Genomic DNA, 55,603 nt, shown 5'->3' on the forward strand with positions numbered 1-55,603 from the left:
TCGATGCGGATGGTAAGCTGGCATTTCTGGTGCGCAACGCTCGGCATCGTGATCTATGCGGCGGTGATGTGGGTAGCTGGCATCCAGCAGGGATTGATGTGGCGCGAGCATGATGAGCAAGGCTTCCTCGTCTACTCCTTCGTCGAAAGCGTTGCAGCGCTGCATCCCTACTATCTGATCCGCGCGCTCGGCGGCGGGCTTTACCTGACGGGAGCGCTGATCATGGCATGGAACGTCGCCATGACGATCCTCGGTTATCAACGCGATGAAGAGCCCATCGGCGGCGCGATTCCCGCCATGCAGCCTGCAGAATAGGGGACATCCATGTCATTGTTGGACAAACACGCGATTATCGAACGCAACGCAACCCTGCTTCTCGTCGGTTCTCTTCTGGTCGTGACGATCGGCGGTATCGTCGAGATTGCTCCGCTGTTCTACCTGCAGAACACGATCGAGAAAGCCGAAGGCATTCGGCCCTATTCGCCGCTGGAGCTTGCCGGCCGCAACATCTACGTCCGCGAGGGTTGCTATGTCTGCCATAGCCAGATGATCCGGCCCTTCCGCGACGAAGTGGAACGCTACGGACATTACAGCCTGGCGGCGGAATCCATGTACGATCATCCGTTCCAGTGGGGTTCCAAACGAACCGGGCCGGACCTTGCGCGTGTCGGCGACCGGTATTCCAACGAGTGGCATGCCCAGCACCTGATCGAGCCGCGTGCCGTGGTGCCGGAATCGATCATGCCGAGCTACGCGTTTCTGAAAACGACGCCGCTCGATGTCGGGAATATGGCCTCGCATCTCAAGGCGAATGCAGCCGTCGCCGTGCCCTACACGCAGGAGATGATCGACAATGCCGGCGCGGACGTGAGGGCACAGGCCGATCCGAACGCCGATACGTCCGGGCTCGAAGCCCGATACCCGAAGGCCAAGGTCGGCGATTTCGACGGCGACCCGCAGCAGCTTACCGAGATGGACGCCCTGATCGCCTATCTCCAGATGCTAGGCACGCTCGTCGATTTCAAAACCTACGTTGAAACCGGTGCTGACCGGTAAGGGGGGCCGCAATGGACTATCACATCATGCGGACATTTGCGGATAGCTGGGGGCTTCTCGCAATGCTGCTGTTTTTCATCGGCGCCTCGATCTTCGCCTTCCGTCCCGGCAGCAAGGTGCTGAGCGACGAAGCTGCCCGCATCCCCCTGAAGGATGACTGACATGAGCGACAAACATATCGACAAGATTTCCGGCGTTTCGACTACCGGCCACGAGTGGGATGGAATACGCGAGCTGAACAATCCAATGCCGCGGTGGTGGGTATGGACGTTCTATGCGACAATTTTCTGGGGACTCGCCTATACCATCGCCTATCCGGCATGGCCCCTTCTTACCTCCTCGACCAAAGGTCTCTTCGGATATTCGAGCCGCGCAGAGGTGGTCCAGGACATGGCCGCTGCGGACGCCATCAGAGGCAGCTATGTGGAGTTGATCAAGGGCAAGACGATCAATGACATCCTCGCTGATGAGACACTGCGCTCGATCGCAGTCTCGGCCGGAGGCGCGGCGTTCAAGGTGAACTGCGTCCAATGCCATGGATCGGGTGCCCAAGGCTCGTCTGGATATCCGAACCTGAACGACGATGACTGGCTATGGGGAGGAAAGGCGGACGCGATCCAGCAGACGATCAACCATGGCGTCCGATTTGCAGGTGACGGCCAAACGCGCGATTCCGTGATGCCCGCCTTCGCGGATGTCCTTGACCGGAAACAGATCCAAGAAGTCAGCAGCTACGTCGCCAGCCTCACCGGCGCGGCTGCCGAGCAAAGCAATATTGCGCACGGTGCGGTCATCTTCGCTGACAACTGCGCGGCTTGCCATGGCGCAGATGCCAAGGGCAATCGCGAGCTCGGAGCACCCGATCTGACCGACGCCATCTGGCTGAATGGCTCCGGCGAGGCCGCGATTGCAGCCCAAGTGAAGTCTCCGAAGATGGGCGTCATGCCGGCCTGGGGCGATCGCCTCGGCGAAACGGCGGTCAAAGAGCTTGCCGTATTCGTCCACTCGCTCGGGGGTAGCGAGTGACGAACATGTCCGACGCGCTTTGATTTTGATCAAGGCGCGTCGGACATCGTTTCCGCATGGTGGGCACGTCAATTGATGCATGCGTGTCGATGACGCAAACCTTTTTGAAAACTGGTGCCCAGATGCAGGATCAAAGCGAAATCATTCGGCTGGAAGCGGACGCCGTCAATTCAGCCAGGACTCGCCAGCCCCTCTATGCGCCGCGCCGCAAGATATTTCCAAAGCGGGCTTCGGGTGACTTTCGCCGATTCAAATGGATCGTCATGGCGATCACGCTCGGCATCTACTATTTGACGCCGTGGCTGCGATGGGACCGCGGTCCGTTCGCGCCGGATCAGGCTGTACTGATCGATCTGGCGAACCGCCGCTTCTACTTCTTCTTCATCGAGATCTGGCCGCAGGAGTTTTTCTTCGTGGCAGGTCTCCTGGTCATGGCTGGGATCGGGCTGTTTCTCGTCACTTCGACGGTCGGACGCGCCTGGTGTGGGTACACCTGTCCGCAAACCGTCTGGGTTGATCTGTTCCTCGTTGTGGAGCGTGCGATCGAGGGGGATCGCAACGCGCGGATCAAGCTCGATGCCGCACCGTGGTCGTTTACCAAGGTAGCGACCCGGGTGATCAAGCATACCATCTGGCTTTGCATCGCCGTCGCGACGGGCGGCGCTTGGATCTTCTATTTCGCCGACGCGCCGAAACTCGTCGCCGATTTCGTCACAGGCGAGGCGGCTGCCTCCGCCTACATGACCGTCGCCATCCTGACCGCGACCACCTATATGTTCGGGGGGCTGATGCGGGAGCAGGTCTGCACCTACATGTGCCCTTGGCCGCGCATTCAGGCGGCCATGCTCGATGAAACGTCGCTGACAGTCACTTATAATGACTGGCGGGGCGAACCGCGATCGCGCCATGCCAAAAGGATGGCGTTGGCCGGCGAAAGCATCGGCGACTGCGTTGATTGCAACGCCTGCGTTGCCGTGTGCCCGATGGGCATCGACATTCGTGATGGGCAGCAGCTCGAATGCATCACCTGCGCCTTGTGCATCGACGCCTGCGACGGCGTGATGGACAAACTGGGCAAGGAACGCGGGCTGATCTCCTACACGACCCTGAACGATTATAACGCCAATATGGCGCTTGCCACCGCTGGAGGCACCCGCCCGGTCAATCCGGCTCTTGTCCGCGATCCGGACGGCCGGCTTTCCAGCAAGGTGGCACACATCAGCCTGCGCAAGCTCTTCCGGCCGCGAACCCTGATCTATCTGGGCGTCTGGAGCGCTATAGGCCTATTCATGGTCTATGCGCTGCTGACCCGTAACCGGCTGGAACTGAACGTTCTGCACGACCGAAATCCTCAGTTCGTCGTGCTGTCCGACGGCTCCATCCGAAACGGTTACACACTGAAACTCCTCAACATGGTGCCGCGGCAGCGCAACGTACGGCTCTCCTTGACGGGGTCTCTTCCTGCAGCGTCCATGTCGATGCTGGGGAGTGGCAATCCGGAAGGAGGGGCATTCGATATCGAACTTGAGCCCGACCGGTTGAAGACGATCAAGGTATTCGTCCGACAAGCCGCAGGGCAGGCGGCCAGCCCCCTTCAGGAATTTAAGTTCATCATCGAAGACAGTGCTGGCGGCGAACGTGCGGACTACACGGCAACCTTCAACGCACCGGAGACAGCGCAATGAAAATCAGAAACGATGTGCCGCGGACGTTCACCGGAATGCACATGCTGGTCATCATGATTGCATTCTTCGCCATCATCATCGCCGTCAACGTTGCCATGGCAAGCCTCGCGCGGTCTTCATGGTCCGGCCTCGTGGTCAAAAACTCGTACGTCGCCGGCCAGGACTTCAACCGCAGGCTCAAGGAAAGCCGTGAGCAACTGGCCCTTGGTTACAAGGGTACGCTGACGGCCGGCCAGGACGAGATCACCTACGCGCTGGTGGATGCGCAAGGCAAGGCGATGAAGATGGCATCCGCCCGCGCTTCTTTCAGCCATCCCGTTTATGAAGCGGCCGACTGGTCGATTGACCTTGCGTCGCCGGACGGCAAGACTTTTTCCGGACGCCACGGCCTGCGCGACGGTGTCTGGATCGTGACCATCGAAAGCGACATCGGTCTGTCACGCCCCTATGCTGAGGTCAGGCGCGTTACCATCAGCGGCGGAGTGATCCAATGAGCTGCTGCGCGCCTGCCATCGACATGATGCTTGACATGGAACGGGCAAAAAGCGCGGGTCCTTCCGATGACGAGATATTGCTGGCGCGCCGGCAGCTTGGCAACGGGCTGAGCCAGATTGATTTGGCTGTGCCCTCCGTCCATTGCGCCGCCTGCATCCAGGCCATCGAAAACAGTCTGTCCCAGCTAGCGAATATCGAAAGCGTCCGCGTCAATCTGTCGACAAAGAGGGTCTCGGTGAACTGGCGTGGCAGTGCTGTTCCGGGCATCGTCCCAACGCTGGCGCGCCTCGGCTATCCGGTTCACCTTGCCGACGACTTTACGCCCGAGAAGGACGGAACTCTCTCTGAATTGATCACCGCCGTCGCTGTCGCCGGCTTTGCGACGGGCAATATCATGCTTCTGTCGGTCTCTGTCTGGGCGGGAGCCGATGGCCCGACGCGCGACCTGTTTCATTGGCTGTCAGCCCTCATCGCGGTTCCAGTTATGGCCTTTGCCGGAAGGATCTATTTTCGCTCCGCGTGGAATGCGTTGCGGCACGGGCGCATGAACATGGATGTGCCGATTTCGCTCGGTGTTACGCTCGCCTATTCGATGAGCCTGTACGAGACGATCACCCACGGGCACCATGCCTATTTTGACGCCTCGGTTTCGCTGCTGTTCTTTCTCCTGATTGGCCGGACGCTCGATCATCTTATGCGCGATCGTGCGCGAGCCGCCGTCAGCGGGCTTGTTCGCCTGTCTCCCCGCGGGGCCATCGTCATTGCGCCGGACGGCCGGCGCAGTTACACAGCCTTGGCAGAGATCGAGCCCGGCATGCGGCTGTTCATTGCGGCCGGCGAGCGCATCCCCGTAAACGCGATCGTCGTTGAGGGTCGTTCAGACCTCGACTGCTCGCTGGTGACGGGAGAGAGCGGCTCGCAGGGCATCGAACCCGGCTGCGCCGTTCTGGCCGGGGTACAAAACCTCACAGGTCCGCTGACCATCGAGGTCACCGCCGCAGCCAAGAATTCATTTCTCGCCGAGATGGTGCGGCTGATGGAGGCTGCCGAGCAGGGCAAAGGTGCTTACCGGCGCATCGCCGACCGGGTTTCGGCGCTCTATTCCCCTGTCGTGCATGTAACTGCACTCCTCAGCTTTCTCGGCTGGATGGCCGCCACCGGAGACTGGCACCTGTCGATCACGGTCGCGACTGCCGTGCTGATCATAACATGCCCATGTGCACTCGGTCTTGCAGTGCCGATCGTTCAGGTGGTCGCCGCCCGCCGACTTTTCGAAAACGGCATCCTGGTGAAGGACGGTTCAGCCATGGAGCGGCTGGCCGAAATCGATACAGTCGTCTTTGACAAAACCGGGACGCTCACCATGGGGCGACCGGGGCTGCGGGATGTGACATTTTTGGAGGAACACGACCTGACGATGGCCGCAAGCCTCGCCGCTTTTTCCCGTCATCCAGCTTCCGTCGCAATCGATACGGCGTTTTCCGTGCGGTCACGCAAGCGGGTGCCGTATGAGAATGTCGTCGAGCATCCAGGCCTTGGTATCGAGGCGACCCTTGATGGCAGGCGCTGCAGGCTCGGCCGGATGTCCTGGGCCCTGGAAGGGGGGGAGAGCGAGGATTTACCAGCTGGAACCGCATTTAGCATCAATGGTGCCTTGCGCGCCTCGTTCGATTTCGTCGATAGCCTTCGCGACGATGCAAAGGCTGCCGTTCGTGAACTGGCCGGGACTGGCCTGTCGCTGGAGATTCTCTCTGGCGACAAGGCGCCGGCGGTCGCGCAGGTCGCTCGGCTGTTATCCATCAGCATGTTCAATGCGTCGGTCCTGCCGAGCGGGAAAGTCGATCGTCTCGCCAAGCTCCGTACAACCGGGAAGAGGGTGCTGATGGTTGGAGACGGCTTGAACGATGCGCCGGCACTTTCTTCGGCACATGTCTCCATGGCGCCCGCGACAGGAGCCGACATCGGTCGCAACGCGGCCGATTTCGTCTTTCTACGTGATAGCCTGATGGCGGTGCCGTTGTCGGTAGAGATCGCTCGCAACGCTGACCGGTTGATAAGGCAGAATTTCGCGCTGGCCATCCTCTACAACCTGATCGCAGTTCCGATCGCCATTCTCGGCTTTGTCACGCCGCTGATTGCGGCCATCGCCATGTCCGGATCATCGCTTATCGTCATTGGCAACGCGCTGCGGCTTCGTGCCAGGAAGAGAGGTCCTTCAGTTTTATGGCCGGCCTTTGGCAGGTCTACTCCAAGAGCCAGGGAGAGCGCACTGTAATGGCAACGTTGGTCTACCTCCTTCCCATCGCCTTGTTTCTGGGAGCTCTTGGTCTCGGCGCCTTTCTATGGGCCCTGCGCACGGGGCAGTACGATGATCTTGACGGGGCCGCCGAACGTGTCCTGATCGATGCTGAGCCCCGAGGCGAACCGTAAAAAATTTGGCACTTTCTGTCGCCGCCCCGGCCGCGGAGTAGCTCCTCGAGCGCTGCCGTTCAAAGGTGACTTGCCAGTCAGTCCTATGGCCGGATCGGACGTTTTTTATTTCTGATACTGGTGGAAAAGCGCTTGCTCCGTCAGCGATCTGATCTGTTCGATCGCCTTCGCTGTCAACGCGGCAGGCGTGAAGAGATCGCCACCATGAATCCGGTGTCCGACGGCCGTGCTGCGTCGGGATCGAACTCGGCTCCGAGCTCTCTCCACGCCTCCCACGATATCCGAAAAATTGTCGCCGCGGCCACGTCCATGGGACAAGTTCCGTGTCTTCCTACAACAGGCGCGCCCCTTCACAGCGGGGCGGGTTTGCGCTAGAAGTCACCGGAAATCCGGTCGCAGCCCACCCGGTCAAAACAAGGGATCCCATACTATGAAAACCATCGTCATCTGCTCCGGCGGATTAGACTCCATTTCGCTTGCCCATAGAGTCGCCGCGGAACATCAGCTTATTGGCCTTCTGTCCTTCGATTATGGACAGCGGCATCGCAAGGAACTGGATTTCGCCGCCAACTGCGCCAAACGGTTGGGCGTCGCGCATCAGATCATCGACATCCGGAATATCGGCAACCATCTCACCGGTTCGGCGCTGACCGACGATGTCGACGTGCCGGACGGGCATTATGCCGAGGAAACGATGAAAGCCACCGTCGTTCCGAACCGAAACGCGATCATGCTCGCCATCGCGTTCGGTCTTGCCGCCGCTCAGAAGGCCGATGCCGTTGCTGTTGCCGTGCATGGCGGCGATCATTTCATCTATCCCGACTGCCGGCCGGGCTTCATCGATGCGTTTCAGGCGATGCAGAACCAGGCGCTCGACGGTTACGCCAGCGTCACGCTCTATGCACCCTACGTCACAATCTCAAAGGCGGACATCGTCACGGATGGTGCAAAGAACGGCACGCCGTTTGCGGACACCTGGTCATGTTACAAGGGTGGTACGCGCCATTGCGGCCGTTGTGGAACCTGCGTCGAACGACGAGAGGCTTTCCATCTCGCGGGGGTCGACGATCCGACTGAGTACGAAGATCCCGATTTCTGGCTGGCGGCCACAGCCGGCTTCTGCGCCGAAGAGGTGAAATGATGTTCCGCATCACCAAGGAATTTCACTTTTCGGCCTCGCATCAGCTGACCCACCTGCCGGCCGATCACCAATGCGCCCGTCTGCATGGACACAACTATATCGTCGAGGTGGAGCTTTCGGCTGATGAGCTCGATGAAAACGGTTTCGTCAGGGACTATCACGAACTCGCGCCGCTAAAGCACTATATCGATGAGCGTTTCGACCATCGGCATCTGAACGACGTTCTCGGCCACGACCGGGTGACGTCGGAATGGCTGGCGAAACATTTCTTTGACTGGTGCAAGCAGCGCCTGCCGGAAACCTCGGCCGTTCGCGTCAGCGAAACGCCTAAAACCTGGGCGGAATACAGGTCATGACCGCAGGCCGCGAGACGCACATCCGCGTCAGCGAAATCTTCGGGCCGACGATCCAGGGGGAGGGCGTCCTGATCGGCCTGCCCACAGTCTTTGTCCGGACCGGCGGCTGTGATTACCGCTGCTCGTGGTGCGACACGCTGCATGCGGTCGACAGTGACTATCGCGATCAATGGCGCCCGATGTCGGCCGACGAGATTTGGCAGGAGGTGACCCGGCTTGCCAGCAACAGGCCGCTGACGGTATCGCTGTCAGGCGGCAACCCGGCGATCCAGCCGCTCGGTCCGCTCATCGAGCGCGGACACCGCGAGGGCTATCGCTTCGCGCTGGAGACGCAAGGCAGCATTGCGAAGGATTGGTTCGCCGATCTCGACGTTCTTGTGCTGAGCCCGAAACCGCCCTCAAGCGGCATGGAAACGGATTGGGATGCGTTCGACGCCTGTTTGCGAATGGCTGCGGAAAAGCCGCAGATTGCACTGAAAGTCGTTGTCTTCGACGATCGAGACTACCTCTACGCCCGCGCGGCCGCCGCGCGCCATCCCGATCTCCCCGTCTACCTTCAGCCCGGCAACCACACCCCGCCGCCGCCCGATGACGACGATGCAAAGGTCGATGTCGATGGCATCATGGACCGGATGCTCTGGCTGGTTGACAAGGTGACGGAAGACCGCTGGTTTGAGGTGCGCGTGCTACCGCAACTGCACGTGCTGCTCTGGGGCAACAAGCGCGGCGTCTGACGTTTTCCTTCGCCGATGAAGATCGAAGTCGTTGCGCATCGTGGGTGCCCCCCGAAGAGACGGCCCACCGCGCTCAACCGCCGCTTGGTCTCCCCGCTCCGGCGGGGCCGACTTTCCCGGGGGGCATTATCTGGAACGGCTGATTTCGTTAATCGACTTGCGGCGCGCGATGAACTCGCGGAGAAGGGGAAGGAAGAAGGCCTTGCTGAACCGACCGGTAGGTGGTTCCGGCTCAAGGTAAAAGGAGCGGCCGATGATATCGCTGTTGAATTCATCGAGGATGATCCAGAGCCGCAGATCTGCATCGAGGCCGGCCCGCCGTTTCTCGATGGCTGGTATTTCCGCGGTGAAACGTGTCTTCTCCGGCAGTTTCGTGGTGATCGGGAAAAACAGAACCAGATCACCGTCAGGTCGCGGCAGCCTCACACCAACGGCAACCGGGCGATCCTTACGCCCCTCAGTCTCGCCCTTGCCTGCCTCCCTCGCCCAAAGATAGGGATAGCGGATGACCGTCGCGGTCTGGATGTCATCATATCCCCTCATCGGCTGGCCTCGTCGGTCTCCGCATAGGCGTCGACAGCGGCCTCGAATTCCTCGAACAGTTCGCGCGGCATGGTTCCGAGCGTGCCAACTGTACGAGCATCGGCCTGCCGCATAAGCCGTTCGTAGTCATCAATGTTGAGCAGCACGAGACGCGGTTTGTTGCGTTGCGTGATCGTGACCGGATGGCGCAACGCCTCGGCGATGATATCGCCGGATTTTCGAGAAAGATCGCTTGTAGAATAGGAACCAACGTTGCGGGACATGCTTGTCTCCTAGGGTGTATGTACTAACGTGACTATAGCGCCTCGACATCCAAAATACAGCATTTACAACATTGTTGTGAATGCTGTCTTTTCCATCGATTCGACCCGCCTGTGCGGCGGGCTGATTGGACGGGATTTAGTCCGAGTGCGGAACCGGGTCCGGCCCGAGCTTTCGGGCTCCAATCTTACGCCACGCTCGGCGAGGTAGACGGCGAGGACGGCTACAAGCTCACTGGTTAAAGGGCGGGTTCTCCCCTCTTCAGGCAAAAGCAAGCCCGGCCGGCGAGTTTGTCTTCTCAACGGGCCACAAGCAGGACCAAGCCCAGGAAATGCATCAGGCGCGTGGCATTCCCGCGGGCCTCAGATGTTTGCGCAGCGCCGCGATGCGGAAGATCGCGTTTGCCGCGCCGTAACCGCGATACCCTCTGCGCTCGACAATCTCGAAGAAGAAGCCTTCCGCGAAGGTCGGGCTATAGAGCTGGAAATACTCGCCGTGCTCGTCCCGGTCGTAGAGAATGTTGTGTGACCGCAGCCGCTCGCTCATCCGCGCTTCGAGCCCGAAGCGTGCTTCAAGATCGTCGTAGTAGTTCGGCGAGATCGCCAACGAGACAAAACCGTTTGCCGAAAGCGCCGCGGCCGTTGCGAAGATATCGTTTGTCCTGAAAGCCAGATGCTGGATGCCGGAGCCGAAGGTCTCGGCGATGAAGCGGCCGGCGAGCGTGTTGCGGTTCTCGGCGCCGTTCATGGTGATGCGCAGCGATCCTGCGGCGTTTTCCACGACCTGACTGCGCACGATACCGGAGGGATCAACGATGTCGACAACCGGCGTCTTGTGGGCCTCCAGCAAGGATGTGTAGAAGAGCAGCCATGTCAGCAGTTCGTCATATTGCATGGTCTGGGCGACGTGATCGATCGCTTCCAGGCCGGCTGGTGCGACCGTTGATGTATCGGCAACAGGCTCGAACTCGACATCCCAGATGCGGGCAAGCGCACTTTTGCGGTCAAGGAAGTAGACGATGCCGCCGCCGACGCCCCGGACCGCCGGCATTTCGATTTCGCCGGGGTCCAGCGGCTGGTCGAATGGTTCGGCGCCAAGCGCCACCGCGCGACTTCGCGCCGCTTGCGCGTCGCCGACGAGCAGACCCATGGCATAGGCGGACGTCCCATGCACGAGATAAGAGGAGGCGGCAAAGCCGCGGCGTTCCGTGTTGACGACAAGATTGATGCCGCCCTGACGGAAGACCGTGACGCTCTTGGTCTTGTGCTTCGCCGCCTTGTGGAATCCGAGTGTCGCGATCAGCGCTTCCAGCTGGGGCGCTTCGGCCTCATCGATAGCGAATTCAACGAAGGCCACGCCCTCGACGGCAACTCGCGCCGGCATTTCCGGTACGGCAAGAGCGCTTTCCGGTTCAGCCCGCCGCACCTGGTCGCCGAGATAGACCAGCGAACGGCGGCCGTCGACGGCGATGGCGTTGGCATTGCCGCCGCGGAACTGGTCGTTGAAGATTTCCAGCGACAGATAGCCGTCGTAACCGGTGGCCGCCACCGCATTCATGAAATCGAGTACAGGAAGGTCGCCTTCGCCCGGCATGTTGCGGAAATGCCGGCTCCAGTACAAGAGGTCCATGTCGATCAGCGGCGCGTCCGCGAGTTGGATGATGAAGATCTTTTCCTTCGGGATTGAGCGGATCGAGTTGACGTCGATCTTGCGCGACAGCGTGTGGAAGCTGTCGAGGATCAGGCCGACGTTCGGGTGATCGGCGCGGCGGACGATCTCCCAGGCATCGCGATGGTCGTTGATGTGGCGACCCCAGGCCAGCGCCTCATAGCCGACCTTAAGGCCGCGTTTGGCGGCCCGGTCGCCAAGCTCATGAAAGTCCGCCGCCGCACGGTCGAGCCCACCGATCGCGGCCGACGAGACATTCGAGCAGACGAGCACCAGGTCGGTGCCCATTTCCTGCATCAGGTCGAACTTGCGCTCGGCGCGATCGAAGGTGCGGCTGCGCAGCGGCTCAGGCATGCCCTCGAAATCGCGGAACGGCTGGAACAGGGTGATCTCCAGCCCATGATCGCGCACCATCCGGCCCACCTGCCGGGGGCTTTCGTCGAACACCAGGAAATCATTCTCGAAGATCTCGACACCGTCGAAGCCGGCCTTCGCGATGGCGTCCAGCTTATCCTTGAGATCACCGCTGAGCGAGACGGTGGCGATCGAGGTCTTCATCCTGTTCTCCTTGACGTTCGGTGATCAGGCTGTGAGTGCCTTGAAATGGGTGAGCATGCGGGCAGCATCCGGCTCGCGCCCGGTAAACAGCCGGAAGGCGCCGACAGCCTGGAAAACGGCCATTCCGCCGCCGTCGAGCGTTTTGCATCCGCGCCGCCTGGCCTCCGCCAGAAGCTCGGTCTCCAAAGGGAAGTAGACGATCTCCGCAACCCAGTGGCGGGGTTCGAGCAGGGCAGCCGGAAGGGGCAAGCCGGGATATTTAGCCATGCCTGTCGGCGTCGCGTGGATCAGTCCGGCCGCCTTTTTCATCGCCCGGGCCAGATCGGCCTCAGCCCGAATGTCCGCATTCGGGAACAGGACCGACAGGCTCGTGGCAAGTGCATCTGCGCGATCCATCTCCCGGTCGTAAACCCGGAGCGATTTGAGGCCGAGCGAAAGGATTGCATAGGCGGTCGCCACACCGGCTCCGCCGGCGCCTAGCTGTACGGCACACGACAGGTCCGCATCGGGCAGGCCGCGGCGAAAGCTTTCGGCGAAACCCCACCAGTCGGTGTTGTGGCCGCATCGGCGGCCGCCCTTCAGCACGACGGTGTTGACTGCGCCAAGATCGCGGGCCTCGGTTGAAAGCTCATCGAGAAACGGGATGACCAGTTGCTTGCAAGGGTGGGTGATGTTCAGGCCGGCAAGGCCCTTGAGTTCCGCGTCCCGCAAGAGTTGTGGCAGATCCGCGGGCGTTGCGCCGCGCTGGTTGAGATCGATCAGCTCATATTCATAGGACATGCCCTGTGCTGCGCCTTCGCGCATATGCATGGCAGGGGTGAGCGACGCCTGGATGCCGGCGCCGATCAATCCGGCCGTCAACGGTTTGAGGAGTGTCTCGGTCATCACAACTGGTTCCATTGATCGGGAAATGCCGGCCCGCGGGTTGGGCGGGCCGGCGACAAGCTTACTGCCCACGCAGGGTTTGAAGTTCCTTGAACAGGGCAGCGACGGTATCGGCACCGATTTCAGCGCTGAACTTGTCGACCACCGGCTTGACCGCATCACGCAGTTTTTGTGTCTCTTCAGCGGAGAGTTCGCTGACTTCCATCCCGGTCGCCTTGATCTGCGTGATTGCCTTCGCGTCGAGTTCGCGCGAGACCTTGCGCTGGTAGTCGCGGGCCTCTGTGGCGGCCGACTGGAAGACAGCCTTCTCCTCGTCGTTCAGACCGTCCCAGAACTTCTTGCTGATCAGGACGATCTGCGGGTTGTACTGGTGACGGGTGACCGTCATGTACTTCTGCACTTCGTAGAACTTCGCATTGAGGATGTTGGCAGCAGGGTTTTCCTGGCCATCCACCGTGCCGGTTTCGAGCGCGGTGTAGAGCTCCGTATAGGGCAGCGGCACTGCGTTGGCGCCAAGGGTGTTGAACAGTTCGATCGGGATCGGCGACTGGATCGTGCGGATCTTTAGGCCCTTGATATCCTCAAGCTTGGTGACCGGATGGCGGTTGTTGGTGAGATTGCGGAAACCGAGCTCCCAATAGGCAAGGCCAACCAGGCCGGTGTCGGGCAGACGCTCCATCAGGCCGGTGCCGAAAGCGCCGTCCATCACCTTGTCGGCTTCCTCGCCATTGTTGAAGAGGAAGGGAAGATCGACAGCGCCGAACTCTTTTACATTGCCGGCGAGAATGCCAGCGTTCAGCACCGTCATCTCGATCACGCCGCCCTGCAGAGCCGAGACGGTCTGCACGTCGCCGCCCAGCACACCGCCGGGGAAGAGCTTGACCTCGATCTTGCCGCCGCTCTTTGCCGAGACCAGTTCGGCAAATTTTTCCATACCGGTCACCTGCGGGTGGCCCTTGTTGTTGGCGGCTGCGAATTTGAGCTGGTGCTCGCGGATTTCCGCAAGCGCCGGACCGGCGGTCAGCAATGAGAAGGGTATGGCAAGGCCAAGGGCCAGTTTCATCAGTTTATTCAACATGTCTTCCTCCCGAATTTGGCCTGGTTCTCCCATCGGCCAGTTGAATTTGCAGGCATTAGTGTCCGAACCAGGAGACCGGGACGGTCACCAGTTGCGGGAACAGAACGAGCAGCAGCAGCACGACGAGTTCGGCGATCAGGAAAGGCATCACGCCCTTCATCAGCTCTTCCATGGTCAGTTTGGAAACGCCGCAGATCACGTTGAGGACAGTGCCGACCGGTGGCGTGATGAGGCCGATTGCGTTGTTGATGATGAACAGGACGCCGAAATAGACCGGATCGATGCCCGCCTGCTTGATGATCGGCATCAAGACGGGCGTCATGATCAGAATGGTCGGCGTCATGTCCATCGCGGTGCCGACGAGGACGACCAGGCCCATGATTGCAAGCAACAGCAGCGTCTGATTGTCCATCAGCGGTTCGACGAGCTTTGCCAGATCGCCCGGGACGTCCGCGACCGTGATCAGCCAGGCCGAAACGGCGGCGCAGGCGACCAGAAACATCACGACCGAGGTAATCTTCGCTGCGGCCACAAAGACGTGGAACAGCTTGGCGGGCGGCAGTTCGCGGTAGATCACCATCGACACGAAGAGAGAGTAGACTGCTGCGACGACGCCGGCTTCCGTCGGCGTGAAAACTCCGAACTTCAGCCCGATGATAATGATCAGCGGCAGCATCAGCGCCCAGATGCTGTCGAGGAATGCCTTCAGCCGCACCGCACCGCTTTGTTTCGCCGGCAAGGCGAACTGCTCCTTGCGGGCCACGATCATCCAGGTGGCGCAGAGTGCTGCGGCAATCATCAGCCCTGGAAAAATGCCCGCGAGGAACAGCTTCGTGATCGAAACACCGCCGACCACGCCATACAGGATGAAGCCGATGGAGGGCGGGATGATCGGGCCGATAACGGACGCAGAAGCGAGCAGGCCGCCGGTGCGTGCCGGATCGTGGCCGGACTTCAGCATCATCGGGAACAGCAGCGCGCCGAGTGCGGCCGCGTCCGCCACCGCCGAGCCGGACAGGCTCGAAAGAATACAGGCCGCGAAGATCGCCACGAAGCCGAGACCGCCGCGGATATGGCCGACCATGGCCATGGCGAGTTCGACGATGCGGCGCGACAGACCTCCCGTGTTCATGACTTCACCGGCCAGAAGGAAGAACGGCACTGCCATCAGCGGAAAGCTGTCTGCGCCGTTCAAGACGTTCTGCGCGACGATCTGTGCGTCGAACAGGCCGAGATACATCATCAAGGCAACGCCGCTGATGATCAGTGCGAACGCAATCGGCACGCCGAGCGCCATGGGGCCAAGCAGGGCTCCGAGGAAAATCGTGACTGTCATGGCGCGCTCCTCAGTGTTTCACAACGGGCTGGACCAGCGCCGCAGCAGCATGGTCGTCGAGAGCGAGCTGGTCTTCGCTGTCGCGCACCAACTCGGCGGTCTTTACGTCGATCCGGCCGGTTGCGACTGCAAAGGCGTCCCAAAGGATAATCAGGAACGCGGGAATGCCGAAAGCGAGCCCGGCACCGTAGAAGACGCCCATCGAGATACCGGTGGCGGGTGCTGCGACATGCAGGTTGATCACTGCCTGTGCCCAGCTTCCACTGATCATCAGCCACGTTGCCCACAGCATCAACGCGTGGCCAGCCAGGACCGCGGCTTTCGCGCCAAGGGGAGGCAGCCGCCGAAGCAGGGAGTCGACGCCGAGATGGGCATGCTCCCGCATGGCGACGACGGCGCCAAGGAAGGTCAGCCAGACAAAGAAGATACGCGAAAGTTCTTCGGAATAGGTGATGCCGGTGTTTAGGGCATAGCGCAGGACGACATTGCCGAAAACCAGCACGACCATGCCGGCAAGCAGCAGCGCCATCGCGGCCTTCACCGCCAGAAAACAGAATTCGATTATCCGGACCATTCGCTCCTCCCAAGCGGTTACCGTCTCGCGGTCTTCAAGGTCCTCATCGGTCAGGACAGGCTTATAGCAAGGCGGATCCGACGATCACTCCTCCAAGCTTTCGCCGTCTGTCTTTAAAATGTACGAACTAGTTCGGATGTCAAGTGCGATCTCTTGAAAGACATCGCCAAGCTCAATAAGACTGTGGGCAGTACGCGGGAATGGAGCCCTCGTGCGACGCGTCGGGTTTTTATCTTTCGCGTTGAAAATCAGGACTGTGGCGGGGGAGAAACAGCTAGGAATGGCGGCGCGAGAAAACGGACGCAAAAACGATCCACAGCGAACGAAGGAAGATATCCTGATTGTCGCCACCGAGGAGTTCGCCACCCATGGTCTCGCCGGTGCACGCGTAGATGCGATTGCCGAGAAGACCCGAACGTCCAAACGGATGATCTACTATTATTTCGACAGCAAGGAGGGGCTCTATCTTGCTGTTCTCGAGCGCTCGTACCGGAAAATCCGCACGCTCGAAGAGGACCTGAAACTATCGAGCCTCGCGCCGGAGGAGGCTCTGAGAACGCTGATATCCTCCACGTTCGATCATGATGAGACCAATCCCGATTTCGTGCGACTTGTCAGTATTGAAAATATCCATCACGCCGCGCATATGCTGCGTTCCGAAGCCATCCGCGAACTCAACGTTTCGGTGATTGAGACGATTGCGGCAATTCTTGATCGCGGCGTTGCGCAGGGCGTGTTCCGCCGCAACGCGGACCCGATCGACATCCACATGCTGATCAGCGCCTTCTGCTTCTTCCGGGTGTCGAACCGCTACACCTTCGGAACGATCTTCCGTCGCGATCTGTCGGAGCCCGCAACGGCGCAGCGGCACAAGACGCTGATCGCCGACGCCGTCATAAGCTATTTGAAGACCTGAGTTGAGACACTATGCGGGAACGCCACGTAACCGGCGGCCCAGAAGCGCCAGCCCGATCAGCGCAAAAAGAGCAAAAGCGGCGCCAACCAGGAATGTACCCTGCGACCCCACCATATCCCACAGCACACCGGCAATGACGCTGGCAAGCAGCAGAGCCAGCCCGGTAACGAGGTTGAATATGCCGTAGCCGGTCCCGCGAAGCTCGGCCGGCGCGGCGTCGGCAATCAAAGTTGCGAACAGTCCCTGCGTGAACCCCATGTGCAGCCCCCACAACACGACGCCGGCGATCAGGCCGGGGATGCCGGGCACGAACGCGAGCAGCACGTCCGCCGCGATAAGCAGGAGAAGGCCGATTGCCAGCATCGCCACCCGGTTTACGCGGTCCGACAAGGCTCCGGCGGGATAGGCCGACAGGGCATAGGCAATGTTCATCACGACAAGGACTGCCGGAATGAGCATCAATTGCAGACCGTCGGACTGAGCCCGCAGCAGCAGGAACGCCTCGCTGAAACGGGCAAGGGTAAACACGGTGGCGACGACGACGACCCACCAAAAGGTCGGCCCGAGGCGGACAAGTTCGTCGCGATGCAACGGCATGCTGACGCGGCGCAATCCTTCAGGCCGCTTCGGCTCCTTCACCGCGACGGCCAAGAGCGCAACGGCCAGAAACGCCGGAATGACAGCGACCCAGAACACCGCCTGGAAGTGATCCGCCGTCAGCCACATCAGGCCGATGGCGAGAAGCGGCCCGAGAAAGGCGCCGATCGTGTCGAGCGATTGGCGCAGGCCGAAACTGGCGCCACGCAGATGGGGTGGAGCGATGTCGGCCACAAGTGCATCGCGCGGCGCGCCGCGAATGCCCTTGCCTACCCGGTCGATAAAACGCGCAGCAACCAGCCAACCCACCGTTGGTGCGAGCGGAAAGATCGGTTTGGTGACGGCGGCAAGGCCATAGCCGAGGACGGCGAGGAGCTTGCGCTTGCCGAGCCAATCGCTGAGCGCTCCGGAAAACACCTTGGTGATCGAAGCGGTCGCTTCCGCGATGCCTTCGATAATGCCCACGGTAAGCGCCGACGTTCCGAGCACTGAGATCATATAGACCGGAAGCAGGGCATGGATCATCTCTGAGGAAATATCCATCAGCATCGACACGAAGCCGAGCACCCAGATTCCCGCCGGGATCGACCTTCGGCCGTCGCCCGGTTCCAAGATGTTGCTTGTCACTCGGTTGCCTCCGCTTTTCCCCGTCATCTGTTGTCATCTTGAGCATCGAAGACCCGACGGGGGGTAGCCGTCGAGCAGTTTCTCGCAGCCTTGTAGCCGGGCTGCCGCTTCCTCACCAGAGTTCTCGGTAGAAGTTGGACTTGCGGATCTTCTGCGGCCAGCTTGAAGTTTTCGCAAGGTGATAGAACAGCGTTAACATTTCAACCGCACCGAATGGCCACCAGAGTTGTGTTGACGCGTGAACGCTCCTGGTTAGGAGGCGGCGCGCCACCGGGCGCAATGGACCGCCGCCTTGCTGAAGGTCGAAATATACTATATAGGAGTATAGTATGTCTCACACGAAAACCAACAAGGGTCACCTCATCGCCAGGGTCCGGCGCATCGCCGGACAGGTTGCGGCGCTCGAGCGGGCGCTTGAGACGGAGACCGGATGCGCGGTTGTTCTCCAGCAGGTCGCCGCCGCCCGCGGTGCGATCAACGGATTGATGGACGAAATTATCGAGGATCATTTGCGTGAACATGTGGCCCATCCCGATCTCGACGGGGCGGCGCGCGCGAAAGGAGCGGACGAACTCGCTGCTGTGATCCGTCGCTACGCCAGATAGGGAATGCCACGCTATGACCGGACTCGGTGACATCGGCCCTCTTACCCATGAGCATAGCTATCTCGGCGATTCTCATGACACAAATGCCAGGCGAACCCTTTGGGTCGTGGTGCTCGCGTCGGTCATGATGGTCGGCGAGATCATTGCAGGCTCGATGTTCAATTCCATGGCGCTCCTGGCGGATGGTTTTCATATGTCGACGCATGCGGGGGCTCTCGCAATCGCGGCATGGGCTTATGCCTTTGCCAGACGGCACGCTCGCGACAGGCGGTTCAGCTTCGGAACGGGCAAGGTGGGTGACCTGGCAGGCTTTGCTTCCGCTTTGATCCTGGGGATTATTGCGCTCGGCATTGCCGTCGAATCCGTGGTTCGGCTCATGGAACCGCGCCCGGTTGCCTTCACCGAGGCAACCTTGGTTGCGGTTATCGGCTTGCTGGTCAATATCGCCAGCGCACTGCTGCTGAGCGGTGGCCACAAGCATAGCCATCAGCATACCGGTCAGGATCATCATCATGGCCACGACCACAGCCACGGCGCCCATCATCATGATAACAACATGCGCGCGGCGTTTGTGCATGTCATCGCCGACGCCTTGACCTCGGTCCTGGCAATTGCCGCGTTGCTCAGCGGGCGCTATCTGGGCTGGGTGTGGTTGGATCCGGTGATGGGTATCGTCGGAGCCATCGTCATCGCCACCTGGTCGTGGTCGCTGGTCCGGCAAACGGCGGCGGTTTTACTGGATACGGCTGACATACATCTTGAAGCCGAAGTGCGCGCGCATGTCGAAGGCAAGGGTGACGCCCGGATTACCGATCTGCATATCTGGCGCGTAGGCCCCGGAGCGCACGCAGCCATTGTCAGCGTCACGGGCGCGGTTAATGGCGAGACCATGCGTGCGCGTCTGGCGGCGGTGCACCAGCTGGCCCATCTCACGGTTGAAACGCGATAGCCGGCTCCGATCTCCGGCTGACAATCAACAATCGGCGTATGGACGATTGAACGCGGTCTTCGTGTCCTTTAGTCATGAGACCGACGAAGCACCGGTTTTGCGGGGATTTGCGTGAAGATAGACGTCCGACTTTGCCTGCTCGCAGCCTGCCTCGCATTCCCGCCGATGGACACGCGTGCGGAGTGGCAGGCAGTCGAAAAAGTCCAGCCCTATGCCATCGCCGGCAGGAGCGGTGCCGAGCTCTATGCCTCGATTGGCGAGAGAGGGCCGAAGGCCGGCGGTTTGGGACGCGCCATCGCACACACCAATTTCAAGTTGACCTGGACCAGGAAATACGAAGTTCAGGGTGACGCCTGCGTGCTCGTTTCGGCACGACCGAAGCTCATCATCACCTATACTTTGCCAAAGCCATCCGAGCCATTAGCGGTCGACACGAAGAAGAATTGGGAAGCATTCAGTGCCGGGGTCCACAAACATGAGCTGGTGCATGGCGATCACATAAAAGACATGGTGAAAAAGATCGAAGCCGCAACCGTCGGACTCACCGTTCCCGCCGATCCCGATTGCAAGAAGATCAAGACCGAAATGACCACACGCCTTGGCGCGCTCTCCCGGGCGCAGCGACAGCAAAGCCGGGATTTCGACCGTATGGACCTCAGTGATGGCGGTAATATTCACCAACTGATACTGGCGCTCGTGAACGGCCACTAGAGAGCACGATCGCAGGAAATTTTTCGAAAGTCCGTGGCGTACGGCTCCACCGCAGCATGCCACCGGTCCCACGGTGCAGCCCACAGTTCTCGTAATAGGCATCGTCCTGCGTCGGCGGCCATCTCGACGGCGCCAGGGGTGTCGAAGGTTCGGGCCTCCAGCGAGCGGCGAATCTTGCGACGGCCAAAGTCTGCAGATCCGCAAAGTGGTATTCTAAATCACTTTTGCATTAAAAGCCTGTAAGTCTTTAAGACAAATCAACGATCAACTTCGAACGTCAAGCGCTGCAACATGGAAATCCTTGTCGACCCGTTCGCTTGATCGAGCTTTGCCAAACAAAATTCCTGCCTCATGCCTTGCTTGAAGACAGCCTTTCACCCCTTTGAGTGAATTGTCGTCGCCCGTATGAATATCTCTTCTCCTCCCGCCGACGGTGACCGCAGCGCGCCCCGCAGATCAGCTCACGTTTAGAAGGTCGGTGCCGCGACATACGCTTTTGCCCGGGGTGTTCTCATTTCGCACGGCGGGTTCGGCGTTCGAGTCCGTAACCCCCGGAGCAGAGCATGAGTACAGGGCAATGAGCTGGAAGAAGTAAGGCGCTGGTATCGGCGGGAGGAGGTACGTCTGTACGCTATGAACCGGGTCGACGACTCTCGACGAGATGCAGGAGAAGGTCATGACGCTGGCGCGTCAGGGCGGAGTTGCTCCCGACTGGATTGTCGCGGATACGAGGAGCAGTGATGTCGCCGCCACGGACACTGTACCGACAATGCTGGCGGCAAGGACGAATGGTCTTGAACCTGAAAAGGGAAAATTCGTAGATGGCAGCCTCCCGCGTGGAGGCCTTTTTGTTGACGGCGCTACTCGGAGACAGCGGTCCTCTGCAGATTGCGCATCGGAAAATGCAAAAGAACTTGCTGCTACGCGCATGCCGTCAAAAATGGTAATTTCACGCAAAGGGGCGGTTTTGTCGAGGGGACGTGCGCGCCCTCAGCAAGGGGGTGCGTCGTGCCAATCGCCACCGTGTCCAGCCGAATGCTCGCCGTCACTGAGGAAATGCGCACGGTCATGGATTTTGCGCGAAACGTCCTGGAAGGCGACGGCCTGGGGCCGGATGCCTGCGATTTCATGTTCGGCAATCCGCAGGAAATGCCGCTGCGGGGATTTGTCGATGCATTGATCCGCCACGTTGAGCCACGTGATGTTCACTGGTTCGGTTATAAAAAGTACGACGCGCTGGCGCGCGAAACGGTGGCCCGTTCTCTCAGCCAGGCGCGAAACCGGGACTACAAGCCAGACGACATTGCTATCACCGCGGAGGGTTCGGCGCGATAGCGGCTGCGCTGCTCGCCGTGATCGAGGTGGGAGACCAGGTCATCTATCCGCGTCCCGGCTGGTTCGCCTATGGTGCCGAGATTCGCGGTGCGGCAGGGACACCCGTCGCCGTCGACCTGACACCGGGAACCTATGACCTCGATCTCGAAAGGATCGAGGCGGCGATCACCCCGCGCACACGCGTGGTGGTGGTCAACACGCCGCACAACCCGACCGGTCGCATCTTTCCCCGCGCTCAACTCGACGCGCTCGCCGACAAGCTGGCGGCCGCGTCGGAAAAGTTTGGCAAGGTGATCTATCTCCTTGCCGACGAGCCCTATGCGCGACTGGTGTTTGACGGCCATGCGCATATCAGTCCGGCCGAGAGCTACCCGCACACGCTGATCGCCTATTCCTTCGGCAAGACCTTGCTCGCGCCAGGCGAGCGCCTGGGCTGGCTCGCACTCGGGGCGGACATGCCCGAGGCCGATCGTATAAGGCTGCGCGAGGCTGTCGACATGGCGCAGGTTTCGCACGGTTGGGCTTTCGCAGGCCGTACCCTGCAGCGGGCACTGCCTGATCTCGAGAAGCTCAGCATAGATGTTGCAGCCCTTGCGCGGCGCCGCGATCGCATGGTCGAAGGCTTGAGGGCAGCGGGATACGACCTGCCGGTGCCTGAAGGTACCTTCTATCTCATTCCACGCTCCCCAATACCGGACGACTTGGCCTTTGCGGCACGTCTCGCGACTGACGGTGTCTGGGTGCTGCCCGGCAGCGTCGCCCAATTGCCTGGACGTCTGCGCATCAGTTTAACTGCAAACGACGGCATGGTGGAGCGCTCTTTGCCCGTCTTTGCGCGAGCGATCCGGGAAGTCGCACCCTAACTCCTGGCGAGCAGGAATGCAGAGTGGCATACCCAGGCGCAGTACGGCCCGAACTACGTCAACGTGGTCTCGCTTGCCCACTGGCTGTTCGGCGAGCAGCGGGAGACAAAGGCTGCATCGCAGCGGTTGCATCTTCGAATTAATGAGAACAAGCGGACACCGTGGCGCCGCGGATAGCCGAAAACTCGAGGTGGTCTTCCGGTTATCATAAGAAGAAGCTAAAGTGTGGCCGGGAGGACGAGCGAGCGGCGACTGCCGCCGTTATGGAAAGCAAATCGTCGGCTACAGCGGGTGCAGACTGCTCGTCGCTCCAAAATCCCTACAAGCGGCGGTCGCATCGTGAGGCTGATAGCTGCACTGTCCGGGCGCGATGTGCTGGTTTATTCGGCGCCTGGGGTGGAGGGTGAGGTGGAGGAGAGCGTCAGTCTCAGTTGCCAGGTGGCGTTGCTGAAGCGGGAGCTCGGCGAGGCACTCGAACAGCAGGCAGCAACGAGCGAAATCCTGCGCGTGATCTCGACCTCACCTCGCGACGTGCAGCCAGTCTTCACCGCGATAGCGGAAAATGCAGCGCGGCTATGCGCGGCAGAATTTTGCTTCGTATTTCGTTTCGACAGCGAGCTCCTACACCCAGTTGCCTATCACGGGATTTCGCACGAAGGGATCGAAACGGTTCGTGCCAATTTTCCGCAGCCGCCGAGCAGAGGCAATGTCACAGGGCGTGCCTTCATCAGCGGTGCGATCGAGCAGATTCCCGATGTCTTTGCCGACCCTGACTACCAGATGCAATCGCTTGCGAAAATCGTGTCCTACCGCAGCGCCATCGGCGTGCCGCTGGTGTGGGAAGGACGTCCGATCGGATCGATTGCTGTTGCGCGACGCGCAGTCGGATACTTTCCGGAACGGCAGGTAGCTCTCCTGCGAACTTTCGCCGATCAAGCGGTAATTGCCATCGAGAACGCCCGCCTTTTCGAAGAGGCGAACGCGCTGTTTACCGATCTCAACACGCGCAATCTCGAGCTGAAAGAATCGCTGCAGCAGCAGACTGCAACGGCGGATGTTCTCAAAGTCATCAGCCGGTCGGCCTTCGACCTCCAAGCCGTACTCGACACCCTCGTCGAGTCGGCCGAACAACTCTGCGAGGCTCACGACGCGGTGATACTTCTCAGAGAGCAAGACACCCTCTATCTGAGGGCGCATCATGGGCCGATCCCGATCGATTTCCCTAGCTGGCCAGTGTCACGAAATTGGGTTACCGGGCGCGCCGTGGTGGACAGAAAGCCCGTCCATGTGCCTGATCTGACCGCCACGCCCGACGAGTTCCCGGACGGCTACGGCATGGCCGTCCGCATGGGGCATCGCACTACTCTGGCGGCACCTCTGCTGCGGCAGGAAGAGGCAATCGGGGCCCTTGTCATCCGCCGGACCGAAGTCAGGCCATTCACCGAAAAACAGATCGAGCTCGTTGAGACCTTTGCTGACCAAGCGGTCATAGCGATTGAGAACGTGCGGTTGTTTGACGAAGTAACGGCGCGAACTGCCGAGCTGACGGAGGCACTTGAGCAGCAGACCGCGACGGCCGAGGTGCTGAAGGTTATCAGTCGCTCTGCATTCGATCTGCAAGAAGTTCTGGATACCCTCGTAACCTCAGCCGCCCGCCTCTGCGAGGCGGACATGGCAACGATGACCAGGCCAATTGGCGACGCGCACTATCCTGTCGCTAGCTACGGGCTCTCGCAACAATTCAGCCAGTATCTTCGGGATCTTCCGCTGGAGCCGGGGCGCGGCACCATAGTCGGGCGAACCCTGCTCGAGGTTCGGCCGGTCCAGGTCGCCGACGTCCTTGATGATCCGGAGTACGCATTGCTTGAGGGGCAAAGACTTGGGGGCTTTCGGACTGTACTCGGAGTGCCGCTCTTGCGCGAGGGCAGCCCGATCGGCGTGCTCGCATTAACCCGCTCGACCGTGCGCACCTTCACCGAAAAACAAATCGAGTTGGCGTCGACATTCGCCGACCAGGCGGTGATCGCTATAGAAAACGTGCGTCTTTTTCAAGCGTTGCGGGCGAGAACCGAGGAGCTGTCGCGCTCGCTCGAGAATTTGAGAACCGCGCAGGACAGGTTGATCCAGACGGAGAAGCTCGCTTCGCTCGGACAACTGACAGCCGGGATCGCGCACGAGATCAAGAATCCCTTGAACTTCGTCAACAACTTCTCGGCGCTGTCCGTCGAGTTGCTCGACGAGTTGCAGCAAGCGCTCAACGGCGCGGCGGCAGGGGGCCCGGCGCGCGCCGAGATCGACGAGCTGGCCGCGATGCTCAGGGGCAATCTCGAAAAGATCGTCCGGCACGGCAAGCGTGCCGACTCCATCGTCAAGAACATGCTCCTGCACTCGCGCCAGGGGGAAGGCGAACGTCGGCTGGCCGATATCAACGCCCTGGTCGAAGAAAGCCTCAATCTCGCCTATCATGGTGCCCGCGCTGAGGCGCAAGGTTTCAATGTCACGCTCGAGAAGTCGCTCGATCCGGCGGCCGGGGAGGTTGACCTCTATCCGCAAGAGATCACGCGGGTGCTTCTCAACCTTATTTCCAACAGCTTCTATGCAACGAGTAAGCGCTCAGCTTCCGAGACTGGGGGCAGATATGAACCGACGTTGGCCGCGGTGACCAGGAATCTGGGCGACAGCATTGAGATCATCATCCGCGACAATGGCCCCGGCATCCCACCAGAAGTAAAGGAGAAGATGTTCAACCCTTTCTTCACGACCAAGCCTGCTGGTGAAGGAACGGGCCTCGGGCTTTCGCTCAGCCACGACATCATTGTCAAGCAGCATGCCGGTTCCATCGAGGTGGACACAGAACTCGGTCACTATACCGAGTTTCGCATCCGCTTGCCGCGGATGGCGGCTGTAGTCTCAAAGCCGGAGGGTAGATCATGAGCCTTCTTATCCTGGTGGTCGACGACGAGCCCGATATCGAGTTGCTCTTCCGCCTGCAATTCCGCCATGACCTGCGGACTGGCCGTTTCGTCATGGAGTTCGCGCAGTCGGCGGCAGCCGCACTCGAGCGGATCGCCAATGCCGCCGACGTCACACTCATTCTGATCCTGTCAGATGTTAACATGCCGGTGATGAGCGGGCTCGAACTGCTGCCGAAAGCGAGGAACATACGACCTGACGTGCCGGTGATCATGATCACGGCCTATGGAGATCCGGATACGAAACAGAGAGCTTTGGAAAACGGCGCCCAAGCGCTGCTGACCAAACCGATCGACTTCGTCGCGCTGCGAGAAGAAATCGACGTGCAAGTTGGGCGCGCGGCATGAGCACAAGTATCCTCGTTGTCGACGATGAGCCAGACCTGGAACTTCTCCTTGTCCAAAAGTTCCGCAAGCAGATTAGCGACGGCACGTTGCGCTTTTGCTTTGCCCACGACGGGATCGAGGCTTTGACCGTACTTGCGGCCAACCAGGACGTGGACATGGTACTGAGCGATATCAACATGCCGCGCATGGACGGTTTGTCGCTGCTGGCAAAGCTCCAGGAGAAAGACCAGGATCTATCCACGATTATCGTCTCTGCCTACAGCGATATGGCCAATATCCGCACGGCGATGAACCGGGGTGCCTATGATTTTGTGACGAAGCCGATCGATTTTCTGGATCTGGAGGCGACGATCGTCAAGACGATCCATCACGTGGAGACACTCCGCCAAGCGCAGCGCCGACAGGCGGCGGCCGAGCAGGCACGAGCGTCACTTTCCCGTTATTTTTCGCCCAATCTCGCCGAACGCTTGGCCAGCAGTGCCAATGTCCTCGACCTTGGCGGCACGCGCCGAGAGGTTGCCTCTCTCTTTACCGATCTGGCGGGTTTCACCACGCTGGTGGAGACGATCGAGCCGCAGGTTCTCGGGCCGCTTCTCAACGATTACATCGTTGGCATGACCGACATTGTATTTGACCATGAGGGTACGGTCGCAAAGATCATCGGTGACGCGCTCCACGTGCTTTTCGGGGCACCGTCCGATCAGCCGGACCATGCTAGTCGTGCGGTTGCCTGTTCGCTTGCGCTCGACGCGTTCGCGGGGTCTTTCCGCGAACACTGGACGAGGAAGGGAATACCTCTCGGCCATACCCGGATAGGAGCGCATGCCGGCACGGCTGTGGTCGGCAATTTCGGGGGAGGACGATTTTTCGACTACAGCGCCTACGGCGACACCATCAATGTCGCTGCGCGTCTCGAAGCAGCCAACAAAACGTTAGGCACCCGCATTTGTGTGAGTGGCAGCGTGGCCGCGAAAGCTCAGGGTTTTTGCGGTCGACCCGTAGGCGACCTCCTCCTCAGAGGCCGGTCCGAGCCGATCCGCGCATTCGAGCCGCTTAACGCCACCAAATGTGCCAGCCCGGAGACGCAGGCCTACATTGAGGCCTTCGAAAAACTGGAAGCTTGCGATCCTGGTGCGATTGCTTCTTTCGCCGCGCTGGTCGGTCGCAATGCGGAGGACCGGCTTGCCAGCTTCCATCTGAAGCGCCTGCTAAACGGCGAAACGGCCACGACAATCATCCTGTAGTGTGGGCAGCCCCATTGGGAGCTGCCCATCTGCGAAGAGTTAATCTGCTATAGGCGTCTCGTCGATCTTGGTCCAGATGAGGCTCCATTCATCGCTTTCGCCTTCATTATGGGTGTAATGTCCGTGGTTGGCGATTTCGCCATCCGGCAAAGCGAAGCCGGGTGGCGCGAGACCGGGGAGTTTGAGGATACGGAGGACGTCGAACAGTTCCGCAAGTGTTGTAACGTGCTTGATTTCCTCACGACCGCGATACTTGATTGTCCAGGCGTAGAACGTCATACGTGCTACTCCCTCAAGCAATGCCTTCAAGCGCGATGATCCTCGTCCTGGCGCATCGCTCGCGAATGGCCTTAAGCCGACTGTACTCTGGCGAATTGTACCACCCCAACAACGCTGCCATGTCTGGAAACTCGACGACGACCAGGCGGTGCGGCTCCCAATCGCCTTCGAGTACCTTGGCCGCGCCGCCACGCCCGAGGTAGCGACCACCATACCGTTGCTCGGTCGCTGGCACGTCCCGTTTGTACTCTTCGAAGGCTCCGGCATCAAACACGTCGACGTCGGCGATGAGGTAAGCGGACATTGTTGCCCTCCTCGGCCAACACGCTACGCCAAGAGGCCCGAATTAGGTGCGAGCAGAACCCGGGCCTCGAGACGTCTTTTTCCACCTGGTGGCAGCGACCTGGGAGGCTTAGCCTCGAGGAAAAGTAAAAACCTCCGGCCAATCCAAATGGCGCTACTTGGATCGGGGATCTAAATTAGCAGATTCTAATAAGACGGCAATATGCAAGAACGCAGATGGGCCGTGCCATCCATCAGAGCAGGTGAATCATCCATTCGGCGGACGCTTCCGCTTGGCGAGTACCCCTTGTCGGCTCGCGCCTCTTTGCTGGTGCTTGGTTTTTCCATGGCGCACGGCGCTTACCCTCTAATGATAAATCGCAGGCGCCATCCTTGTATTCCTGCAGGCAAGGACGGTGACGGAGCCTGCCCGCCCGCGTCTCCAGACACCAACACGATCTCAGCCGCAAGCAGCGGCATCGTTAAGAAGGGCATTTTTGCGGCTAAGTTTCACCGACGGCTCTTGGGATTTATCCAGGCACGCAGCCTTCCCCGCGGTTGCTGGGTTAAGCCTGTCCACAACTATACTTTTGCTGCGTTGCAACATAGACAATACCGCGTTACTGTGGGCCGAGACCGCGGATTGAGAAAAGGTTCCGTCAGATGCTTGACGCAAGCACATCCAAACCGAACGATCTGGAAACCATCGCCCGCAGCGGCGGGGCCTTCCGTCGCATGGCTGCGCGCATCCCCACCTATCTTACGGACCTGCGCGAGAACCCGGCCTGGTTACCGATGTTCCTGCTGGCGCGGACGATGCCGTTCCGCAAGGCGCATTGGCTGACCGCCAGACCCGTGCGATCGAGTGCAAGTGCTGCGCCTTCGATGTTCGGTGACCTGAGAGCCGAAGCTGTTGCGGCCGAACTCAGGCGAACAGGTATCGCTACCGGTCTTACACTGCCGGCGCCGATTCAAACGGAAATCGCCCGCTTCGGCCAGGAAACACCGTGCTTTGGCAACTTCGATCGCAAGCTTGAGTTTCTCGCCGGTGAGCACGCAGACGCCGAGCGGCGCTTTGGCCGCACGATACTGAGCGGTCATCATTTCGAGCGGGTTCTGCACTGTGACGCCGCTTTGGCGGTGCAGCGGGACCCCTTGCTTCTCGACGTGGCAAGGCACTATCTCGGTGGCGAAGCCAAATTGATCACGACGCGCACATGGTGGAGCTTCCCGACGAAGTCGGCCTCGGAAGCCGATCTTAGCCGCGCCTCGTTCAAGTTCCATTTCGATCTCGACGATTGGCGGATGTTGAAATTCTTTTTCTACCTCTCCGACGTCGATGCCGATGCCGGCCCGCATGTCTATGTGCGCGGCAGCCACAACCGCCGGCGTATGAAGCATCAATTGACACTGCTCGTTGGCCATCCGGCGGAAGAGGTGCTGGGTTTCTATGGTGAAGACAGCGCACTCACGCTGACCGGAAAGGCTGGCACGGGTTTTGTCGAAGACCCCTTTGGTTTTCATATGGGGACATTGGCAAAACAGTCCCCGCGCCTGATGATGGAGGTCGGGTTCGGCGTGTCGAAGCCGTCCGAACGCCGCTATCACGGTGAACCCGTCATCCGCTGAACTCGGCGGCAACGGAAAGCCGCCGCCGAGCGATTGCGCCGAAACTACCGTTCAGTGCTGGCCGTTTTCGTGTCGGCCGTAGCACCGTTGTCGCTTCCCGCATTTGTTCCGTCGGTGGTACCTTTGTTCTTTTCCTGACCCCAGCCATTGTTTCCCTTGGCGGTGGTCTCAGGCGGGCAGTAATCGCCCGCGTAGGCGACAACGCTCGCGCCGGCAAACAGCATCGCGATGCTGAGAGCGACAGATTGCATTAACTTTCTTGATGTCATCATGGCCTCCCTTGTGCCAAACTTAAGCCCTTAAACATGAGCTTACCGGGCGGCGATGTCACGTTGGCGCTTGTGAGGTCTGGCTTGACCAGACGGGGTAGAAATTCCCTCGAAGCTTCGTCCATCCGAAGTACACGGAGACGCCGGTGCGCAGGGCGGGCATTATGTTGCCCCCGCCGGCGTGCCGGTCTGACCTTTGCGAGCAAAGGGCAGAGTCGTCGGAACGTTTCCGCGCGCGCCGGCCGCCAAGATGCGCTTATTCTGTTCGAAGCTGTAGCTCCGAACCTGGCGTTGTGGTGCAAAGAATATAGCAACTACGTCTATTGGTAGAATTGCCGATGGGCGAGAAGCGCGCCACGGCGGGCGGTTGGCAGAGGCGTTGGCTAAAATGGGCAAGACCCGAGCGGTTTGCGAGACAGCACCGCTCGGGTCTCCGGTCGCGTCTCCCACGAGTGATGGTCGCGCCATGTAGAGGCTTCATGCGGGGGATCGACAAAACCTCCAGCCGATCAAGGAACGTAGCTCTGATTGGCCTTATTATATTAGCGAAAGCTAAGATAGTATGCAATATGAGCGTTCGTCACTATCCAGATTCGCGGGCAACGATCCTTGACGCCGCCTTACGAGAGCATGCCCGGATGGGATTCGATGATTGGCGGCGGGGATTTCGAGTGTCGCCCGATTTCCAATGCGCAAATGATCCGTCGCTTCATCCGCCCGCCACGGCGCTGCATAAGCCGCTGAAAGCGGATGACCTATACGTGCTTCGATCGTCAAGGGATGCTTGCTCAGACGTGGTCTGCGGGCATATTCTGGGCATTTCGCGGGCCTGCCCCAGCGCTCAGCCACGCTGGTAGGCGCGGCGATAAAAGGGAGGTTAATTATGAAAATCGCATCGATATTTGCCGTCGGATGGATCGGATTCTGCGCAATTGCCTCCTTTGCCTCGGCAGAGGATGCGCACACAATGATCGTGCCGGATGACGTCAAGTGGGCCGCGGCCCCCAAAATGCTTCCAGCCGGCGCAGAAGTGGCAGTCTTGTTCGGCAATCCCACCAAGGAAGGTTTGTTTGTCCTTCGGCTGAAAGTACCATCCGGGTATGCAATCGCACCGCACACGCATCCTGCAGATGAGGTGGTCACGGTCATCTCAGGCACTGCAATGCTCGGAATGGGTGAAGCCGCCGATCGCAGCGCGACCAAGGCACTACCTGCGGGAAGCTTCTTCGCGCTGCCTCCCGACATGGCGCATTTCGTTTACTTCGACGAAGAGACTGTTGTCCAAGTCACCACCAATGGACCGTGGGGTCTTAAGTACGTCAATCCGTCGGATGATCCTCAAACGTCGCAATAGGTAGCCCCGGGCTTGAGTGCCAAAACGCCCCCGCCGCCCAGCGCGGCGGGGCGGGTAAAACATTCGTGCGGGATACATGCAGTTGAGGTGCTCACCACGGCACATTTGGCGAGTTCGCGTAGGGAGATTGCGTCATCCGCAGGGGCGCCAAGCCAGTCGCCAATCTCGACTGATTACGGAAATCCGTTTCGGTTGTTTGAAATGTCGCAACTGCAAATCCGTCAATCGAATAAATTCAATGACTTGAAAAAATACAGAAAAGGACTTGTTCGATCGAGAAAATCATGGCGGCAATGGCCCATCGCAAGGGAGATTTCCGATGCACACCAAACCAAATGCCCCGGTTCTTGACAGCTACTGGATGCCATTTACCGCCAACCGGCAATTCAAGGCGGCACCACGTCTACTCGAGTCGGCTGAGGGGATGCACTACACTGCGACCGACGGCCGCAAGATTCTCGATGGCACGGCGGGGCTATGGTGTGTCAACGCCGGCCACGGGCGGCGCCAGATCGCAGCGGCGGTCGAGCGTCAGTTGACCACACTGGACTATGCGCCGTCTTTCCAGATGGGCCACCCGATCGCGTTCGATTTTGCCGAGCGGTTGGCGGAAATTGCGCCGGGCGGGCCGGACAATCGGCTCGACCGGGTTTTCTTCACGGGTTCCGGCTCGGAATCGGTGGATACGGCATTGAAGATTGCCATCGCCCACCAGCGTGCCATCGGTCAGGGCACGCGAACCCGGCTGATCGGGCGCGAGCGCGGATATCACGGCGTCGGCTTCGGCGGTATTTCGGTCGGCGGCCTGGTCAACAATCGCCGTGTCTTCCCGCAACTCGCCGGCTCCGACCATCTGCGGCACACTCATGATCTTGCCCGCAACGCCTATGTGAAGGGCCAGCCCGAGCACGGAGCGGAGCTTGCCGACGATCTCGAGCGCCTGGTTGCGCTTCACGGCGCCGAAACGATCGCGGCCTGCATCGTCGAGCCCGTGGCAGGCTCGACCGGCGTGCTCGTGCCGCCGAAAGGCTATCTCGACCGGCTGCGGGCAATCTGCGACCGTCACGGCATTCTCCTGATCTTCGACGAGGTCATCACCGGCTTCGGCCGCCTTGGCGCCGGCTTCGCGACGGACTATTTCGGTGTCCGTCCGGACATCGTCACAACCGCGAAGGGATTGACCAACGGCGCGATCCCGATGGGGGCCGTCTTTACCAGCCGCGCCGTGCATGACGCGCTGATGCATGGGCCTGAAAGTCAGATCGAGCTTTTCCATGGCTACACTTATTCCGGTCACCCGGCAGCATGCGCCGCGGGCCTTGCCACGCTGGAGATCTACCGGGACGAGGGGCTTTTCACGCGCGCTGCCGAACTCGAAACAGCATGGCACGACACCCTGCACTCCCTGAAGGGCCTGCCGCATATCGTCGATATCCGCACCATAGGCCTGATTGCCGGCATCGAGCTTGCATCCCGCGACGGCGCAGTCGGCGCGCGCGCCTATGACGTCTTCGTCGATTGCTTCCAGAAGGGCCTGCTGATCAGGGTTACCGGCGACATCATCGCCTTCTCGCCGCCCCTCATCATCGAGAAGGAGCAGATCGGCGAGATCGTCTCCGTGCTTGGCGATGCCCTGAAACGGGCCTTGTGATTGATGTGCCGGCAGCGCGGCCGGTGTCGGGTCGCGCTTCGGTATCGTGCCTTCGAAAAGTCCTATTGGCAGTTGAAATGTGAATGGTCTGTTAACGTGTAGCCCATTCACACCTCGACGCCGGCTTCGTCAAAACTGCGGATGGGAACACTCTCCCGACACGATGCGTTATGCCATCGGCCGAGTACTGCTCGGCTACCGCATCGAGTGGGGCTAAGAAGGAAAAAACGATGAATAAATCTGTCGCGATGATGCTTTTCGCCGTGTCAATGGGCGCAACCGGCGGTACCGCCGCCAGAGCGGCCGATCTGCGGGCCAACGACCCGGTCCCGACGTACCAGGAATCGGACGTCCGCGGCGGCGTAAAGATCGGTTATCTCCAGTGCGATGTCGGCGGCGGCGCCGGCTACGTTCTGGGGTCCGCCAAGGACATCGACTGCGTATTCCACTCCGCTGTCGGTGAAGAGCGCACGGACCACTATACCGGTGCGGTGCGAAAGATGGGCGTCGACCTCGGCTTCACGACCCGCAGCAAGCTGGTCTGGGCAGTCTTTGCGCCGACGGCGGGCTATCATCAGGGCTCCCTGAGCGGCCTCTATCAGGGGGCGAGCGCTGAGGCGACGGTCGGTGCCGGCGTCGGCGCCAATATTCTGGTCGGCGGCACGTCGGGTTCGATTCACCTCCAGACGGTCAGCGTCACGGGGCAGATTGGCCTGAACCTCGCTGCCGGCGGCACTTCTGTAACCCTCACTGCCATAAACTGAGCGCTCGCCAACGGACGTTGGCCGAAACCACAGACCACCGCATGGTTGCGCGTCAGCCATGCGGTGTTCTTTGCGCGAAGTGCAATACCGCCTACTCATCATGGGTCGAGCCGGCAGCGCGAAAACGTTCCTCGAATTCGCGCCGCAGGCTGCGCCGCGTCTCTGCCGCACGCAGGCGGCGTTCGCGTATCTCATCGGCCGGCTTATAGATCGGCACAGTGGTTGGGCGCCCTTCCGCATCCACGGCAACCATCGTGAAGTAGCAGGAATTGGTGTGCCGTCGCTCACCGGTGCGGATATTCTCCGCCTCGACCCTTATGCCGACTTCCATGGAGGTCCGTCCGGCGTAGTTGATCGAAGCGCGAAAGGTGACGAGTTCACCGACATGGATCGGCTGGCGAAAGACGACCTGATCGACAGACAAAGTCACGGCATATTCCTGCGAATATCGCGACGCACAGGAGTAAGCGACCCGGTCCAAGAGATTGAGCAGCGCCCCGCCATGGACCTTGCCGCTGAAATTCGCCATGTCGGGCGTCATCAATACGACCATCTCGAGTTGGCTCGTGTCGTGACCGTCTTGCATGCTCAATCTCCAACTCCAATTGCCACAGCGCCGATCGCATCAGGCACACAGTGTCTCAACCCGGATTGGCAAATGTAGGCGAGATTAAAAAAACGGGATAGGTGTCAATACCGAAGATCGGAAAAAATATGCAGAAACAACTCCAATATATCAATATAACAAATTGTTTTTAAACGCTAAATATTAGTCTCTATCAGCAAAACGGGTCGCTCCGGTTTCTTGCGCGATTAACACTGGCAAAAACCCTCCTAAGTATCTATATTGAAATCATAATCTTACCTTTGGCTGGGCAGCAACATGGGATCAAGTGCCTACCTGGATCGAACCGTATTTTGAGGAGAGTATCCCGCCGCCCCATCTTTCCTTTCGCGGATGTCCCCGCGGCGGTCCAGGCGGCGGACACTTGCCGGCCCGGTCGTGATCCTGATTACGTCACACGTATTTGATCATCGCAGGTTGTGCCGATGCCCGGAATCGGCAAGCCTGTCCTGAACAAAGGCCTTGGCGTCGCCGACCGCAGTCCTCAAATCGCCACCGCTGGCCAGCCGCGCCGCAATTGCGCTCGCCAGCATGCAACCGGTCCCGCGCATCGAGACGGCAAGGCGAGGAGCCGAGAAGCACTGGACGGCGTTGCCTGCCTGAACAAGTATATCGACCGAGTCCAGGCCGTCGCCATGGCCTCCCTTGACAAGAACCGCTTGCACCCCGGCGGCAACCAACTCTCGTGCCTGGGCGATTGCAGCCTCCCGCGGTTCGTTGTTCATCGGACCTGTGAGAAGCGAAAGCTCCGGCAGGTTCGGTGTAATCAGAGCGCATTGGAGAAACAGCCGATGCAACGAGGCTTTCGCGTTCGGGGCAAGCAGTACGCCGCCCGATGAGGATGCAAGAACCGGATCGAGCACCACCGGAATATCCGGATGGTCCGTCAGAACCGTAGCGACGGCCGTAATCGTCGCGGCCGTTGCCAGCATACCGATCTTGATCGCATCGACGTGATTGGATGTAAGTGCAGCGCGCATCTGCTGGAGGACGCGCTCTGGCGGAATGGCATCGACATGCTGAACGCCGTGATGGCTCTGGACGGTCACCGCGGTCACTGCCACCGAGGCCTTCACCCCAAACGCGGCCAGTGTCTCGATGTCACGGACGATGCCGGCGCCGCCCGAGGAATCCGAGCCGGCGACCACAAGCACATGCGGCCACGTCTTCATCGAAATTGCGCCGTCCGCTCAATCCACTCTCGCGTGCGCGCTTGCGGATCCGCACTGAGGGTGATGTCGGTGACGACGGCGGCACTGTCGGCGCCATGGGCAAAGACGCTGCCGATACGCGCGGTGTTGATCCCGCCGATGGCGACAAGTGGCAGGTTGCCGATACGCACCTTCCAGTCGCGCAGCCTGTCGAGACCCTGCGGCGCCCATGTCATTGCCTTGAGGATCGTCGGCCAGACCGGCCCGAGCGCCACGTAGTCCGGCGCTGCTTCCAGCGCCGTCTCGAGCTCCGCCTCGTCATGGGTAGAGAGGCCGAGCTTCACGCCCGCGCAGCGGATGGCGGCGAGATCGGCGGTGGCCAGATCCTCCTGGCCGAGATGGACGAAATCGCAACCCTCGTCGATCGCCATCCGCCAATAGTCGTTGATGATGAGCTGGCAGCCATGCGCCGCGCAGATCGTTTTCGCGCGGCGGATGTTTTGGCGCAATTCGGCCGCGGTGCAATCCTTCTTGCGCAGCTGGACGAGCTTCACGCCGAGCGGCACCAGGCGCTCGATCCAGTCGGCACTGTCGACGATCAGATAGAAGGGATCAAGCTTCATGAAAACACCGCCTTGCCGATGACCGGTGTCGAGGGCACCGCCATGTCGCGCGGTTCGAGCATGCCGGCTCGAAAAGCAATGCGACCCGCTTCGATCGCGCCGGTAAACGCCGCAGCCATCGCCGCCGGATCGGCAGCACCGGCAACGGCGGTGTTCAGCAGCACCGCATCGTAACCGATCTCCATGACGATGGCGGCATGGGATGGCCGCCCGATGCCGGCATCGACGATCAGCGGGATATCCGGAAATTGCGCCCGCAAGCTGCGCAAGGCCGGCAGGTTGACCGGCCCCATGGCCGAGCCGATCGGCGCGCACCAGGGCATCAGCACTTGGCATCCCGCTTCCATGAGGCGTTCCGCCACCACGAGGTCATCGGTCGTATAGGGAAAGACCTTGAACCCTTCGCCGCTCAGGATGCGGGCCGCCTCGACCAACGCGAACACGTCGGGCTGCAGCGTGTCGTGGTTGCCGATCACCTCCAGCTTGATCCAGTCCGTGGCAAATACCTCGCGGGCCATCTTTGCCGTCAGCACCGCTTCTGCAACAGTGTGGCATCCCGCGGTGTTGGGGAGAACCCTGACGCCAAGCGTTCGGATCAGCTGGAAGAAGGCGCCGCCCGCGCGGCTGCCCGCCATCTCGCGGCGAAGCGACACAGTGACGATGTCGGTTTTTGATGCACGCACCGCCTCGGCGAGGATGGCCGGCGAGGGGTAGCGCGCCGTTCCGAGCAGCAGGCGAGAGGCAACGACGTGTCCATAAAGCTCAAGCACCGTCAACCTCCCTGCATGGGAGAGAGGATTTCGATGCGGTCGCGGTCGCAAAGGGTAAAATCCGAGCGATCCTCGCGATGGACCAGTTCGCCATTGACGGCTGTCGCCAGCCACTCGCCCTCGTATTCAAGCGAGGCGAGAAGGTCCGAAAGGACGGAGATATCCGTGTAGTGGTCTTCGCCGTTGATTGTCAGTTTCATCGGCCAGCTCCGATCTGAAGTGGAATGATGTTGCGTTCGGAAGGGGCAAGCAAGCTTGGGCGAACCAAAGACTGTTGCCCGTTGTCAGCTTGCATACCGACGATGCAGGTTGCGGCGTCCTTCGCCATTGAGGGAGCGAGCAGAAACCCGTGGCGGTAAAAGCCGTTGAGGCGGATGGCGCTTCCATCGACCGAGAGGCGTGGCAGATTGTCGGGGTAGGCAGGGCGCACGCCGGCGCCGGTTTCGATCACGCGCGCCTCTCCGAAGGTCGGATGAAGCGTATAGGCGGCGTTTAGAAGCTCCATCAGCGACCGGGCACTCACCGGTCCCGCATCGTCGCTCTCGATCATGGTCGCGCCGATCATGAAACGGCCATCGCCGCGCGGAACGACGTAGAGCGGGATGCGCGGATGCAGCAGCCGGACTGGGCGCGACAGGCTCACGTCGGGCGTTTCCAGCATCAGCATCTCGCCGCGCACGCCGCGCAGTTCCGCCGCCTGGCCGATTGCGTTTGCCCCGGTGCAATCCACGACATGATCGAACCCGGCCTCCGGAAAATCTGGCCCGGCGCCGAGATGAAAGCGTACGCCGCTCGCCTGCAGCCTGCCGTAGAGAGCCGTTATTGCACGACGCGGATCGAGATGCGCCTCGTGCCGGAAATGCAGTGCCTTTCGGAACCGCCCGGCGAGATCGGGTTCCAGGGCGGCGATGTCATCCGCATCCAGCCAGTCGCAGCCGGACGTGCGGGCCGCGAAGCGGGCAAGCTCGCCGGTATCGCGCTGCGGCGCGACGACCAGTGTGCCTTTGCAGATGACGTGGCCGGGCAGGACTGTGTGCCACCAGTCGGCAGCCTCGCGTCCGAGCGCCAGCACGGTGTCGGGTGCACTTTCACTTTCGCACCAGGGCGCCAGCATGCCGCCGGCAAACCAGGAGGCGCCGCCGCCGACGTACCGTGCGATCTCCGCCACCTCGACGGCGGCGCCTCTCGCCGTCAGCTCATGGGCAAGCGTGAGACCGGCAACGCCGGCCCCCTTGATCAGGACGCGCATGATCACTCTCCTGAAGGCGCGACGGTCCCATCCGCACCAAGCGGCATATAGAGTTCGCCGCCGGCCTGGAACTTCGCGGCCATGGCTTCGAGGCCCTCTTTCTGGGCCTCGGCGCGAATGTCATGCGATATCCGCATGGAGCAGAATTTTGGCCCGCACATCGAGCAGAAATGCGCCACCTTGTGGGCCTCCTTCGGCAGGGTTTCGTCGTGGAAGGAGCGGGCTGTTTCCGGATCGAGCGAGAGATTGAACTGATCCTCCCAGCGGAACTCGAAGCGGGCGCGCGACAGCGCATCGTCGCGAACCTGCGCTGCGGGGTGCCCCTTGGCGAGATCGGCTGCGTGCGCCGCGATCTTGTAGGTGATGACGCCAACCTTGACGTCATTGCGATCGGGCAATCCCAGATGCTCTTTCGGCGTGACGTAGCAGAGCATCGCCGTGCCGAACCAGCCGATCATGGCAGCACCGATGCCCGAGGTGATGTGGTCGTAGCCTGGCGCAATGTCGGTCGTCAGTGGCCCGAGCGTATAGAAGGGCGCCTCGCCGCAGACTTTCAGCTGCTTGTCCATGTTTTCCTTGATCTTGTGCATCGGCACATGGCCGGGGCCCTCGATCATCACCTGGCAATCCTTCGCCCAGGCGATCTGCGTCAGTTCGCCGAGCGTCTCGAGTTCGGCGAATTGCGCGGCGTCGTTGGCATCGGCGATCGAGCCCGGGCGCAGGCCATCGCCGAGCGAGAAGGAGACGTCATAGGCGCGGCAGATGTCGCAGATTGCCTCGAAATGCTCGTAGAGGAAGCTCTCCTTGTGGTGATGCAGGCACCACTTGGCCATGATCGAGCCGCCGCGCGAGACGATGCCGGTGACGCGGTTGACGGTGAGCGGAATGTAATGCAACCGGACGCCGGCATGGATGGTGAAGTAGTCGACGCCCTGCTCGGCCTGCTCGATGAGGGTGTCGCGGAAGACCTCCCAGGTGAGATCCTCGGCAATGCCGTTGACCTTTTCCAGTGCCTGGTAAAGCGGCACCGTGCCGATCGGGACGGGCGAATTGCGGATGATCCATTCGCGGATGTTGTGAATGTTGCGGCCGGTCGAGAGATCCATGACGGTGTCGGCGCCCCAGCGCGTTGCCCAGACCATCTTCTCGACTTCCTCGGCCATCGAGGAGGTGACGGCCGAATTGCCGATGTTGGCGTTGATTTTCACCAGGAAATTGCGGCCGATGATCATCGGCTCGGCTTCGGGGTGATTGATGTTGGCTGGAATGATCGCCCGGCCGGCCGCGACCTCGGCCCGGACGAATTCCGGCGTGACATGATCGGGAATATGGGCACCGAAACTTTCGCCGTCGCGGACGAGCGCTTCCTTTGCAGCCTTGCGGCCGAGGTTTTCGCGGATGGCAATATATTCCATTTCCGGCGTGATGATCCCGGCCCGCGCGTAGGCAAGCTGGGTGACGGCCTTGCGGTCCCTGGCCTTCAGCGGCGAGTTGCGGATCGGAAATTCCGGCGTTAGCCGTTCGCCCGTGGCATAGCCGTTGTCTTCCGGTTTGACATGTCGGCCCTCATACGCCTCGACGTCGCCGCGGGCAGTCACCCAGGCGGCGCGCAGTCGCGGCAGGCCGGCGTCGATCGAGACGGCATGCGATGGATCGGTGTAGGGCCCGGAGCTGTCATAGACGGTGACGGGCGGCTCGCCGGATGTCGGATGAAGTGCGATCTGGCGCATTGGCACGCGAATGTCCGGATGCATCTCCCCGGCAACATGGATCTTTCGCGATGCGGGCAGCGGCCCGGTCGTGACGGTCGGAGTGAGGTTTTTTGCGGCAATATTCATGGTTTGAGGCTCCAAATTTTAAGGTTGGAGACCCAGTCATCAAAGCCGGAATGATGAAAAGACGCCGACGCGAGTCCACAAATGGAATTCGAGCCGCAACAGCGCTTGCACCGTCCCTACGCCAGTATGAACTGGATCAGGTTCAACGGGTCACTGCGCTGATGAAGGCGGCAAGGCCGCCTGTCACGCCAGCAGTATCTCAGCCCCTTGTCGGGACCCCCCTGGTGAATGCAGCAAGTAAGGCATGGTTCAGGACGGCCCGTCAAGGCCTTGTTGGCGCGACTGGCGCGACTGGGCGTGAAGCGGCGGCTGCTCTTTTGCGCCTGCATGGCAAGCTGTAAAGATTTTCAATGATTTCAGTCTTTGTCTCGACAGCGCGGCTGTGGCAAATTATCTATAAAAAATGACCTCGACGCACGAAGACACCATCGCCAGCCGTATCAGCCGCATCCTTGCCGACAGGATCGTGACGGGGGAGCTCGATCCGGGCACGAAATTGCGCCAGGATCATATCGCCGAGGAGTTCGGAACGAGCCATGTGCCGGTGCGCGAAGCCTTTCGCCGGCTGGAGGCGCAGGGCTTGGCGGTCAGCGAGCCGCGCCGCGGCGTGCGGGTCGCGTCTTTCGATCTCAAGGAAGTCCGCGAGGTAGCACAGATGCGGGCGGCGCTGGAAGTCCTGGCGCTTCGGCACGCGGCGCCACACCTGACGCCGTCGATCCTCGATCAGGCAGAGGAAGCGACGGTCGCCGGCGACAACTCCCGCGACGTTCGGTCCTGGGAGGAGGCCAACCGGCGCTTTCACAGCTTGATTCTGGCACCTTGCAGCATGCCCCGCCTCCTGACTTCGATCAACGATCTGCACGCCGCCAGCGCGCGTTTTCTGTTTGCGAGCTGGCGTTCGGAATGGGAAGTCCGTACCGATCACGACCATCGTGCGATCCTGACGTTTCTGCGCCAGGGCAATATCGAAAATGCCGCTGCCGTCCTTGAGCGCCACGTGCAATGGATCGGCCAAAAACCAGTCCGGAACGCCTCAGGAACGACGCGCGAGGCCTTCGCGATCGTCGGCTGACCGCCGGCTGACCGGTGCCTGTCAGCTTCTTGCCTGACATAGACCCACCCGTGTCCGGCACAGAAGCTCAAATCTTCTCTTGATTGCAGTTTTATAGCTACTCAACGAAAGGGCGCTTGCGTCCGATTGCGTCGCGATAAATTATAGATAATATCAACTCTTATCTATACTGGTATTTGCAAGCAGTCGCATCGAAGGGAGCCGATCGAGAATGTTGCACGAAAACACAGCCGAGAACCGCGCAGAAGCGCCTAAAAGTGCCCTGGAGAAATGCACGTCGCTCGCGCAGGCTAAAATTATCTATAATTTGCCGTTCAATGATTTGCTGTATCGCGCCCAAACCGTTCATCGCGCCAATTTCGATCCCAATGCCGTGCAGTTGAGCCGGCTTTTGTCGATCAAGACGGGCGGCTGTGCCGAGGATTGCGGTTATTGCAGCCAGTCGGCCCATTCGCCGACCGGTCTCAAGGCTTCCAAGCTCATGATGGTCGAAAAGGTCGTCGCCGAAGCGCGCAAGGCAAAGGCTAAAGGGGCCACTCGCTACTGCATGGGCGCTGCCTGGCGCAGCCCGAAGGACCGCGACATGGAAACGCTCGTTGCGATGGTCGGAGGCGTCAAGGCGCTTGGAATGGAAACCTGCATGACACTCGGCATGCTGTCGCCCGCCCAGGCCGGCGAGCTGGCTAAGGCCGGCCTCGACTACTACAACCACAATATCGATACGTCGGAAGAATTCTACTCCGAAATCATCACCACGCGCACCTTTGCCGACAGGCTGGAGACCCTGTCGAACGTGCGCGAAGCGGGCATGAAGGTCTGCGCCGGTGGCATCCTTGGCATGGGCGAAACGACGGACGACCGCATCTCCATGCTGGTCACGCTCGCCAATCTCCAGCCTGCGCCCGAGAGCGTGCCGATCAACATGCTGATTCCCATACCCGGTTCGCGTCTCGCCGATGCCGAGCCGGTCGATCCCGTAGAATTCGTCAGGACCATCGCGCTCGCCCGCATCCTCATGCCGTCCACGCACGTCCGACTGTCGGCCGGACGCACGCAAATGAGCGACGAAATGCAGGCACTCTGTTTCTTCGCCGGCGCCAATTCGATTTTTGCCGGCGATACACTGCTCACCACCGAGAACCCGGGCGAGGATCACGACACGGCACTGTTCCGGCGCCTTGGTCTAAAGCCCATGGAGCTGGAGCCGGCTGAATGACGCCGACGCGGCTCGCACGCTACGAAGCGACGCTGGCGGGGCTGGAGCGCAGGGAGCGGCTTCGGACCCTGATGGCGCGGGACGGCGTCGATTTCAGCTCGAACGATTACCTCGGCTTTGCCGGTTCGACACGGCTGGCAACGGCGATCACGGCAGCGCTCCAGCGTGGTGTACCCGTCGGTGCGGGCGGCTCGCGGCTGTTGCGCGGTAACCATCCGGAACATGAAGCGCTGGAGGCAGAGGCTGCTGCCTTTTTCGGGGCCGAGCGCGCCCTTTATTTTAGTACCGGCTTTGCCGCCAACGCCGCGCTCTTCTCAACCTTGCCGCAGCGCGGCGATCTCATCGTGCATGACGCGCTCGTGCATGCCAGTGCGCACGAGGGGATGCAGGCGAGCCGGGCACAGGCGGTGCCCGCAGCGCACAACAACGTCGCCGCGTTCGAAGAGGCGATCGTCGGCTGGCGGCAGGGCGGCGGCACCGGCCATCCGTGGATCGCAGTCGAAAGCCTCTATTCGATGGACGGCGATCGCGCGCCGCTCGCAGCACTTGCGGCCCTTGCCGAACGCCATGCCGGCTTCCTGGTCATCGACGAAGCGCATGCGACCGGAGTGTTCGGTCCCGGCGGCCGTGGTCTCGCCGCCGACCTTGAGAACCGCAGGAACGTGATCGTGCTGCACACCTGCGGCAAGGCCCTCGGGGTCTCCGGCGCGCTGCTCGGTGCAAGCATGGCGCTGTGCGACTATCTGGTCAACCGGGCGCGTGGCTTCATCTATTCGACCGCGCCGTCGCCGCTGATGGCAGCTGCCGTGCGCGAAGCCCTGCGAATGCTCGTGGATGAGCCAAAGCGGCGCGCGGATTTCGACGCGTTGCGCAACTTTGCCAACAGGGAACTTGCCGAAAAGCTTGGGATGGAGGGTAGCGGCTCGCAAATCCTGCCCGTAATCATCGGCGACAACGGCCGGGCGGTGCGGATCGCCGCGCGTATGCGGGCCGAAGGCTTCGACATCCGGGCCATTCGCCCGCCGACCGTTCCCGAAGGCACGGCGCGGCTGAGGATCGCGATCACGCTCAACGTCGATGAAAGGGTCATCAGCCGCATGTTCGTGCGCCTGGCGGCCATCATGGCGGAGGAAACGCCGTGACGCGCTTCGTCGTGACCGGCACGGATACCGGCATCGGCAAGACGGTGTTTTCCGCCGCGTTGACTGCAGCACTTGGCGGCTCTTATTGGAAGCCGGTGCAGTCGGGGCTCAAGGAAGAAACGGACAGCCAGACCGTCAGCCGGTTGGGCTGCCTGCCGCCGGAACGCATTCTGCCGGAAGCCTATCGGCTCAGAACCCCCGCGTCGCCGCATCTTTCTGCGCGGCTCGACAACGTCGAGATCGCGCCCGAGACCCTGACGCCGCCACTGACCGACACGCCGCTCGTCATCGAAGGAGCCGGAGGTCTTTTGGTGCCGTTGACGGAAAACCACGTCTTCGCCGATGTCTTTGCGCGCTGGCGCATCCCCGCGATCCTCTGCGCGCGCACGGGGCTCGGCACGATCAATCACACGCTGCTGTCGCTCGAAGCGCTGCGCAACAGGTCCATCCCCATTTTCGGCGTGGCGTTTATCGGCGAGGAGGAAGCGGAAACGCAACGGATCATTGGCGCGATGGGGCAAGTGCGGGTTCTCGGGCGTCTGCCGCCCCTTGACCCGCTGACGCCGGCGCGCTTGCAACACACCTTTCGCGATCATTTCCCTCTTTCTTCCTTTCAGGGGAGGACGGCATGAACTCACCCGTCTGGCACCCCTTCACCCAGCATGCGCTAGAACCGTCGATGAAGCGCATTGTGCAAACAGGCGGCGCCTGCCTGATCGATGAGGACGGTTCGCGCATCCTCGATGCGATTTCTTCCTGGTGGGTCATTACCCATGGCCACCGCCATCCCGTGATCATGAGAGCGATCCAGGCGGCATGCGAGACCTACGATCAGATCATCTTCGCCGAATATACCCACGAGCCTGCCGAAACACTGGCGCGAGGCCTGGTCGAGGTCGCGCCGGCCGGGCTCACGCATGTGTTCTATTCTGACAGCGGCTCGACCTCCGTCGAAGTAGCGCTGAAAATGGCGCTCGGCTTCTTCCACAATTCCGGTGCGCCGCGCAGCCGGATCTGCGTCATGGAGGACGGCTATCACGGCGATACGATCGGCACGATGTCGGCAGGCGAACGCGGCGTCTTCAACGCGGCCTATGAGCCGCTGCTGTTCGGCGTCGACCGGCTGCCGTTTCCGGTGACCGGCCGGGAGCAGGCGACGTTCGATGCTTTCGAGCGTTTCTGCGCGACGGGCCAGGTGGCGGCGTTGTTGATCGAGCCGCTTGTTCTGGGGGCAGGCGGCATGCGCGTCTATCCGGCGACGATCATCAGCGAACTGAAACGGATCGCCGAACGCCACGATGTGCTGATGATCGCCGACGAGGTGATGACCGGCTGGGGGCGCGCGGGCAGCCTGTTTGCCTGCGAGCAGGCCAGTGTGATGCCTGATATCCTTTGCACGTCCAAGGGCCTGACCGGCGGCAGCCTGCCGCTTGCCGCGACGCTCTGCACCGCCGAGATATTCGAAGCGCATCTGTCTGCGGACCGTCGCCGGACGTTCTTCCATTCAAGCTCCTATACCGCCAATCCGATCGCCTGCGCGGCCGCGGTCGCTAATCTTGCCGTGTGGAAGGACGAGCCGGTGCGCGAGCGCATCGGCTCTCTAGTGGGCATGCAACAGGAGCGGCTTGCCCGTTTCCAGGAGGATCTGCGCTTCGCCAGTATCCGGCAGGCGGGCACGATCACGGCTCTCGATCTGCGCGTCCCGGCAGGCGGCTATCTGTCGGATGTCGGTCCCCGGCTCAGGGCCTTCTTTCGCGAGCGAAATCTGTTGATCCGGCCGCTGGGAAACGTGATCTACCTGATGCCACCTTATTGTGTCACAGCCGCCGAACTCGACCGGGCCTATGACGCCATCGACGAAGCGGCCGCGTATTTCGCGGCGGGGCGGCTTTGATGGGCGCGCGGTCGTCGCGGCTTGCAGGTTTCGGTCATTGCGTTCCTCATCGGCGTGTCGAAAACACCGAGATCGAGGAACGGCTCGGCCTGGAGGCGGGCTGGATCGAGCGTCGGACCGGCATCAGGGCGCGGCATTGGGCCGAGCCGGGCGATACGCTGTCGGGTCTTGCGGCGCGCGCCGGCGCGGCCGCCATTCGAGATGCCGGCATAGTCCCCGGCGATATCGCACTCACGCTTCTTGCTACCTCAACGCCAGATCATCTCTTGCCGCCTTCGGCGCCGCTTCTTGCCCATCAGCTCGGGCTTGCCAATTCCGGTGCGATCGATCTCGCCGGTGCTTGTTCCGGCTTCCTCTATGCGCTGACGCTCGCCGACGGCTTTGTCCGCGCGCAGGGCCGTCCGGTCCTGGTCGTTGCGGCCAATATATTGAGCCGCCGGATCAACCCGGCCGAGCGGGCAAGCGCGGTGCTGTTTGCCGATGCCGCAGGCGCCGTCGTGCTGATGCCGTCTGAGGCCGCCGACACGGGGCTACTCGGCGTCGACCTTGCGTCCGATGGCAGCCGCTACGACCTGATCTCGATTCCGGCTGGCGGAAGCAACCGGCCCTTTGCAGCGGACGTCGCAGCGAGCGAATGCCTGATGACGATGCGTGACGGCCGGGAAATGTATACGCAGGCGGTCGGGATGATGAGCCTGTGTGGCGAACGGGCACTTGCAAAAGCAGAACTCGCCGCCGCGGATGTCAGCCGTTTTATTCCGCACCAGGCAAACGCCCGCATCTTCGATGCCGTCTCAAGTCATCTTGGCATCGAAGCGGAAAAGACCGTTCGCACGATCATGGACTACGGAAACTCCTCGGCCGCTACGATCCCGCTTTCCCTTTCGCTTGCCCATCAGGTCACGCCATTTGCCGCGGGCGAAAAACTGCTGTTGACTGCGGCGGGCGCGGGACTGACCGGTGGCGCCTGCGTGATCGGTATTTGAGGAGATTTTTTTGTCAGCGGGGGAAAATTGCCTGCCCCGACGACAGCGGACCGGGCCTCCCCAAGGACGCGAACGGAACGCACGATGATATTGGAAGCATAATTTGAACACTCTCACGGATCGGTGGCGGGAGCTGGCTTTCCCGCCACTCGGCCAACTGCCTTCGCCGCCGCCATCAATGATAAGCGCTATACTGATAGGACGGAGTTGGCGATTGCTCGGCGAACCTCGGTCAGGGCATGATCTGATCGTTTGATAAAGATTGGAGAAGAGAGATCCGAGAGCCTGCTTCGGATCTTTCTGTCTAAGCGTGGATCCGTTCCGGCTCTACCAAATGGTATGGTTCTACAAGGCAGTCTGCAGGGATGCCCCACTCCTTGTGCAGCTTGCGGATCATATCGACAGTGAGCGCACGCCGCTTGTTCAAGACCTCTGAGGCGCGTGAGCGGGAATCGAAAAGGGCAGAGAGATCAACCTGGGTGCGGCCGGACATCTCCATGTGGGCTTTGATCAGTTCAACGGGGTCCGGGGCCTCGATTGCATAGTGCTTGTCTTCGTAAGCCTCGATGAGGGTGGAAAGAATATCGAAGCGATCGGCTTCCGCCGTGCCAAGTGCTGGCTGGCTGTCAAAATACCGCGCGACCTCTGCAATAGCCCATGCAAGATCATCATCTGTTCTGATGGCTCGAATGTTTTCCATTACACTGTCTCCGGGTTGATGGCGTCGTATTCCCTGTGAGTGCCAATGAACTTTATGAGCACTCGTCTGAACGGATAGGCGACGTGCACGACCAGGCGATATTTATTGCCCGAAATGTCGAAGATGAGGCGACTATCGCTTACAAAATCGACATTGGCGCCGAACATCGCCTTTACGTCTGCCGGACCTGTCCAGTCCGCTTTGCTGACAATCGCATGCCACGTTTTCAAAGGTGTTTCTGCTTGGCCATGAACCTCCCGGAACTGCTTCAATGTGGACTTCGCGATAATTTGCATGAATTATTAAATTCCCAAATTGGGAACAAATCAACAGTCGGTCGACTTTTTAGGTAACATCGTGCGACGGAATATTGTGGTACTTTCTACCTATTTCCGGACTTTCGGGTAAGCAACGACCGAACCCGCCTCGCGCCGGAAAGCTGCGGGGCTCTTCGACGTCCATTTGCGGAAGGCGCGGTGGAAGGCGCTGGGCTCGGAGAAGCCGACCTGGGCGGCAATGTCTCCAACACTGCTGTGGCCATGCAGCAGCATTTCGATCGCAAGGTCACGACGGATTTCGTCCTTGATGCTGGCATAACTTTGCCCTTCACTTTGCAGGCGGTGGCGCAGCGTCGATGGAGACATTTTCATCTGCGCGGCAAGTTCACCGAAGCTGGACCATGCCGACGGTGTCGCTTGCCGCAGCCGCTTGCGTACACTGGCGGCGAGGCCAGCGTCATACCGATAGCGCACCAGAATATTGGCCGGCGCGCCGCGGAGAAATTGCTTCAAGGCCTGCTCGGTTCGAACGATCGGCAGCTTCAGCACCGCGCGGTCGAAGGCAAGGCGGCTGACGGGTTGTGAAAACTGTACAGGCGCCCCGAAAAACAGGCGGTAATCGGCGCCCTGTTGCGGCTCGGCACAACGGAAGTCCACCCTGCGGATCGGGATGCGACGCCCGACCAGCCAGCAGGTGATGCCATGCAGCAGGATCCAGTAGGTGCGGTAGGCGAAGGCCGAGCGGGCCTCGCCCTTGTCCGTCAGCACGATTTCGGCGAGGCCGTCGCGGATAACGAGTTCGCCGTTTGGATCTTCGAGCACAACGCCGAGAAAACGCAAGGCACGCCGTAGCGCCTGTTCCAGGGTCTTTGCGTGCAGCACGCAATGGCAAAGCAGCGTGAAGCTGCCGCGGCGCATCGGGCGCCCGCCCATGCCGAAGAATTCGTCATCGACCGCGGCTGCAACCGCCAGCCAGAGGGCGCCATAGGCTTCAGCGGAAATCGGCCTTTCGATCACTGGCGGCAGGCCGAGCGACGCCAGCAGCGGCGCCGTCGGCTTGCCCTGCCGCCGCAGGCAATCCAGCGCCTCCTCCACGAAGGAGGGCGAGATCATCCGCCGGTCCGCATCTGCCATCGCTTCTCCTCCCGTATGGCAAAACTGGCCGAAAAATGAAGGACAGTTCTGTCATCGATTGCAATACTGCGTCGGCGTAGAGTCGCGCAAGATGGCGCAGTCAAAAAGGGCGCCAAGGATCAAGCGCGGCAGGGGAGGGCTGTAGATGGATCGAAAATCAGCACCCGTGCCCGTTCGAAAAGGGAGCGGACGATCATGTTGATCCCTGGCAAGGTCTTTGTGGTGACAGGTGGCGGGTCGGGCTTGGGCGCGGCCGTCGCCCGCATGCTGGTCGAGGCTGAAGCCAGCGTCGTCATTGCCGATGTCAACCTTGATGCCGGCGAGCGGATCAGCGCCGAACTGGGTACAACGAGCGCGCGTTTTGTGCGCACCGACGTCACCAGCGAAGCGGACGGTCTGGCGGCGGTCAACGCAGCGCTTGAGGCCTTCGGCCACCTGCATGGTCTGGTAAACTGTGCAGGCGTCGCGCCCGGCGAAAAGGTGCTGGGTCGCGACGGTCCCCATCGCCTCGAAAATTTCAGCCGCGCCATCGGCATCAATCTAATCGGCACCTTCAACATGATCCGTCTTGCGGCGTCGGTCATCCAGAACGAGGAACCGGACCGCGAAGGCGAGCGGGGCATCGTCGTCAACACCGCTTCGATTGCGGCCTTCGACGGACAGATCGGTCAGGCGGCATACGCGGCGTCGAAGGGCGGGGTCGTCGGCATGACCCTGCCGATCGCGCGCGAACTGGCGCGCCACGGCATCCGCGTCGTTTCGATCGCACCCGGCATTTTCGAAACGCCGATGATGGCCGGCATGCCGCAGGACGTTCAGGATGCGCTGGGCAAGGGCGTGCCCTTTCCGCCGCGGCTCGGCCGCCCTGCAGAATTTGCGGCGCTGGTGCGCCATATCTGCGAGAATACGATGCTGAACGGCGAGGTGATCCGCCTGGACGGCGCCTTGCGAATGGGGCCGCGTTAAGGCGAGCTCCGGGAGGTTGACATGGCAATGCTTGATCCAATCGTCATCGTCGGTTCCGCCCGCACCGCAATGGGCGCGTTTCAGGGCGAACTAAAGGATGCAACCGCTCCGCAACTCGGGGCTGCGGCCATTCGCGCCGCCCTCGAGCGCGGCGCCGTTTCCGCCGACGCGGTGGAGGAAGTGGTTTTCGGCTGCGTCCTGCCGGCCGGCCAGGGGCAGGCGCCGGCGCGACAGGCAGCGATCGGCGCTGGCCTGCCCTTCGCGACAGGCGCAAGCACCGTCAACAAGATGTGCGGCTCGGGCATGAAGGCGGTGATGCTGGCGCATGACCTAATCGCGGCCGGCAGCGCGAACATTGCTGTTGCCGGCGGCATGGAAAGCATGAGCAATGCGCCCTATCTGCTCGATCGTGCACGTGGCGGTTACCGGCTCGGTCATGGCCGCATCATTGATCACATGTTCCTCGACGGGCTGGAGGATGCCTATGACAAGGGAAGGCTGATGGGGACTTTCGCGGAAGACTGCGCTGAGGCCTATCAGTTTACCCGGCCCGCGCAGGACGATTTTGCGGTGACGTCGCTGACGCGCGCGCAGAAGGCTGTCGAGGAGGGACTTTTCGACGCCGAAATCACGCCCGTCACGGTGAAGAGCGCAAGAACGGAGCAGGTCGTCAGCCGCGACGAACAGCCCGGAAAAGCGCGATTTGAGAAAATCCCGACGCTTAAACCTGCCTTCCGTGAAAACGGAACGGTGACGGCCGCCAATTCCTCTTCGATTTCCGACGGCGCGGCCGCCCTGGTGCTGATGCACCGCTCCGAAGCCGATCGCCGGGGGCTCACGCCGCTTGCGACCATTGCCGGTCATGCGACCCACGCGCAGGCGCCCAATCTCTTCGCGACCGCGCCGATCGGTGCCCTGAACAGGCTCTCCGAACGGACCGGCTGGGATTTGAAGGATGTCGATCTTTTCGAGATCAACGAAGCCTTTGCCGTCGTTGCGATGGCCGCGATGCGCGACCTCGACCTGCCGCATGATAAGGTCAATGTGCATGGCGGTGCCTGTGCGCTTGGACATCCGATCGGCGCGTCCGGCGCCCGCGTCATCGTCACACTGCTGGCCGCGCTCGAACGTTACGGGCTGCAACGCGGCATGGCCTCGCTTTGCATCGGCGGCGGCGAGGCTACTGCCATCGCGGTCGAGCGGCCGTGATCGGGCTGGGAGGAGACCGATAGATGATCCTGACTGAACAGCAAGTCCAGATTCGCGACATGGCTCGCGACTTCGCCCGCGAACGCCTGATGCCAGGCGCCGCCGAGCGCGACGTGTCGCATTCCTTTCCGAAAGACGAATTGAAGGAGATGGGCGAACTCGGCTTCCTCGGCATGCTTGTGCCTGAGGCCTACGGGGGCTCGGAGACGGGAACCGTCGCCTACGCCGTCGCTATCGAAGAGATAGCCGCCGGCGATGGCCCTTGCTCGACGATCATGAGCGTTCACAGTTCCGTCGGCTGCGTGCCTATCCTCAAATTCGGGACGGAGGAACAGAAGCAGCGCTTCCTGCCCAAGCTCGCGTCCGGCGAATGGATCGGCGGTTTTGCACTGACGGAACCGCAGGCCGGTTCGGATGCTTCAAACCTGCGCACCCGCGCTCGCCGCGACGGCGATCACTACGTGCTTGACGGCGCCAAGCAGTTCATCACATCGGGCAAGAACGGGCAGGTAATCATCGTTTTCGCCGTCACCGATGCCGCTGCCGGCAAGAAGGGCATTACCGCCTTCATCGTGCCGACGGATACGCCCGGCTACGAGGTCGTGCGCGTGGAGCACAAGCTCGGCCTGCATTCCTCCGATACCTGTCAGATCGCTTTTACCGACATGCGTATCCCTGCGGATTTGCGGCTTGGGCAAGAGGGTGACGGCTACAGGATCGCGCTCGCCAATCTCGAAGGCGGCCGGATCGGCATTGCGTCGCAATCGGTCGGCATGGCGCGCGCGGCCTTCGAGGCGGCGCGCGACTACGCCCGCGAACGCATCGCCTTCGGCAAGCCCATCATCGAACATCAGGCGGTCGCCTTCCGCCTCGCCGACATGGCAACGCGGATCGAGGTTGCACGGCAAATGGTGTTGCATGCCGCGCAATTGAAGGAAAGCGGGGAGCCCTGCCTGACCGAAGCCTCGATGGCCAAACTCTTTGCCTCGGAAATGGCGGAAAAGGTCTGCTCGGATGCGATCCAGATCCATGGCGGCTATGGATATATGTCCGATTATCCGGTTGAGCGCATCTACCGCGATGTCCGTATCTGCCAGATCTATGAGGGAACAAGCGACGTGCAGCGCATCGTGATTGCGCGTACTCTGTGAAATGAGGGCCCCTCGTTTTCCCGGAGAGAGCAGGAGAGCGTGGGCGAAAAGGGAGGAAGAACGAGGGCATGACCGAGTTCCCGCAATTAAGTCTGCATGTTCCGGAGCCGGCCGTCCGGCCCGGCGATCAGCCGGATTTTTCCAACGTCAAGATCGCCAAGGCCGGCGTTGTGCCACGGCCGGAGGTCGATGTCGCATCGGAAGAGATCCGCGATCTCGCCTATTCGATCATTCGCGTCCTCAACCGCGACGGCAATGCGGTCGGTCCCTGGGCCGGCTTGCTGTCGGACGAGGAGCTGCTGACGGGCCTGCGCAACATGATGAAGCTGCGTGCCTTCGATGCCCGCATGCTGATGGCGCAGCGGCAAGGCAAGACCTCGTTCTACATGCAGCATCTCGGCGAGGAGGCGGTCAGCTGCGCGTTCCGCAAGGCGCTGCGCAAGGGCGACATGAACTTCCCGACCTATCGCCAGGCAGGGCTACTCATTGCCGATGACTATCCGATGGTCGAAATGATGAACCAGATCTACTCGAACGAGAGCGATCCGCTGCGCGGCCGGCAGCTGCCGATCATGTATTCCTCGAAGGAGCATGGCTTCTTCACCATCTCCGGCAATCTCGCCACCCAATATGTCCAGGCGGTTGGCTGGGCCATGGCCTCGGCCATCAAGAACGATACCAGGATCGCGGCGGCGTGGATCGGTGACGGTTCGACGGCGGAATCGGATTTTCATTCCGCGCTCGTCTTTGCCTCGACCTACAAGGCACCGGTCATCCTCAACATCGTCAACAATCAGTGGGCGATCTCGACCTTCCAGGGCATTGCCCGAGGCGGCTCCGGCACGTTTGCCGCGCGTGGTCTGGGTTTTGGCATCCCGGCTCTTCGCGTCGATGGCAACGATTATCTGGCCGTCTACGCCGTTTCCAGCTGGGCGGCCGAGCGCGCCCGGCGCAATCTCGGGCCGACGCTCATCGAATACGTCACCTATCGCGTCGGCGCGCATTCGACCTCAGACGATCCGAGCGCCTATCGCCCGAAGACGGAATCCGAAGCCTGGCCGCTCGGCGATCCCGTTCTGCGCCTCAAGAAGCATCTGATCGCCAGGGGTGTCTGGTCTGAGGAACGGCACGTACAGGCGGAAGCCGAGATCCTTGACGAAGTGATCCAGGCACAGAAGCAGGCGGAGGCGCACGGTACGTTACATGCCGGCGGTAAGCCCTCGGTGCGCGACATCTTCGAGGGGGTCTATGCCGAGATGCCCGCACATATTCGCCGCCAGCGGCAGAAGGCAGGATACTGACATGGCCAGAATGACAATGATCGAGGCGGTGCGCAGCGCCATGGACGTCTCGATGGAGCGCGACGACGACGTGGTCGTCTTCGGCGAGGACGTTGGCTATTTCGGCGGCGTCTTCCGCTGTACACAAGGCCTGCAGGCAAAATACGGCAGGACCCGCTGTTTCGATACGCCGATCAGCGAAAGCGGCATCGTCGGGACGGCGATCGGCATGGCTGCTTATGGCTTGAAACCCTGTGTGGAGATCCAGTTCGCCGACTACATGTATCCGGCCTACGACCAGATCACCCAGGAAGCTGCCCGCATCCGCTACCGCTCCAACGGCGATTTCACCTGCCCGATCGTCTTGCGCATGCCAACCGGCGGCGGCATTTTCGGTGGCCAGACGCACAGCCAGAGTCCGGAGGCGCTGTTTACCCATGTCTGCGGCCTGAAGGTCGTCGTCCCCTCCAATCCCTACGATGCCAAGGGGCTGCTGATCGCGGCGATCGAGGACCCGGACCCGGTGATGTTCCTCGAACCGAAACGGCTCTACAACGGCCCCTTCGACGGCCATCATGAAAAGCCGGTCACGCCCTGGTCGAAGCATGATCTTGGTGAGGTCCCCGAAGGCCACTACAGCATCCCGATCGGCAAGGCCGAAATCCGCCGGCCAGGATCCGCCGTCACCGTCATTGCCTATGGCACCATGGTTCACGTTGCGCTGGCAGCAGCCGACGAAATGGGCATCGATGCGGAGGTGATCGATCTGCGCAGCCTGTTGCCACTCGATCTCGACACCGTCGTGCAGTCCGTCACCAAGACCGGCCGCTGCGTCATGGTACACGAGGCGACCCTGACGTCCGGCTATGGCGCTGAGGTAGTGGCGCTGGTGCAGGAGCATTGTTTCTACCATCTGGAGGCACCGGTGGTGCGCGTAACCGGATGGGACACGCCTTATCCGCATGCGCAGGAATGGGACTATTTTCCGGGACCCGCCCGCGTCGGACGCGCGCTCGCCGAAGTCATGGAGGCGTGACCATGGGTGAATTCATCATCAAGATGCCGGATGTCGGCGAAGGCGTGGCCGAGGCCGAGCTCGTCGAATGGCATGTGAAACCAGGCGATCCCGTTCGTGAGGACATGGTGCTGGCAGCCGTCATGACCGACAAGGCGACGGTCGAGATACCCTCGCCGGTGACAGGCACGGTTCTGTGGCTGGGGGCAGAGATTGGCGATACCGTTGCCGTCAAGGCGCCGCTGCTGCGCATCCAGGTGGCAGGTGAGGGGGGCGAGGTCACTGCTGCTCCGATGCCGGAAACGGTGACCATGGACACCATCGAGGAGCAATCTCCCGCCGCGAAGGTGGAAAGCCCGCCGTCAGTCGAGGTGAAGAGACCAGTGCAGCCCGCACCAGTCGCCCGTGCCGTGGTGCAGTCGCCGGCAGACAAGCCGCTTGCCTCGCCGGCCGTTCGCCTTCGGGCGCAGGAGAGCGGCATCGACCTGCGTCAGGTCCCGGGCACCGGGCCAGCAGGACGCATCACTCACGACGACCTCGACCGGTTTCTTGCGCGTGGCGCTCAGCCCTCGGTCACGCCGGCGGGTCTTGCCATGAAAACGGCGGTCGAGGAGATCAAGGTCACCGGCCTTCGCCGCCGTATCTCCGAAAAGATGGTGCTCGCCACCTCGCGCATTCCCCACATCACCTATGTGGAGGAGATCGACGTCACTGATCTCGAAGATCTGCGGACGACCATGAACGCCAGCCGCAAACCGGACCAGACGAAGCTGACGATTCTGCCCTTTCTGATGCGGGCGATTGTGAAAGCGGTCGCGGAGCAACCAGGCGTGAACGCCACTTTCGATGACGATGCCGGCATCATCACGCGCCACGGTGCCGTCCACATCGGCATTGCGACCCAGACGCCGGCGGGCCTCACCGTCCCGGTCGTGCGTCATGCCGAAGCGCGCAACATCTGGAATTGCGCCACCGAACTGGTGCGCCTTGCGGAAGCGGCAAGAACTGGATCCGCCCTGCGCGAAGAGCTTTCCGGCTCGACGATCACCATCACCTCGCTCGGGGCCATGGGCGGCATCGCGACGACGCCGATCATCAATCACCCTGAAGTGGCCATTGTCGGCGTCAACAAGATCATGACGCGTCCCATGTGGGACGGCAGCCAGTTCATTCCGCGCAAGATGATGAACCTGTCGTCGAGCTTCGATCACCGGGTCGTGGACGGCTGGGACGCGGCGGCCTTCGTCCAGCGGCTCAAGGTGCTGCTCGAAACCCCCGCGCTGATTTTCATTGAAAGCTGATGCCATGAAAGAGATCGTCTGCAAACTTCTGGTCATCGGCGCCGGTCCCGGTGGCTATATCTGCGCCATTCGCGCCGGGCAGCTTGGGGTCGATACCGTCATCGTCGAAGCCGTCAAAGCCGGCGGCACTTGCCTCAACATCGGCTGCATCCCGTCCAAGGCGCTTATCCACGCTGCCGAGGAATTCGAAAAAGTCAGTCATATGGCCGGCGCGAAAAGCCCACTCGGCATCAGCGTCGAGGGTCCAAAGCTCGATCTGACCAAAACCGTTGCCTGGAAAGATGGCATCGTTGGCCGGCTGAACAGCGGTGTGCTCGGCCTGTTGCGCAAGGCCAAGGTCAAGATCGTCCACGGACGGGCAACCTTCCGCGACGGTAAGACGGTCGAGGTTGAGACGGAAACGGGAACGCAGGTCATCCGCGCCGAGACGGTGGTGATCGCGACTGGCTCCGAGCCGGTGGAACTGCCGTCGCTGCCCTTCGGAGGGCCGGTCATATCCTCGACCGAGGCGCTGTCGTTGAAAGCCGTGCCCCAGAAACTCGTCGTCGTGGGCGGCGGCTATATCGGGTTGGAACTTGGGATTGCCTTCGCCAAGATGGGCTCTGCGGTGACGGTCGTCGAAGCGACGCCGCAACTCCTGCCGCAATATGATGCCGAACTGGTAAAGCCCGTTGTCAAGCGGCTGGGCGAACTGGGTGTGCGGGTCGTGACCGGCGCGAAGGCCAGGGGGCTTTCCGGTGAAACGCTGCTTATCGAAACCACCGAGGGCGAGGAGCGGCTTG

At 61.1% G+C, this 55,603-nt stretch carries 58 protein-coding genes and 1 riboswitch (2 of these 59 only partly in view); of the genes, 37 read left to right on the forward strand and 21 right to left on the reverse strand.

What is annotated here, in order from left to right:
• The 11 genes from ccoN to queE form a co-directional block, all read left to right on the forward strand.
• Positions 1-315, forward strand: the end of a protein-coding gene (ccoN, locus tag A3AY_RS0129345; protein WP_018329241.1) for a cytochrome-c oxidase, cbb3-type subunit I. The gene continues 1,296 nt to the left of window position 1, outside the view; the window shows 315 of its 1,611 coding nt (coding positions 1,297-1,611); the start codon falls outside the window, past its left edge; it ends in the stop codon at positions 313-315.
• A gap of 9 nt (positions 316-324) precedes the next feature.
• Positions 325-1,056: a cytochrome-c oxidase, cbb3-type subunit II gene (gene ccoO / locus A3AY_RS0129350; RefSeq protein WP_018329242.1), complete on the forward strand. Its 732-nt coding sequence runs from the start codon at positions 325-327 to the stop codon at positions 1,054-1,056.
• Positions 1,057-1,067: 11 nt separating this feature from the next.
• The gene (locus A3AY_RS0129355; RefSeq protein WP_018329243.1) at positions 1,068-1,217 is read left to right on the forward strand and encodes a CcoQ/FixQ family Cbb3-type cytochrome c oxidase assembly chaperone; all 150 of its coding nucleotides are present in this window, start codon (positions 1,068-1,070) and stop codon (positions 1,215-1,217) included.
• 1 nt (position 1,218) lies between these two features.
• A complete protein-coding gene (gene ccoP / locus A3AY_RS0129360; RefSeq protein WP_018329244.1) occupies positions 1,219-2,082 on the forward strand; it encodes a cytochrome-c oxidase, cbb3-type subunit III in 864 nt (287 codons plus the stop codon).
• Between the two features lie 122 nt (positions 2,083-2,204).
• A complete protein-coding gene (gene ccoG, locus A3AY_RS0129365) occupies positions 2,205-3,767 on the forward strand; it encodes a cytochrome c oxidase accessory protein CcoG (RefSeq protein WP_018329245.1) in 1,563 nt (520 codons plus the stop codon).
• A complete protein-coding gene (locus A3AY_RS0129370) occupies positions 3,764-4,261 on the forward strand; it encodes a FixH family protein (protein ID WP_018329246.1) in 498 nt (165 codons plus the stop codon). Before ccoG ends, A3AY_RS0129370 begins: the two co-directional genes overlap by 4 nt.
• Positions 4,258-6,537, forward strand: coding sequence for a cation-translocating P-type ATPase (locus A3AY_RS0129375; protein ID WP_018329247.1), 2,280 nt, complete (start codon positions 4,258-4,260; stop codon positions 6,535-6,537). The genes A3AY_RS0129370 and A3AY_RS0129375 overlap by 4 nt, the downstream gene beginning before the upstream one ends.
• Positions 6,537-6,692, forward strand: a complete 156-nt coding sequence (gene ccoS / locus A3AY_RS0129380) for a cbb3-type cytochrome oxidase assembly protein CcoS (protein ID WP_018329248.1) — start codon at positions 6,537-6,539, stop codon at positions 6,690-6,692. Before A3AY_RS0129375 ends, ccoS begins: the two co-directional genes overlap by 1 nt.
• 430 nt (positions 6,693-7,122) lie before the next feature.
• Positions 7,123-7,833: a 7-cyano-7-deazaguanine synthase QueC gene (gene queC, locus A3AY_RS0129390; protein WP_018329250.1), complete on the forward strand. Its 711-nt coding sequence runs from the start codon at positions 7,123-7,125 to the stop codon at positions 7,831-7,833.
• On the forward strand, positions 7,830-8,189 hold the full coding sequence (gene queD / locus A3AY_RS0129395; RefSeq protein ID WP_018329251.1) for a 6-carboxytetrahydropterin synthase QueD: 360 nt from the start codon (positions 7,830-7,832) through the stop codon (positions 8,187-8,189). The genes queC and queD overlap by 4 nt, the downstream gene beginning before the upstream one ends.
• Positions 8,186-8,923 carry a 7-carboxy-7-deazaguanine synthase QueE gene (queE, locus tag A3AY_RS0129400; protein ID WP_018329252.1) on the forward strand — a complete coding sequence of 246 codons (738 nt, stop codon included), beginning with the start codon at positions 8,186-8,188 and terminating at the stop codon, positions 8,921-8,923. Before queD ends, queE begins: the two co-directional genes overlap by 4 nt.
• 126 nt (positions 8,924-9,049) lie before the next feature.
• Here queE and A3AY_RS0129405 read toward each other — a convergent pair whose 3' ends face one another.
• The 7 genes from A3AY_RS0129405 to A3AY_RS0129435 form a co-directional block, all read right to left on the reverse strand.
• The gene (locus tag A3AY_RS0129405) at positions 9,050-9,466 is read right to left on the reverse strand and encodes a hypothetical protein (protein ID WP_018329253.1); all 417 of its coding nucleotides are present in this window, start codon (positions 9,464-9,466) and stop codon (positions 9,050-9,052) included.
• On the reverse strand, positions 9,463-9,729 hold the full coding sequence (locus tag A3AY_RS0129410; RefSeq protein WP_018329254.1) for a type II toxin-antitoxin system prevent-host-death family antitoxin: 267 nt from the start codon (positions 9,727-9,729) through the stop codon (positions 9,463-9,465). Before A3AY_RS0129410 ends, A3AY_RS0129405 begins: the two co-directional genes overlap by 4 nt.
• 334 nt (positions 9,730-10,063) lie before the next feature.
• Positions 10,064-11,953, reverse strand: coding sequence for a bifunctional sugar phosphate isomerase/epimerase/4-hydroxyphenylpyruvate dioxygenase family protein (locus tag A3AY_RS0129415; protein WP_018329255.1), 1,890 nt, complete (start codon positions 11,951-11,953; stop codon positions 10,064-10,066).
• Between the two features lie 24 nt (positions 11,954-11,977).
• Entirely contained in the window at positions 11,978-12,838 is an 861-nt protein-coding gene (locus A3AY_RS0129420) for a shikimate dehydrogenase (RefSeq protein ID WP_018329256.1), read from the reverse strand.
• 61 nt (positions 12,839-12,899) lie between these two features.
• The gene (locus A3AY_RS0129425; protein WP_018329257.1) at positions 12,900-13,916 is read right to left on the reverse strand and encodes a TRAP transporter substrate-binding protein; all 1,017 of its coding nucleotides are present in this window, start codon (positions 13,914-13,916) and stop codon (positions 12,900-12,902) included.
• A 55-nt stretch (positions 13,917-13,971) separates the two neighbouring features.
• Positions 13,972-15,252 (reverse strand): TRAP transporter large permease, encoded by a 1,281-nt coding sequence (locus tag A3AY_RS0129430; RefSeq protein WP_018329258.1) that lies wholly within the window; start codon positions 15,250-15,252, stop codon positions 13,972-13,974.
• Positions 15,253-15,262: 10 nt separating this feature from the next.
• A complete protein-coding gene (locus A3AY_RS0129435) occupies positions 15,263-15,826 on the reverse strand; it encodes a TRAP transporter small permease (RefSeq protein ID WP_018329259.1) in 564 nt (187 codons plus the stop codon).
• Between the two features lie 280 nt (positions 15,827-16,106).
• On the opposite strand from A3AY_RS0129435, the gene A3AY_RS0129440 reads away from it, so the two are divergent.
• Positions 16,107-16,742, forward strand: coding sequence for a TetR/AcrR family transcriptional regulator (locus tag A3AY_RS0129440; protein WP_018329260.1), 636 nt, complete (start codon positions 16,107-16,109; stop codon positions 16,740-16,742).
• A gap of 9 nt (positions 16,743-16,751) precedes the next feature.
• On the opposite strand, the gene A3AY_RS0129445 is transcribed toward A3AY_RS0129440, so the two are convergent.
• The gene (locus tag A3AY_RS0129445; protein ID WP_018329261.1) at positions 16,752-17,966 is read right to left on the reverse strand and encodes an MFS transporter; all 1,215 of its coding nucleotides are present in this window, start codon (positions 17,964-17,966) and stop codon (positions 16,752-16,754) included.
• A gap of 329 nt (positions 17,967-18,295) precedes the next feature.
• Here A3AY_RS0129445 and A3AY_RS0129450 point away from each other — a divergent pair, with 329 nt between their 5' ends.
• The 8 genes from A3AY_RS0129450 to A3AY_RS0129485 all read left to right on the forward strand — a co-directional run bounded on the left by A3AY_RS0129450 (position 18,296) and on the right by A3AY_RS0129485 (position 26,993).
• A complete protein-coding gene (locus A3AY_RS0129450) occupies positions 18,296-18,571 on the forward strand; it encodes a metal/formaldehyde-sensitive transcriptional repressor (RefSeq protein WP_018329262.1) in 276 nt (91 codons plus the stop codon).
• A gap of 13 nt (positions 18,572-18,584) precedes the next feature.
• Positions 18,585-19,520 (forward strand): CDF family Co(II)/Ni(II) efflux transporter DmeF, encoded by a 936-nt coding sequence (gene dmeF / locus A3AY_RS0129455; RefSeq protein ID WP_018329263.1) that lies wholly within the window; start codon positions 18,585-18,587, stop codon positions 19,518-19,520.
• Between the two features lie 111 nt (positions 19,521-19,631).
• Positions 19,632-20,231, forward strand: a complete 600-nt coding sequence (locus tag A3AY_RS0129460; protein WP_018329264.1) for a DUF922 domain-containing Zn-dependent protease — start codon at positions 19,632-19,634, stop codon at positions 20,229-20,231.
• Between the two features lie 1,008 nt (positions 20,232-21,239).
• Complete coding sequence (locus A3AY_RS37215; RefSeq protein WP_154663348.1) at positions 21,240-21,566, forward strand: hypothetical protein; 327 nt, start codon at positions 21,240-21,242, stop codon at positions 21,564-21,566.
• Positions 21,567-21,583: 17 nt separating this feature from the next.
• On the forward strand, positions 21,584-22,429 hold the full coding sequence (locus A3AY_RS36500) for an aminotransferase class I/II-fold pyridoxal phosphate-dependent enzyme (protein ID WP_051108435.1): 846 nt from the start codon (positions 21,584-21,586) through the stop codon (positions 22,427-22,429).
• A gap of 444 nt (positions 22,430-22,873) precedes the next feature.
• Positions 22,874-25,363: a GAF domain-containing protein gene (locus tag A3AY_RS0129475; protein WP_018329266.1), complete on the forward strand. Its 2,490-nt coding sequence runs from the start codon at positions 22,874-22,876 to the stop codon at positions 25,361-25,363.
• Entirely contained in the window at positions 25,360-25,749 is a 390-nt protein-coding gene (locus A3AY_RS0129480) for a response regulator (protein ID WP_018329267.1), read from the forward strand. Before A3AY_RS0129475 ends, A3AY_RS0129480 begins: the two co-directional genes overlap by 4 nt.
• Positions 25,746-26,993 (forward strand): adenylate/guanylate cyclase domain-containing protein, encoded by a 1,248-nt coding sequence (locus tag A3AY_RS0129485; protein WP_018329268.1) that lies wholly within the window; start codon positions 25,746-25,748, stop codon positions 26,991-26,993. Before A3AY_RS0129480 ends, A3AY_RS0129485 begins: the two co-directional genes overlap by 4 nt.
• A gap of 39 nt (positions 26,994-27,032) precedes the next feature.
• Here A3AY_RS0129485 and A3AY_RS0129490 read toward each other — a convergent pair whose 3' ends face one another.
• Positions 27,033-27,272 carry a hypothetical protein gene (locus A3AY_RS0129490; RefSeq protein ID WP_018329269.1) on the reverse strand — a complete coding sequence of 80 codons (240 nt, stop codon included), beginning with the start codon at positions 27,270-27,272 and terminating at the stop codon, positions 27,033-27,035.
• Positions 27,273-27,285: 13 nt separating this feature from the next.
• Entirely contained in the window at positions 27,286-27,576 is a 291-nt protein-coding gene (locus A3AY_RS0129495) for a DUF1330 domain-containing protein (RefSeq protein WP_018329270.1), read from the reverse strand.
• 641 nt (positions 27,577-28,217) lie between these two features.
• On the opposite strand from A3AY_RS0129495, the gene A3AY_RS0129500 reads away from it, so the two are divergent.
• Positions 28,218-29,183 carry a phytanoyl-CoA dioxygenase family protein gene (locus tag A3AY_RS0129500; protein WP_018329271.1) on the forward strand — a complete coding sequence of 322 codons (966 nt, stop codon included), beginning with the start codon at positions 28,218-28,220 and terminating at the stop codon, positions 29,181-29,183.
• Positions 29,184-29,227: 44 nt separating this feature from the next.
• On the opposite strand, the gene A3AY_RS0129505 is transcribed toward A3AY_RS0129500, so the two are convergent.
• A complete protein-coding gene (locus tag A3AY_RS0129505; RefSeq protein ID WP_154663349.1) occupies positions 29,228-29,452 on the reverse strand; it encodes a hypothetical protein in 225 nt (74 codons plus the stop codon).
• Between the two features lie 883 nt (positions 29,453-30,335).
• Between A3AY_RS0129505 and A3AY_RS0129510 the strand changes: the two genes are divergently transcribed.
• The 3 genes from A3AY_RS0129510 (at position 30,336) to A3AY_RS0129520 (ending at position 33,221) form a co-directional block, all read left to right on the forward strand.
• On the forward strand, positions 30,336-30,806 hold the full coding sequence (locus A3AY_RS0129510; RefSeq protein WP_018329273.1) for a cupin domain-containing protein: 471 nt from the start codon (positions 30,336-30,338) through the stop codon (positions 30,804-30,806).
• Positions 30,807-31,125: 319 nt separating this feature from the next.
• A complete protein-coding gene (gene aptA / locus A3AY_RS0129515; RefSeq protein WP_018329274.1) occupies positions 31,126-32,457 on the forward strand; it encodes an omega-aminotransferase AptA in 1,332 nt (443 codons plus the stop codon).
• Positions 32,458-32,687: 230 nt separating this feature from the next.
• On the forward strand, positions 32,688-33,221 hold the full coding sequence (locus tag A3AY_RS0129520) for a DUF992 domain-containing protein (protein ID WP_018329275.1): 534 nt from the start codon (positions 32,688-32,690) through the stop codon (positions 33,219-33,221).
• A gap of 91 nt (positions 33,222-33,312) precedes the next feature.
• Here the strand turns inward: A3AY_RS0129520 and A3AY_RS0129525 are convergent, their stop codons facing one another.
• The 7 genes from A3AY_RS0129525 to thiC all read right to left on the reverse strand — a co-directional run bounded on the left by A3AY_RS0129525 (position 33,313) and on the right by thiC (position 39,477).
• Entirely contained in the window at positions 33,313-33,807 is a 495-nt protein-coding gene (locus tag A3AY_RS0129525; protein WP_018329276.1) for an acyl-CoA thioesterase, read from the reverse strand.
• Positions 33,808-34,253: 446 nt separating this feature from the next.
• Positions 34,254-35,018, reverse strand: coding sequence for a hydroxymethylpyrimidine/phosphomethylpyrimidine kinase (locus A3AY_RS0129530; RefSeq protein WP_018329277.1), 765 nt, complete (start codon positions 35,016-35,018; stop codon positions 34,254-34,256).
• On the reverse strand, positions 35,015-35,620 hold the full coding sequence (locus tag A3AY_RS0129535) for a thiamine phosphate synthase (RefSeq protein WP_018329278.1): 606 nt from the start codon (positions 35,618-35,620) through the stop codon (positions 35,015-35,017). The genes A3AY_RS0129530 and A3AY_RS0129535 overlap by 4 nt, the downstream gene beginning before the upstream one ends.
• A complete protein-coding gene (locus A3AY_RS0129540) occupies positions 35,617-36,390 on the reverse strand; it encodes a thiazole synthase (RefSeq protein ID WP_018329279.1) in 774 nt (257 codons plus the stop codon). The genes A3AY_RS0129535 and A3AY_RS0129540 overlap by 4 nt, the downstream gene beginning before the upstream one ends.
• Positions 36,391-36,392: 2 nt before the next feature.
• The gene (gene thiS / locus A3AY_RS0129545; RefSeq protein ID WP_018329280.1) at positions 36,393-36,590 is read right to left on the reverse strand and encodes a sulfur carrier protein ThiS; all 198 of its coding nucleotides are present in this window, start codon (positions 36,588-36,590) and stop codon (positions 36,393-36,395) included.
• Complete coding sequence (gene thiO / locus A3AY_RS0129550; protein WP_018329281.1) at positions 36,587-37,639, reverse strand: glycine oxidase ThiO; 1,053 nt, start codon at positions 37,637-37,639, stop codon at positions 36,587-36,589. Before thiO ends, thiS begins: the two co-directional genes overlap by 4 nt.
• A gap of 2 nt (positions 37,640-37,641) precedes the next feature.
• Complete coding sequence (gene thiC / locus A3AY_RS0129555) at positions 37,642-39,477, reverse strand: phosphomethylpyrimidine synthase ThiC (RefSeq protein WP_018329282.1); 1,836 nt, start codon at positions 39,475-39,477, stop codon at positions 37,642-37,644.
• 95 nt (positions 39,478-39,572) lie between these two features.
• Positions 39,573-39,710, reverse strand: a riboswitch (TPP riboswitch).
• A 170-nt stretch (positions 39,711-39,880) separates the two neighbouring features.
• Here thiC and A3AY_RS0129560 point away from each other — a divergent pair.
• The 6 genes from A3AY_RS0129560 to A3AY_RS0129585 all read left to right on the forward strand — a co-directional run bounded on the left by A3AY_RS0129560 (position 39,881) and on the right by A3AY_RS0129585 (position 45,787).
• Complete coding sequence (locus tag A3AY_RS0129560) at positions 39,881-40,549, forward strand: GntR family transcriptional regulator (protein WP_018329283.1); 669 nt, start codon at positions 39,881-39,883, stop codon at positions 40,547-40,549.
• A 211-nt stretch (positions 40,550-40,760) separates the two neighbouring features.
• Positions 40,761-41,765 carry a biotin synthase BioB gene (bioB, locus tag A3AY_RS0129565; protein WP_018329284.1) on the forward strand — a complete coding sequence of 335 codons (1,005 nt, stop codon included), beginning with the start codon at positions 40,761-40,763 and terminating at the stop codon, positions 41,763-41,765.
• Positions 41,762-42,907 (forward strand): 8-amino-7-oxononanoate synthase, encoded by a 1,146-nt coding sequence (locus A3AY_RS0129570; protein ID WP_018329285.1) that lies wholly within the window; start codon positions 41,762-41,764, stop codon positions 42,905-42,907. The genes bioB and A3AY_RS0129570 overlap by 4 nt, the downstream gene beginning before the upstream one ends.
• The gene (gene bioD / locus A3AY_RS0129575; RefSeq protein ID WP_018329286.1) at positions 42,904-43,539 is read left to right on the forward strand and encodes a dethiobiotin synthase; all 636 of its coding nucleotides are present in this window, start codon (positions 42,904-42,906) and stop codon (positions 43,537-43,539) included. Before A3AY_RS0129570 ends, bioD begins: the two co-directional genes overlap by 4 nt.
• Positions 43,536-44,801: an adenosylmethionine--8-amino-7-oxononanoate transaminase gene (locus A3AY_RS0129580; RefSeq protein WP_018329287.1), complete on the forward strand. Its 1,266-nt coding sequence runs from the start codon at positions 43,536-43,538 to the stop codon at positions 44,799-44,801. The genes bioD and A3AY_RS0129580 overlap by 4 nt, the downstream gene beginning before the upstream one ends.
• The gene (locus A3AY_RS0129585) at positions 44,801-45,787 is read left to right on the forward strand and encodes a beta-ketoacyl-ACP synthase III (RefSeq protein WP_018329288.1); all 987 of its coding nucleotides are present in this window, start codon (positions 44,801-44,803) and stop codon (positions 45,785-45,787) included. The genes A3AY_RS0129580 and A3AY_RS0129585 overlap by 1 nt, the downstream gene beginning before the upstream one ends.
• Positions 45,788-46,091: 304 nt before the next feature.
• On the opposite strand, the gene A3AY_RS0129590 is transcribed toward A3AY_RS0129585, so the two are convergent.
• From A3AY_RS0129590 to A3AY_RS0129600, 3 genes are all read right to left on the reverse strand, one after another.
• Positions 46,092-46,487 (reverse strand): helix-turn-helix domain-containing protein, encoded by a 396-nt coding sequence (locus A3AY_RS0129590; RefSeq protein ID WP_018329289.1) that lies wholly within the window; start codon positions 46,485-46,487, stop codon positions 46,092-46,094.
• Positions 46,487-46,783, reverse strand: a complete 297-nt coding sequence (locus A3AY_RS0129595; protein ID WP_018329290.1) for a type II toxin-antitoxin system HigB family toxin — start codon at positions 46,781-46,783, stop codon at positions 46,487-46,489. The genes A3AY_RS0129590 and A3AY_RS0129595 overlap by 1 nt, the downstream gene beginning before the upstream one ends.
• A gap of 90 nt (positions 46,784-46,873) precedes the next feature.
• Entirely contained in the window at positions 46,874-47,899 is a 1,026-nt protein-coding gene (locus A3AY_RS0129600; RefSeq protein WP_018329291.1) for an AraC family transcriptional regulator, read from the reverse strand.
• A gap of 195 nt (positions 47,900-48,094) precedes the next feature.
• Here A3AY_RS0129600 and A3AY_RS0129605 point away from each other — a divergent pair, with 195 nt between their 5' ends.
• The 7 genes from A3AY_RS0129605 to lpdA all read left to right on the forward strand — a co-directional run.
• Positions 48,095-48,865 (forward strand): 3-hydroxyacyl-CoA dehydrogenase, encoded by a 771-nt coding sequence (locus A3AY_RS0129605; protein ID WP_018329292.1) that lies wholly within the window; start codon positions 48,095-48,097, stop codon positions 48,863-48,865.
• Positions 48,866-48,886: 21 nt separating this feature from the next.
• Positions 48,887-50,074, forward strand: coding sequence for an acetyl-CoA C-acyltransferase (locus A3AY_RS0129610; protein ID WP_018329293.1), 1,188 nt, complete (start codon positions 48,887-48,889; stop codon positions 50,072-50,074).
• Between the two features lie 23 nt (positions 50,075-50,097).
• The gene (locus A3AY_RS0129615; protein WP_018329294.1) at positions 50,098-51,225 is read left to right on the forward strand and encodes an acyl-CoA dehydrogenase family protein; all 1,128 of its coding nucleotides are present in this window, start codon (positions 50,098-50,100) and stop codon (positions 51,223-51,225) included.
• Positions 51,226-51,293: 68 nt separating this feature from the next.
• Positions 51,294-52,526, forward strand: a complete 1,233-nt coding sequence (locus A3AY_RS0129620; protein ID WP_018329295.1) for a 3-methyl-2-oxobutanoate dehydrogenase (2-methylpropanoyl-transferring) subunit alpha — start codon at positions 51,294-51,296, stop codon at positions 52,524-52,526.
• A gap of 1 nt (position 52,527) precedes the next feature.
• Positions 52,528-53,541, forward strand: coding sequence for an alpha-ketoacid dehydrogenase subunit beta (locus A3AY_RS0129625; RefSeq protein WP_018329296.1), 1,014 nt, complete (start codon positions 52,528-52,530; stop codon positions 53,539-53,541).
• Positions 53,542-53,543: 2 nt separating this feature from the next.
• Positions 53,544-54,821, forward strand: a complete 1,278-nt coding sequence (locus A3AY_RS0129630; protein WP_018329297.1) for a dihydrolipoamide acetyltransferase family protein — start codon at positions 53,544-53,546, stop codon at positions 54,819-54,821.
• A 4-nt stretch (positions 54,822-54,825) separates the two neighbouring features.
• Positions 54,826-55,603, forward strand: the 5' portion of a protein-coding gene (gene lpdA / locus A3AY_RS0129635; RefSeq protein ID WP_018329298.1) for a dihydrolipoyl dehydrogenase. 611 nt of this gene lie beyond the right edge of the window; 778 of the gene's 1,389 nt are visible here — the first part of the coding sequence; its start codon is at positions 54,826-54,828; its stop codon lies beyond the right edge, outside the window.

The sequence above is a fragment of the Rhizobium giardinii bv. giardinii H152 genome (assembly GCF_000379605.1).
GTDB classification, from domain to species: domain Bacteria; phylum Pseudomonadota; class Alphaproteobacteria; order Rhizobiales; family Rhizobiaceae; genus Pararhizobium; species Pararhizobium giardinii.

Excerpts from the sequence above, each read along its gene's own strand:
- queC (WP_018329250.1), top strand. The coding sequence starts at position 7,123 with ATGAAAACCATCGTCATCTGCTCCGGCGGATTAGACTCCATTTCGCTT.
- A3AY_RS0129510 (WP_018329273.1), top strand. The coding sequence starts at position 30,336 with ATGAAAATCGCATCGATATTTGCCGTCGGATGGATCGGATTCTGCGCA.
- A3AY_RS0129405 (WP_018329253.1), bottom strand. The coding sequence starts at position 9,466 with ATGAGGGGATATGATGACATCCAGACCGCGACGGTCATCCGCTATCCC.
- A3AY_RS0129440 (WP_018329260.1), top strand. The coding sequence starts at position 16,107 with ATGGCGGCGCGAGAAAACGGACGCAAAAACGATCCACAGCGAACGAAG.
- queD (WP_018329251.1), top strand. The coding sequence starts at position 7,830 with ATGATGTTCCGCATCACCAAGGAATTTCACTTTTCGGCCTCGCATCAG.
- A3AY_RS0129430 (WP_018329258.1), bottom strand. The coding sequence starts at position 15,252 with ATGACAGTCACGATTTTCCTCGGAGCCCTGCTTGGCCCCATGGCGCTC.
- A3AY_RS0129505 (WP_154663349.1), bottom strand. The coding sequence starts at position 29,452 with ATGACATCAAGAAAGTTAATGCAATCTGTCGCTCTCAGCATCGCGATG.
- A3AY_RS0129420 (WP_018329256.1), bottom strand. The coding sequence starts at position 12,838 with ATGACCGAGACACTCCTCAAACCGTTGACGGCCGGATTGATCGGCGCC.
- A3AY_RS0129585 (WP_018329288.1), top strand. The coding sequence starts at position 44,801 with ATGGGCGCGCGGTCGTCGCGGCTTGCAGGTTTCGGTCATTGCGTTCCT.
- A3AY_RS0129595 (WP_018329290.1), bottom strand. The coding sequence starts at position 46,783 with ATGCAAATTATCGCGAAGTCCACATTGAAGCAGTTCCGGGAGGTTCAT.
- A3AY_RS0129525 (WP_018329276.1), bottom strand. The coding sequence starts at position 33,807 with ATGCAAGACGGTCACGACACGAGCCAACTCGAGATGGTCGTATTGATG.
- A3AY_RS0129415 (WP_018329255.1), bottom strand. The coding sequence starts at position 11,953 with ATGAAGACCTCGATCGCCACCGTCTCGCTCAGCGGTGATCTCAAGGAT.
- A3AY_RS0129495 (WP_018329270.1), bottom strand. The coding sequence starts at position 27,576 with ATGTCCGCTTACCTCATCGCCGACGTCGACGTGTTTGATGCCGGAGCC.
- bioB (WP_018329284.1), top strand. The coding sequence starts at position 40,761 with ATGTTGCACGAAAACACAGCCGAGAACCGCGCAGAAGCGCCTAAAAGT.
- A3AY_RS0129485 (WP_018329268.1), top strand. The coding sequence starts at position 25,746 with ATGAGCACAAGTATCCTCGTTGTCGACGATGAGCCAGACCTGGAACTT.
- A3AY_RS0129615 (WP_018329294.1), top strand. The coding sequence starts at position 50,098 with ATGATCCTGACTGAACAGCAAGTCCAGATTCGCGACATGGCTCGCGAC.
- A3AY_RS0129500 (WP_018329271.1), top strand. The coding sequence starts at position 28,218 with ATGCTTGACGCAAGCACATCCAAACCGAACGATCTGGAAACCATCGCC.
- A3AY_RS0129630 (WP_018329297.1), top strand. The coding sequence starts at position 53,544 with ATGGGTGAATTCATCATCAAGATGCCGGATGTCGGCGAAGGCGTGGCC.
- thiO (WP_018329281.1), bottom strand. The coding sequence starts at position 37,639 with ATGCGCGTCCTGATCAAGGGGGCCGGCGTTGCCGGTCTCACGCTTGCC.
- A3AY_RS0129370 (WP_018329246.1), top strand. The coding sequence starts at position 3,764 with ATGAAAATCAGAAACGATGTGCCGCGGACGTTCACCGGAATGCACATG.
- A3AY_RS0129590 (WP_018329289.1), bottom strand. The coding sequence starts at position 46,487 with ATGGAAAACATTCGAGCCATCAGAACAGATGATGATCTTGCATGGGCT.
- dmeF (WP_018329263.1), top strand. The coding sequence starts at position 18,585 with ATGACCGGACTCGGTGACATCGGCCCTCTTACCCATGAGCATAGCTAT.
- A3AY_RS0129355 (WP_018329243.1), top strand. The coding sequence starts at position 1,068 with ATGGACTATCACATCATGCGGACATTTGCGGATAGCTGGGGGCTTCTC.
- A3AY_RS0129410 (WP_018329254.1), bottom strand. The coding sequence starts at position 9,729 with ATGTCCCGCAACGTTGGTTCCTATTCTACAAGCGATCTTTCTCGAAAA.
- A3AY_RS0129530 (WP_018329277.1), bottom strand. The coding sequence starts at position 35,018 with ATGAAGACGTGGCCGCATGTGCTTGTGGTCGCCGGCTCGGATTCCTCG.
- A3AY_RS0129560 (WP_018329283.1), top strand. The coding sequence starts at position 39,881 with ATGACCTCGACGCACGAAGACACCATCGCCAGCCGTATCAGCCGCATC.
- ccoP (WP_018329244.1), top strand. The coding sequence starts at position 1,219 with ATGAGCGACAAACATATCGACAAGATTTCCGGCGTTTCGACTACCGGC.
- A3AY_RS0129480 (WP_018329267.1), top strand. The coding sequence starts at position 25,360 with ATGAGCCTTCTTATCCTGGTGGTCGACGACGAGCCCGATATCGAGTTG.
- queE (WP_018329252.1), top strand. The coding sequence starts at position 8,186 with ATGACCGCAGGCCGCGAGACGCACATCCGCGTCAGCGAAATCTTCGGG.
- A3AY_RS0129620 (WP_018329295.1), top strand. The coding sequence starts at position 51,294 with ATGACCGAGTTCCCGCAATTAAGTCTGCATGTTCCGGAGCCGGCCGTC.
- aptA (WP_018329274.1), top strand. The coding sequence starts at position 31,126 with ATGCACACCAAACCAAATGCCCCGGTTCTTGACAGCTACTGGATGCCA.
- ccoS (WP_018329248.1), top strand. The coding sequence starts at position 6,537 with ATGGCAACGTTGGTCTACCTCCTTCCCATCGCCTTGTTTCTGGGAGCT.
- A3AY_RS0129535 (WP_018329278.1), bottom strand. The coding sequence starts at position 35,620 with ATGAAGCTTGATCCCTTCTATCTGATCGTCGACAGTGCCGACTGGATC.
- A3AY_RS0129570 (WP_018329285.1), top strand. The coding sequence starts at position 41,762 with ATGACGCCGACGCGGCTCGCACGCTACGAAGCGACGCTGGCGGGGCTG.
- A3AY_RS0129425 (WP_018329257.1), bottom strand. The coding sequence starts at position 13,916 with ATGTTGAATAAACTGATGAAACTGGCCCTTGGCCTTGCCATACCCTTC.
- thiS (WP_018329280.1), bottom strand. The coding sequence starts at position 36,590 with ATGAAACTGACAATCAACGGCGAAGACCACTACACGGATATCTCCGTC.
- A3AY_RS0129520 (WP_018329275.1), top strand. The coding sequence starts at position 32,688 with ATGAATAAATCTGTCGCGATGATGCTTTTCGCCGTGTCAATGGGCGCA.
- A3AY_RS0129610 (WP_018329293.1), top strand. The coding sequence starts at position 48,887 with ATGGCAATGCTTGATCCAATCGTCATCGTCGGTTCCGCCCGCACCGCA.
- A3AY_RS0129625 (WP_018329296.1), top strand. The coding sequence starts at position 52,528 with ATGGCCAGAATGACAATGATCGAGGCGGTGCGCAGCGCCATGGACGTC.
- ccoO (WP_018329242.1), top strand. The coding sequence starts at position 325 with ATGTCATTGTTGGACAAACACGCGATTATCGAACGCAACGCAACCCTG.
- A3AY_RS0129605 (WP_018329292.1), top strand. The coding sequence starts at position 48,095 with ATGTTGATCCCTGGCAAGGTCTTTGTGGTGACAGGTGGCGGGTCGGGC.
- A3AY_RS0129450 (WP_018329262.1), top strand. The coding sequence starts at position 18,296 with ATGTCTCACACGAAAACCAACAAGGGTCACCTCATCGCCAGGGTCCGG.
- thiC (WP_018329282.1), bottom strand. The coding sequence starts at position 39,477 with ATGAATATTGCCGCAAAAAACCTCACTCCGACCGTCACGACCGGGCCG.
- A3AY_RS0129600 (WP_018329291.1), bottom strand. The coding sequence starts at position 47,899 with ATGGCAGATGCGGACCGGCGGATGATCTCGCCCTCCTTCGTGGAGGAG.
- A3AY_RS0129490 (WP_018329269.1), bottom strand. The coding sequence starts at position 27,272 with ATGACGTTCTACGCCTGGACAATCAAGTATCGCGGTCGTGAGGAAATC.
- A3AY_RS0129580 (WP_018329287.1), top strand. The coding sequence starts at position 43,536 with ATGAACTCACCCGTCTGGCACCCCTTCACCCAGCATGCGCTAGAACCG.
- A3AY_RS0129435 (WP_018329259.1), bottom strand. The coding sequence starts at position 15,826 with ATGGTCCGGATAATCGAATTCTGTTTTCTGGCGGTGAAGGCCGCGATG.
- A3AY_RS0129375 (WP_018329247.1), top strand. The coding sequence starts at position 4,258 with ATGAGCTGCTGCGCGCCTGCCATCGACATGATGCTTGACATGGAACGG.
- ccoG (WP_018329245.1), top strand. The coding sequence starts at position 2,205 with ATGCAGGATCAAAGCGAAATCATTCGGCTGGAAGCGGACGCCGTCAAT.